A 55,858-nucleotide genomic window follows, 5' to 3' on the forward strand; every position below is an offset into this window, starting at 1 on the left:
CGGAACACCTCGTCGAGCACCTACGTCCCTTTGCGCAGAAGCTGGAGAATTTAATCTACTCCAAGATTGAAGATCGAAACGACCGAATGAACGACGGCGACCGATCGTTACCAATCCGGGAGGCAATTTGCTGACCACCACCGCGTCCGGCTCAACCCCAAGAGCGGACGCAACGGCAGTGGGGAGCCAGCTACAGCCGCAGCAACGTCGATTTTCCGCATCCGGAAGGGCCCAGGATGGTGGCGACCTCGCCGATCCATCGGGCATTAACTAGCTAGTCCGCATTTCCCCAGAAATCAGACATCTCGGAGTTCGCCGCGCTCGGACCGATGTAGTACGGTGAGGTTTGTAACGGATTGGTTTTCAAGGGAAACTAGAAGCGCAACGAACGCCGTGATGATGTCCAGCTCCACGCACCCGTAGCTCAGCTATAGAGCGTTGTCCTCCGAAGGCAAAGGTCACACGTTCGAATCGTGTCGGGTGCGCCAGCAGGGGTCCTTTGTTTTGCCCCCTGCGTTTCCAGCGTGCCCGCCGAGGCGAATTCAAAAGATCGAGCTTAAAGGGTGCAGCCGCTGCCGAGGTTCACAGGGCCGCGTGTTTGTCACAGGGAACGAGGGATCGCACCGGGGTCACTCGGCTAACCCTTACCGCAACTATTGCGGAAATCCTGCTCGGAGGAGAGCCTCCTTCCAGCGGTCACGATCCTGCGCGCGCCGTAGTGGGAGCCAAGTCAGTGACGATATTCTCTGCGATGGATCGAGTTGAAGAGCCTGCTTGGTCGCTTCGGCGGCTATGGTTTGATCGCCGCCCAATGCATTGCTGACCGCCATGATCCGCCAAGCCGGTGCAAAGGTCGGATGCGCGCGAGTGATCCGCTCCGCAAGACGCGCAGCTTCCTCGTACTGGCCGCAGTAAAAGTGAGCTGCCGCCATACCTAATTTCACCTGTGTCATGCTTGGACCCCGAGGGCTCAACCGCTCTGCTCGACGCAGATGCTCGAGTGCGGTCGGGTGCATGCCTAGCCCGATATGCAGGAAACCGCTAGCCTCCCAGCCTATTGCAAGATTGGCGTTCATGGAAAGACCGCGGCTAATGCACTCTGCGCCCAAGTCCAGCTCGCCACCGATGGATGCGAGTATCATTCCACCCACACATAGTGCTAAATCATTTAACTGGCCCAATTCGATTGCGCGGCGCGCGAGATGAATAGCCTCTGCACTCTCCTGCGCGGCGTCCACCATCCAGCCGTTCTGTGCACGAAGAACATAAGCTAGACCAGCCCAAGCATAGGCCGGCGCAAAATTTTCATCCAGTTCGAGGGCTTTGAGGAAATAACCGAGCGCCACTTCCGCATCGTTCTTGCTAAACTTGAATAGGTGCGAAAGACCCCTCAAATAGCAATCATAGGCATCCAGGCTGGCAGTCGGCTTTCGCGTGGCGCGCTCCATTTCTGCAAATACTACTTCTGTCACCAACTCTCCGACCACACTCGTTGCTACCTGGTCTTGGAGTTCGAACACGTCTTCCAGCTTGCCTTCGAACCGGTCCGCCCAGAGATGTGTACCTGTTGTGCTGTCAATCAGCTGGCCCGCAATGCGCACGCGTCCACCTGCCTTGCGGACGCTTCCTTCGAGCACGTAGCGAACTCCAAGTTCACGTCCGACCTGCTTTATGTCTATCGCCCTGCCTTTGTAGGTGAAGGAGGAATTGCGCGCGATAACGAACAGCGATTTGAACCGAGATAGGGCCGTGATGATGTCTTCGACGATGCCATCGGCAAAGTACTCCTGCTCGGGATCGCCACTCATATTCTGGAAGGGAAGCACAGCCAGCGAGGGCTTGTTCGGCAGAGGAAGTAACTCGGCTTCCTCCCTTGGCGGTCTTGAAACATGGCCGTGAGTTGCGCCGAAGTGGCCGACCTCATAGACCTGAATTGGCTCAGGAATGTTCTTGACGTGCCGGACACCCAAGTCGGTGAATGGGACTAACAACACCTTGCGCACTTGATCGTATGTCGCGCCAGAGACACAGACGCCTCCTGGCTTAGCCAAGGTCTCCAACCGCGCGGCAATGTTCACGCCGTCGCCGAACAGGTCCCCAGCCCGAACCATCACGTCGCCGATGTGGATACCGATGCGGAAACTTATGCGACGATCAGGTGCGAGACCTGAGTTCGCTTCGGCCAGAGCGGCCTGCGCCTCTACCGCGCACTGAACAGCATCCACGGCGCTTCCAAATTCGGCAAGGACACTGTCGCCAGCGGTGTTTGCTATGCGGCCCCTGTGCTCCCCAATGATCCTGTCGAGGATCGCGCGCCGTTCGGTCAGCCCCTTGAGCGTGCCGACCTCGTCGGTGCCCATGAGGCGGCTGTAGCCCTCTACATCTGCTGCGAAGACCGCGACGAGGCGTCGGCTCACTGCCACAGGGTCTGACATGCGTGCCTCAGTGCTAACCTGTGGCGAACAGTGTGGGCTGTGGGGCAACCATCGTCAATCAAAGCCTGAACCGACGATCAGCCCTCAGGCACCCCTGCCAACCGCATACCCTCAATGCCGCGTTCGCGCGCGGCAAGAACGGTCTGACCGAGCCGCAACGTTTACGCCATCGCCAAGGATGTCGTCGTCCTCGATCAGGATGTCCCCGAGATTGATCCCAATTCGGTACATCATATGCCGGTCCTGCGGGACACCTTCGCTCCTCTCGGTCATCACCGCTTGGCGAGGCGGCAATGGTCGGCGAGATCGGTGCGCTTGCGCCTCCAAAAAACTCACAGCCCGGCTCTCTACCTGTGCGCGCACCATCCCTTGCTCGCAATTTTAAAAATCTCCGAGGTAACATGAGGCCATTATTTTCATCGCCGGCCTCTAGGACATGATCGCAAAGCTCTCAAACGTGAAAATGTTCCACGAGCCAACCAGCATGACAAAGATCGATTCCCTCATCAATGAAATCCAGGATGGCGAGTTATCCGGGCCGACGAAGCGGCAGCTCAAGGCGCTTACGCGCATCACCGAGCTATTTGTCGCCGGCTCCGGTCGCCATTCGGGGCAGCAGCTCGAACTGTTCGACGAGGTGTTCAAAGCCCTTGTCGCCGTGATTGAGTTGAAGGCGCGGGCCAAGCTCGCCTGACACCTCGCGACCGACGGAGAGGCACCTGCGGCGCTGGTTCGCGCATTTGCCTTCGACGACAATATCGCTGTGGCGGCTCCGCTTCTCAGCCGATCGACCGTGCTCAGCGAGACCGATCTTGCGCATGGCGCCAACACCCTGAGCCAGGGTCATCTTTACGCAATCGCTCAGCGCCAGACGGTCAGCGAATTAATCACCGACATCCTTATCGAGCGCGGCGAAAGCAACGTGGTCCACGCCGTTGCGAAGAATGCCGGTGCGCGTATCTCGGAACGTGGTTTTCGCGACCTCATCCTGCGGGCCGGCAATGATTCCCAACTCGGGCTGCATGTTGGATCGCGGCGCGACATCCCGCGCCACCACCTCTTGGTGCTTCTTGAGACTGCCTCCGCGGAAGTCTACAGCAAGATCGTCGCGGCAAATCCGCAGTTTGTTGAAGCCGCGCAAGGAGCAGTGACGGAGGTAGTTGACGAAATAAATCTCGAAATACGTCAGAACTCCCCGGATCATGCCGAGGCGAAGAAAAGAGTGCGGCGTTTGAAATACTGGAAGGAACTTGGAGAATCCAAGGTTCACATGGCCGCACGTGCGCAGGATTTTGAGCAGGCGGTGCTGGCCCTGTCGGTTCTTGCGCGGTGTCCTATAGAGGTGGCTGAACGGGCGGTCCTCAATGAGAATCCCGGCGCTGTTCAGGTCGTCGCCAAGGCCGCCGGCTGTGCCTGGACAACCGTCAAAGCGCTGCTGCTGATGAGGGCAGCGAACCGGAGCCTGTCCAAGGCAGATCTCGAGCTTGCGCGCGCCAACTACGAGCGGCTTGAGGTCAGAGCGGCAAGGCGCGTGCTTGAATTCTACGATTCGCGCCGTCATCGGCGCGCTGCGACAGGTCCCTCAACCGTTCTGGAAGCCTCCGCGGATTTGGACGCTCCCATGAAGAATGGATACGCAGCCTGATGCGGGCGTCTTCTGGATCATGATCGATTGAGTGGAATCGCATCATGATCTCATCTCTTTGTTTGAGCGTGATCTCCGCGCAAACGCGTTTTTTTGCGCTTATTAGCTAAGGGAAAACCGGTTTCCACTTTGCCGCCAACGCGGCTCTTCGGGTCCGGATCGCTCTGGCACGGCTGGCGCAATCCGATCAGCTATTGCAGCAATCCGCGGGACCGGAACCGGGCTCGTATTGATCGTGCAGACGGACCCATGCCATCGGATAGGACAGGCCTTCTTCGTGTCGGCCAAGCGGAGTGAGGTCGAGATATTGATAGGCGGCGTTCATCATGTCGAGGCCGCGCGCAAAGCATGAATAGGTATGAAAGACGGTGCCGGCCTCGTCGCGGTAAAAAGCACTGATCCCAGGCGCTTCCTCGACGCTGAATTCGGAGGTGCCGAAGTTGTAGATCTTGGCGCTCGAGTTGATCTCGTCCGGCTTGAACGACACCGCATAGTCGAAATTGAAATCGGTATTCGCCGAGGACAGCCAGTCGAAGCTCCAGCCCATCCGGGCCTTGAACGCCTCCAGCTTGTGCGAGGGCGCGCGCGAAACCGCGACCAGAGTGGTGTCCCGCGCAGAAAGATGCGGGATCATGCGGTCGAACTGGTCGGCCCAGAACGAACAGCTCTTGCAGCCTTCGTTCCAGTCGGGGGCGAACATGAAATGCTGCACCACGAGCTGGTGGCGCCCGTCGAACAGATCGGCCAGCGTTTTTCTCCCGGCCGCGCCGTCGAAAACATAGGTCTTGTCGACCCTGACCCAGGGGAGCGCGCGGCGTTCCTCGCTCAGCCGGTCACGCGAGCGCGTAAACTCCTTTTCATGGGCCATCAGGGCCTTGCGGGCTTCCAACCATTCCTCGCGCGATGCGATCTTGTGCGGCTGCATGGCATGCTCCTGACTTCAGGCGTTCTGGCGCGACTTTCAGCGCTTATAAGGTGGTTAACGATCTCGGAACGCGAGCAGAGAAGTTAGCATGAAAAGCGAAACTGCACTGCAACTTCGCATCGGTATGATCCGACCCCGACAGCAGTCATCCAAAACTGTACGGGGAAACACAATGCGCAAGGTCTCTCTCACTTCGGTGGTTTTCATGCTTTCGCTGGTGCCAAACCTCGCCGGCGCGGGCTCACGTTCGATCGAGGTTGAGCCGGCCGCGGTGCCGCCCGGCTTTGAAACCTATCGTGGCTATGTCTTCGACCTCTCGGAGAATTCGGACCGCAAGGATAGCGGCGCAATTGCCGAAAGCTTCCGCCATCAGCTCGATATCGTGGAGAGCGTTGGCTTGAGCCCAAAGGTGCTCGAGTTTTTTCACTCGGTGCCGATCATCGCCAGCGAAATGGCTTGTCTCGAGTTGGGCGCCGGGATCGCCTGCTACGGTCCACCCGCAAGGATCCAACGCGACGCCCCTCGCACCTACACGACCTGGGATGAAACGAACCGGCGCTGGAGTAATCCGAACTTTCTTGACTTGGCCGCCGACGCTGGGGTTGGCGTGATCATGCTGCGTCCGAATATGCTGAAATATGCCGAAGATCCCGTCATCCTGCACGAGCTGCTTCATGCCTACCACGCCAAGCTGATGCCGCAAGGCTTCGACAATCTCGGCATCAGGGCGTTCTTCGCCGATGCGACCAGCAAGAATGTATTCGGCAAGGAAGAATACGCGCTGTTTAACCACAAGGAATTCTTTGCCGTGACCGCAAGCATTTTTCTGGCGGGAAAAGAGTCGATCCACGAACCGCACACGCGTGCGGCTTTGAAGGAGAAGCTGCCGAAATACTACAAATATCTCGTCGAGCTGTTTGGATTCGACCCGGAGGGAACAACTCCGGTCGCCAGCAGCACGAGCCAGCCAGAGGCGTCTAGCGACGCCATCTCGCACGGCGGGACCTGATATCGAGAAATTAGTTTCGTCGGCGCTAGTGCGGCGAATTTGAAGTTCCTATCAATGCCTCTGCACCACTGATATAGGAACTTCAAATTCAAAACCGCACTAGAAACCAATAATTGCCAGAACTCCCTTGATTCCGAAGTTCGCCTCAGAGGTCGCCGCGATAGCTTGCGAACTCCGGAATCGGAGCTCTGGACCTCGTCCGCGCTGACGAAGCCGCCTATTCCACCTTTATCCCGGCGTACTTCACCACCTTTTCCCATTTTTCCGTCTCGGCCTTGATCATCGCGCCAAAGGCCTCAGGCGCCGCGATCAGCGGCTCGCCGCCAAGTTCGATCAGGCGTTTGCTGATCTCGGGCTCGGCCAGCACCGCGTTGATCTCCCGGTTCAGTTTCCCGACGATTTCGGGCGGGGTCTTGATCGGCGCACCCATGCCGAACAGCGCGCTCGCCTCATAGCCGGGAATGGTCTCGGCCACCGTCGGCACGTCGGGCAACTGCGGTGATCGCTCCGCTGTCGTCACGGCCAGCGCGCGGAGCGCACCGCCACGGACATGCTCGATAATCGACGGCATGTTGTCGAAGATGACCTGAACGCGATTGCCGAGCATGTCGGTGATCGCGGGCGCCGCGCCGCGATAAGGCACATGCAGCATCTTCGCGCCCGACATGGCCATGAACAACTCTCCGGACAGGTGCACCGATGTGCCGTTGCCCGATGACGCCAGGTTCACCTTGCCGGGATTGGCCTTCACATAGGCGATGAACTCGGCGACCGTCCTGGCTGGAACCTGCTTCGCCACCGTCATGACGTTGGGGACGCGAATGAAGGCGGCGACCGGGGCGATGTCGCGGACGAAGTTGAAATTGAGATTGGTGTAAAGCGAAGCGTTGATGAAATTGGCGGGATTGACCAGCAGCACCGTGTAGCCGTCGGGGTCAGCCTTGACCACGGTCTCGGTGCCGATGTTGTTGCCGGCCCCTGGCTTGTTCTCGATCACGAATTGCTGGCCGAGCCGCTCCGATAACCGCTGTCCGATCAACCGGGCGAGAATGTCGGTCGCGCCGCCGGCCGGATATCCGACGACGAACCGGACCGGTCGCGTCGGATAATCAAGCGCCCAGGTGCTGACGACGGGCCAGGCGAGGGCGTACAAGCCAAATGTCACCAGACCCATTGCAATGCGGCGTAATGCCATACGTTTTCTCCATGCAGCGCCGAACTTGTCGGTTCCGGTTCGATCCCGTTGGATTTTTGCGGTCCGCGTTGTAACAAACAAACTGCGGGGCTGCCAACTAGGCCCCTCCATTTTCAATACCGGAAGGGTCGTCCATGTCGATCAAGGTCAATGCGCTCGACCACATCGTGATCAACGTCGCCGATGTTGCTCGCACCGCCGAGTGGTATCGAAAGATCCTCGGCATGGAAATCAGGGTGTTCGCCCCCGGGCATGGCAAGACGGCGAGGACATCGCTGGTGTTCGGGAAGCAGAAGATCAATGTGCGGCCGCTGGGTGCCGACAAGGTCGAGTGGTTTACCGCCGATCACGAAAGCGCCGGAAGCGACGATCTGTGCTTCCTGACGTCGAGCACGCCCGAGCAGGTCGTGGCACATCTGAAGGCTTGCGGCGTGTCGATCGAGGAGGGCCCCGTGACGAAGCAGGGCGCGCGGGGTGCGTTGCGCTCGGTCTATTGCCGGGATCCCGACGGCAGCCTGATCGAGATTTCGTCGTATGAGGATGATCCGGATTAGGGTCTCGATCTGAACGTCACTGCGAGCGCATAGCAGGGACGTGAAAGGGAATATCCCGCAATCAATACGCCCCGAGCGTCACCGGGCGGAATGCCTGCAGCAAGTGCTGATCAAACTTGCCCTTCATTTGCTCCATCATCGCGAAGGCCTTGGCGTGCGTGAAAGGCAGCCGGTGAGGCCGCTGCTCCACCAGCGCGGAGTAGACATCGACAATCGTCGTCAGCCGCACGATGTCGCTGATCCGATCGCCCTGCAGGCCGTTGGGATAACCGGTCCCATCCAGGAATTCGTGGTGGTGCAGCACCACATCGAGCATCTCCGGGGGGAAGCTGCCCTGGGCGGCGAGAGCCTCATAGCCAAGGCGCGGATGCCTGCGGATCACGGTTATCTCTTGCTCGGTCAGCGCGCCCGGCTTGTCGAGAATCGCAACCGGAATGAACGCCTTGCCGACGTCGTGCAGGAGTGCGGCGCGCGTCAGTCGCCGCTGGTCGTCCTCATGCATGCCGAGGTGCTGCGCAAAAGCCACCGCAAAGCCGGTCACATAGAGGCAGTGGCGATAGCTGTCGGTGTGATGGCAACCGATCGCGGTCAGCCATTCACGCAGCGAAGAATGCTTGATGGCTTTTAGAATCTTGTTTTCGGCGGCGACGATGTCGCTGAATTTCAGGGGCTCGCCGGCGGGAAGCTTGTTGAAAATCTTGACCATGACCTCGTGCGCGGCGGCAACGCCTCGGTTCAAGAGCTTGCCGCGGTCGCTGGCATCGAATCCCTGGCTGTCCGGAAAGGCGGCGCGGATCCGTTGCAATATGCCGGCGGCGTCGAACGGCCGCGAAATCGTGTCGGTGGCCCCCAACGCCCAGGCCTGCATCGAGCCGTGGTGAAGCGCATCCGCCAGAACAAACAAACGCGGCATCGCGCGGTAACCTTCCTGGCGAAGCTTGTTTCGAACCCGCTGTACGCTTTCGGCGGAACGCAGATTGATGTCGACCACAACGCCCGAGAAATCGGCCGGACTTTCGGGCAGTTCCGAAGTCGAGACCGTTTCCACCTCGCCCACGGATTGCAGGATTTTCTCCAGTTCGCGGCTTTTGTCGCAATTGTCGGATGCCAACAGCAGGCGGCGTTTGGAGGAACTGGTTTGCGTTGACATGGGGCCTCGTTGACGGATGCGGTTGGCTGGTGCGGTGGATTTGACTTCGTTTCAGTATCGCCGCGAGTCCTCATAAAACTGGGACACTGGATCACGATGCGATTAAGTGGAATCGCATCATGATCTGATCTCTTTGTTTGAGCATGATCTTCTCGGAAAACCGGTTTCCACTTTTCCGGATCATGCTCCAGGTGCCAAGCTACCGAAAACACATTCCCCGAGGCTTAAGAGAGATTATAAATGCGGAGCTTTTGACAAAGATAAAATTTGAAAGACCTGCCGATCGCCCGCGAAGCGGCGGCGAGCTTGGCCCGCGAATTTCGAATTCTTTCCAAGGCGCGAGCAAAAAAATCCGCCGGAGGAAGCCCTCCGGCGGAAGATATTGTCGCTTCGCAGGTCTTTTAGGCCTTCATCGCCGCCTTGACCGCCTCTGCCGTGATCGGCAACCCGCGGACGCGGGCGCCGCTCGCATTGAAGACGGCGTTGCCGATGGCCGGAGCGACCACCGTCACAGCCGGTTCGCCGACGCCGGTGGCGGGCTCGCCGTTGGCGATGACGGTGACGGCGACTTCAGGCAACTGGCTCATCCGCAGCGGCGTGTAGGTATCGAAGTTGGTTTGCTCGATACCGCCATCCTTCAATGTCGCCTTCTCCAACAGCGCAAGCGACATGCCCCACAGCGCCGCGCCTTCGACCTGGGCGCGGATGCCGTCGGGGTTCACTTGCGTGCCGACGTCGGTGGCCACCGTCAATTTCTTGACCTTGACCTCGCCGCTCGGAGCAACGGCAACATGGGCCACGCACGCGGTCCAGCTTGCCGTCTTTCTTTCCTGCGACGACACGCAGGCCACGCCCATGCCCTCACCCTTCGGCAGTTGCTTGGTGCCGTAGCCGGCGAGACCCATCGCCGCGAGCAAAGTGTTGCGCAGGCGTTGCGCGCCACCGGCATTGTCGCCCTTGCCATCCAGCAGTTCGATGCGGAACTGGGCCGGATCCTTGCCGGCCGCAGCGGCGATCTCATCGATCATGCTTTCAATGGCCCAGAAGGTCCAACCAGGTGCCACAGAGCGCAGCTGCCCGGACGGGGTGGCGTTGTGCGCCATCTCGTTCTTGATCGCTCGCACATAGTGGTTGGGCACGGTGTAGAAGAAGTCCGCACCGTTCACCGTGAAGGCGTCGAGCGGGCCCTTCTTGTCGACCGACGGCGACAGGAAATCAGGGATTCCCCAGCGCTGAGTAGGCCATGCCGAGACCACGTCATGGCTCAGCGCGACCAGCTTGCCATCGCCGTCGACGCCGGCCTTGATCTTCTGGTAGGTCAGGGGACGGGAGAAATCCATCGTCATGTCGTTCTCGCGCGTGAAGATGACCTTGACCGGCTTGCCGACGGCTTTCGCCGCCTGCACCGCCGGCACCATCATGTCGGCATCGAGACGCCGGCCAAAACCGCCGCCCAGCCACATCTGATGCATCACCACGAACTTCGGATCGATTCCAGCGGCACCCGCGGCGATCGCGCCGGAGCGCGTCGCAAACTGGTTGCCGGAATAGATGTGCAGGATGTCGCCCTTGAACTCGGCAGTGGCGTTCATCGGCTCCATTGGCGCGTGGATGTTGATGTTGGTGGTGTATTCTGCCTCCAACACCTTGGCCGCCGTGCCCAACGCCGCAGCCGGGTCGCCGTCCTTGACAAAGAACTGCCCGGAATCGCTGAGACCCTGCAGCCGCTTCGCTTCGTCGAACAGCGATTGGCTCGACAGCTTGGCGTTCGGGCCGCCGTCATAGTCGACCTTTAGCGCCGCTGCCGCCTTCTTGGCGTTGGCGTAGGTATTGGCTACCGCCACTACCCAGCCGGTTGTCGTCCCGGTCTTGTCGTCGAGCGTCACCGCCTTGATGAAGCCGGGCACTTTCTTCGCCGCACTATCGTCGACCGATTTCACGGTAGCGCCATAGCGCACCGGCGGCGTGACGAGCGCGCCATGGACCATGCCGGGCAGCATGACGTCGATGCCGTATTTGGCCGTTCCGTTGGTCTTCGACGGGATGTCCAGTTGCGGAACCGCAACGCCGATCATGGTGTATTGATCGGGCGACTTGAGCTTGATCGCCTTGAGTTCGTCGGGCGTGAAGGTCTTGGTAGCCTTCCCGCTTTTCACGATTTCCGCAAACGTCATCGACTTCTTCGATTTCGGATTGGTAATCGTGGAGTCCCTCACCACCAGGTCGCCGGCTTGCACGCCCATCGCAGCGGCTGCGGCTTCGGTCAATGCGATGCGGCCCGCGGCACCTGCGCGGCTCATCGCATCGAAGTTCATCATCGTGCTCCAGCTTCCGCCGGTGATCTGGGCGCCAAGCACGGGATCGTTGAACTTCGGATCGTTGGATGCGAGCTGGACCCGCATGTCCTTCCAGCTTGCGCCGAGTTCTTCGCAGATGATCTGCGCCATGGTCGAGGCAATATGCTGGCCCATGTCGGCCTTGCCGCAGGTGATGGTAACGATCCCGTCCGGCGCGATCGAATACCAGACGCTGGGATCGAAGCTGCTCGTCGCAGCGAACGCCTGATCGGCGCCCAGGAGGCCCGGGACGGCCGAATAGCCGAGCGCAAGACCAGCGGCCGCGGAACCGACGAGGAATGAGCGTCGGCTGAGATCAGCCGGCTCGCTTTGGGTGATTTTCACGTGCGTATTCATGTTGCCCTCCGCTCGGTGCCGGAGTTGGAAGCGGTGCGCATTTCGGAGGCCGCACGCATGATCGCCTTCTGAATGCGCGAATAGGTCATGCAACGGCAGAGATTGCCGTCCATATGGGCCACCACTTCTTCCTTGGTCGGGTTGGAATTCTTCGCAAGCAGCGAGGCTGCCTGCATGATCTGCCCGGACTGGCAGTAGCCGCATTGCGGGACCTGCTCTGTGATCCACGCCTTCTGCAAGGGGTGATCGCCCTTGGCGCTCAGACCCTCGATGGTCGTGATCTTTTTGCCGGCCGCATCGCTCAGCGAGGTCTGACAGGAACGCACAGCTTCGCCGTTGAGGTGAACGGTGCAGGCGCCACAGAGTCCCGCGCCGCAACCGAATTTCGTACCGGTCATCTGCAATTGCTCGCGAATGACCCAGAGCAGCGGCGTGTCGCCGGCCGCTTCGACGGACATATTCCGTCCATTGATATTGAGACTAGGCATGGTTTTCTTCCCCTGCCGGTGCAAGATTGCCGCTTACGGCGGAACTCATTGTTCTTGTTAGCTGGCACCCACCGGACCGATGCCAGACGCGGGAGAATGATAGCGATCCATTCAGGAGGCAATGCTTTTGGAATTGGCTGCAAAAAATAAATTGCGAGCGCATTTTGCACTGCGGCAATAATGCTGTCGTATCTGTCGATTGTTGGCCGAAGCCTCGCTACAACTGCGTTGGTTAAGGGCGAGTTCTCGACCTTGGGGCTCTTCAATTCCGCCACGCGGAATTCGTACTCTCTAGAAATCGGATGGAACACGTGGGACACGACATCAAGCTGACGGCTTCGGACAATTTTCAACTTGGCGCCTATCGCGCCGACCCAACCGGCACGCCGAAAGCGGCGGTGGTCGTGATCCAGGAAATCTTCGGCGTCAACCACCACATCCGCTCCGTCTGCGATCGTCTTGCCAACGAGGGTTATGTCGCGATCGCGCCCGCGATCTTCGACCGTATCGAACGCAATTTCCAGTCCGGCTATTCGCCGGACGAGATCACGGTGGCGCGCAAGTTCGTCGCCAATCCCGACTGGGCAGCGATGCTGCGTGACACCCAGGCCGCCATCGATGTCGTCAAGAATGTCGGTCCGGTCGGGATTGTCGGCTTCTGTCTTGGCGGAAGCATCGCTTATGCCGCAGCGACCAGGCTGACGGGCCTGTCCGCCGCGGTCGGCTATTATGGTGGCGCGATCGTCCGTTTCGCCGACGAGGCGCCGAAAGTGCCGACCCAGCTTCATTTCGGCGAGAAGGATGCGAGCATCCCGCTCAGCGACGTCGAGATCATCCGCGCCAAGCGGTCCGACGTGGAGATCCACATCTATCCCGGCGCGCAGCACGGCTTTCATTGCGATGAACGGGCAAGTTACGACAAGGCCAGTGCCGATATCGCATGGCCGCGCAGCCTTGCTTTCTTCGCCAGGCATTTGAAGTGACGCCAAAGGCGTCATCCCGGGGCGCGAATGAAGTGAGCGAACCCGGGATCTCGAGATTCCCCGATGCGCAATTGCGCATCTGAGGTCTGGTGCTTACGCACCATCCCGGAATGACAAAGGACTTCGTCCTTCGTCAGAACCAGCGTTCGCCGACGAGGATGGTGTCGCCGGGGCGCGAGCGGCCTAAGGCCGGCTTCCCGTCGATGCGAGGCAATCAGACCGAGACGCCCGCGCCGATCGGACACGAGACACCGGTGCCGCCCAGCCCGCAATAGCCGGCGGGGTTCTTGGCCAGATATTGCTGATGATAGTCCTCGGCGAAATAGAACTCGCCGGCGGGTGCGATCTCGGTGGTGATTGCAGCGAGGCCCTTTGCCGCCAGCGCCTTTTGGTAAGCGGCCTTGGATGCATCGGCGGCTTTGCGCTGCGCTTCGTTGAAGGTGTAGATCGCGGACCGATACTGCGTACCCACGTCATTGCCCTGTCGCATGCCCTGGGTCGGGTTGTGGCTTTCCCAAAATGTCTTCAATAGCTGATCGTAGGAAACCCTTTTCGGATCGAACACGACAAGCACGACCTCGGTGTGCCCGGTACGTCCCGAGCAGACTTCTTCATAGGTGGGATTCCTGGTGTGACCACCCGCATATCCCGCAGCCGTCGTGTAGACGGCGTCGCCGAGCTCCCAGAATTTGCGTTCCGCGCCCCAGAAACAGCCAAGACCGAACACCGCTTGCTCCAGGCCGGCAGGATAAGGCGGCTTCAATGGATGACCGTTGACGAAATGGCGGGTGGCGGTCGGAATCGGATCGGCACGACCGGGCAGCGCCTCGGCCGCGCTCGGCAGCGTGGTGGTCTTGCGCATGAACAACATGGTTACCTCCTGGCGTCAGGATGTCGGAGGGATCCTGCACCTTAGGTCGAATATATAGGTCGTTGCTTGGGTCGCCAAAGCCCCTGTTACGCCGATGGCCGGCCAGCCGTCGACCGGCCTTTCACGTGATAACGTCGCCACGACCCGACGCGATCACCGTAGCGTGAGCCGACGTCCTCAGGCGCGCTTACCGAGCAAAATGCCGGTCCAAGTAATCAGATAGGCCGGGGCGAGGAACAACAGCGAGTAGAGGGCGACGTTCGGGGTCGGCGCGAGCAGATACAGGGCGACGCCAATCAGCGCCGTGCCAGTCGAAGCAATCCAGAAGTACAGGCGTGGGTCTCGCTTCGCCGGTGTCTGTGCATGGTCCGAAGCGGCAGCGGCGGTCATCTTGTTCTCCAAAAACAATGGGAGCATAGTCTCATCGTTGCAACCAACACGCGACGCATTTTATCACTTTCTGTTTGGTCGGCAAGGCAGCCGCCGCAGGTGGCAGCCGTCGGCGCGACTGTTGGCCGGGGTGACATTCATGCATATCCAGGCGGTGACAGGGGACCAGCTTTTTCGATTCAGCAGGGCCGTCTTCATCATTGCGGTTTGCGTCGCGCTCAATCTTGTCGGCGTGCTGATTTCGCGCGAGGTCGAAAGCATTCTTTTTCTTGATCTGGTGGGAACGGCCATCGCGTCCCTGATCTATGGTCCGATCCATGGCGCTTTGGTGGGATTCGTTTCCAACGGAATCGGCGAATATCTGGGCTTCAAATATTATTTCCTGTTTGCTCTCGTGCAGGCGATTTCCGCCGCCGCCTGGGGAATCATTCCACGATTGTCGAAGGGGTATTTTTGCACGGACTTCTTCAACGACGGCCGAGATAAGGCAGAGATCAAATACGACTACCCGCGCTTGTTCTGGGGATTAATCTGGGTCAGCTTTGTCTCAAATGTGCTGGCCAGCCTGACCATTGCCTTCCTGATGTCGGCCTATAACCAATACCTGTCTTGCGAAGCTGCGGTCGTGATCGCCCGGGAGGTTCCGAACTTTCCCGGCATTATTCTTTGCGACGCCGCCAGGTTGCTGTTTTCGGAACCCGGCTATCACCTCAAGCATCCCTTCTGGGAGATTGCCGTTGCCAAGGCAGCGTTGGGATGGCCGGACCATCTGGTCGCCCTTTCGGTCGCAGTGCTGGTGGTGGCCTATCTGCTGCCCGGCCGGCGCTACATGATGACCGGCATGTTCGGGCAAACCTTCGTCACTCAGCGCAGAGGCCTGGCGACTGCGTTCGCCATCATATTCGTAGTCCTGTCGCTTTATCGCATTTGGTTTGCGTTCGGTCTCGGCGAAGGGACCGGGGTCGTCTGGGACCTGTTCGTCCTGGTGGCCTACACCAACGTGATGTTGCTGGTGTTCATTTACTCGCCCTACGAATTCGACGCTTTCCAGCAGAATTACACGCAGCATATTTTCGATGGCGTGAACAACGACCTGGAACGCGCTTATGAAGACAGCCTTAAGCTGGTCACCGTGCTCTCGGTCATCATTTTCTGGTTCATCAAGTCGCATTGCTTGACCGACGAATGCACCACGAGTTCGCTGTTCAACCGGAGCGGCGGAGACAAGATCACCGGCTTTCTGGGCGTGGTATTCGTGATCACGTTCATCCGCTATCTGTCGCTGATCACCGCGCGTTCCAACCGGGTCATTGCTTCGCGCGCATCGAAAGGATGTTCCACTAGACCGGCCTGACGCTGGCTTCGGTCTCGCCGATTTGCGCTGCCACGAATGAGGCGGCATGGGCGAGGGAGGTGTTATCAAGGCATTTGATCCCTCAGTCCCTGGAATAGCCGATCAACGGCTTGCGCGGTCGAAACAGCAGCATCAGCAGAATTCCGAATATCCCCATCACGGCAAAGGCCGGCTGATCCAGTATGACGCGGAACACGCTGTTCCACAGCCAGGGCGACTTGGCCGCGACCCAGGCATGGAACGCCAGCTGGCTCGACTGATGTACGTCGTTCCAGAAATCGCCGAACCGGGTGAAGCGCAGGGTGTTGTCGGCGACGAAGCGCGCCCCGTCATAGACCATGAAAACAAATCCGCCAGCGAGGAGCAGTAGCCCCACAAGGCGGAAAAAACCGCGGATCATGCTTCACCCTTTGTCACGCGCCAAGTGTTTCGGTTCCGAGGTTCGTATCATCATGAGGTGGCTTGGCTTGCGAATTATGGAATCGAAAAAGACACTGGCAATAGATTGGATCCGGTGTGGCTTTGGTTCAGACAATGAGCAGCACCAGTGACGCGGACTTGCCAACCGCCATACCGGGGCCAGCCATTACCGGGGCAGCACGGGAAATTCAACCTCATCAGCGCCTTATCGGCCTTTTGGCACACCCCCCGCGGGCTCCCGGGAAGGCAGAAGGCGTTGACGCTGCGCGGAGGTGGCTCTATAAGGCCCGCAATGGCGGCGGGCGCAATCCCGCCGCCGCTGTCTTTGAGCATCGCCGCCGTATGAGCACGCCTTCCGAGCCTGTGCGCCGGGGGGGGCATTCTCAAGAGAGCACCGTAAGACATATCAGCGTCGATCAGGCGAACCGTCGGCACGCTCACGCCCGTCCGCGCTTCCGTCAATGCCGAAGGACAATTGAGAACATGGCCAATACTACTTCCGCCAAGAAGGCGACGCGCAAGATTGCCCGCCGCACCATCGTCAACAAATCCCGCCGCACCCAGATGCGCAGTTCGGTGCGATCCGTCGAAGAGGCGATCAAGCGCGGCGACCGTGAGGCTGCACTAAAGGCGATGGCGCACGCCGAACCGGAGCTCATGAGAGCGGCGCAGGGCAAGATCATTCACAAGAACAATGCAAGCCGGAAGGTCTCGCGGCTGGCGCATCAGATCGCGAAGCTCGCGAAATAAGCGGTCGACCAACGGCGGTCCATGAGAGCCCGGCCTTGCCGGGCTTTTTTTCTTTATCACGAAATCTCTTGACCCGTGAATTTTCACCGCGCCGTGTCCTGGCCGACATATGACGCGGGCCGATGAAGGCACAGACCTGGCAAATGCAGGCGATAGCTGCCAGACTTTGCCATCGAAATCGCAATCGCAACAACGCGGCAGCGGCGGACATCCAGGGGTTACCCTGCTTCGACGAACAAAAAAAAACGCGTTTGCGTAGTCACTTATCGGCATAGCGGCGAGGAGTTGTTTGAAAATTCGCCTCAGCCTTGCCCGAAAGTAAACAATTTATGAATTTATTTTGGGCGCGCGCTGAAAATGTGACACCTGCTTTGCGTTTCGAATCTTCGCACAGATTCAAAATCTTGCGGCTTCGCAAGATGGCCACCGCCTGGGTGGGCGACCGCCAAGTCGTTTTTGGTGGCAGTCGCGATGAATCATTTTCGTTGCGGGAAACAAGGCATGATGTATCTCTAAGTACGTTCGCTGCGCCCACGGCTCTTGAGACCAGCGCGGGTTTAAGGATCGGGGCGGACGTGCAAATCGGCGGCGGTGTGCGCGTTGGCGACGCTTTCCAAGTGATTAGCGGAGTCAAATCCATAGCTATATGGGTAACGGAGTTCTGTGTCGAAATTTCTCAGGCGGGGCACGCGTCTCGCTCGCTTCGAACAAGAGAAACAAACGCAGGCCTGCCGAACATACCGAAAGCGAAGCGGGCGAACGGGGTCGGGGTTAAGAGGGCGGAGCGAACGGCGTAACAACTGAAGAATTGGATTTTCAGATGACGCTGATCGAATTTGAACCGTTTGGAATGACGACTTGCCGTGAATAGTGGCGGTAAGAGGGGGAGGTCGTATGTCTTACGAAATTGTAGTTTTTTATCTAAAGCCATTTTCAGACGATAGTCTTTTGAGCGTTTTGGAGACTGCCTGCACGCGGCCTCCCGCGCGAGCTCCGGATCGACCGTTGAGTATGCGCTGACCTCACGAGCGTTTTCCTTTTCAGCCGATGATCTGCCTGACGGCTTCACGCCGAACGGGAGAGCCATGGGCGAAGAAGGAAGCTTCGCTGAAGGTCGGTGCCGGACACGTGCCCGGCAATTTCACCCTCAACAAAACTCTTTCAGAGAAGTCCCAGGGCAATGACAAATACGGAACAGGATCGTTGGTCTCGCGTGAAAGGCAGGCTGCGCTCGAGCGTCGGAGAAGACGTCTATACCAGCTGGTTTGCGCGCATGGACCTGGAAGGCGTCCAGGATGAAAGCGTGCATCTTTCGGTTCCCACGCGGTTTCTGAAGAGCTGGATCCAGGCGCACTACGCCGAGCGCGTCCTTTCGTGCTGGCAGGCCGAGATGCCGGAGGTGCACCGGATCGATCTCACAGTGCGCTCGGCGATGCGATGTGCGGCGCCCGTCAAGGAGACCGTGGCGCCGGTCGATGCGCGCCGCCCCGAACGGCTGGATGGAAGGCCGTTTGCCGAATTGCGCGCGACCGCGACCGCGCCTGTCTCCGCCAGCCATGATGCGCTCGGCGGTTCGCCGCTCGACCCGCGCCTGACATTCGCAAGTTTCGTGATCGGGCGCTCCAATACGCTGGCCCATGCCGCGGCACGCCAGGTGGCGGAAGGCCGGCGCGGCGATCCCGTGATGTTCAACCCACTCTATATCCATGCCGGCGTCGGTTTGGGAAAAACCCATCTGTTGCAGGCCGTGACCTGGGCCGGCAATTCCGGCAACGAACGCAAGGTACTCTATCTCACCGCCGAAAAATTCATGTATGGCTTCGTGGCGGCGCTGAAGACGCAGACGGCGCTGGCGTTCAAGGAGGCGCTGCGCGGCATCGATGTGCTTGTCATCGACGATCTGCAATTCCTGCAGGGCAAGTCGACCCAGGCTGAATTCTGCCACACGCTGAACGCGCTGATCGATGCCGGCCGCCAGGTGGTGATCGCGGCCGATCGTCCGCCCTCCGACCTCGAGAGCCTCGATGATCGCGTTCGCTCGCGGCTTGCGGGCGGTCTTGTCGTGGAGATGGGCTCGCTCGGCGAGGAGTTGCGGCTTGGCATTCTCCGCTCGCGCGTCGCCGCGGCGCGAGCCCATCACGCCAGTTTCGATGTTCCCGAACTGGTGCTGGAATATCTCTCCCGCACCATCACCCACAACGGCCGCGATCTCGAGGGCGCCATCAACCGCCTGCTCGCGCACAGCAAGCTCAACGCCCAGCCGGTGACGCTGGAAATGGCCGAGCGCGAGGTGCGCGACCTGATCCGTCCGCAGGAACCCAAGCGCATCAAGATCGAAGACATCCAGCGCGTGGTGGCGAGGCAGTATAATGTGAGCCGCTCCGACCTGTTGTCGTCGCGCCGCACGGCCAATGTCGTTCGTCCGCGCCAGGTGGCAATGTATCTGGCCAAGACGTTGACCCTGCGCTCGCTGCCCGAAATCGGCCGCCGGTTCGGCGGGCGCGATCACACCACCGTCCTGCACGCAGTGCGCAAGATCGAGGCCCTGGTGGCCAAGGATGTCGCGCTCTCCGAAGAGGTCGAGTCTCTCAAGCGTCAACTGCAGAGCGAGTAGCCGCTGAGCGTGTCGGTTCCCTGCTCCGTCCGCGGGGCAGGGACGCAGGTGAGAACTTGAACCCGCCGGGGAGCAACGCCGGGCGCTTTCCTGCTCGTTTGCCGAGGGCAAAACGTGGGGAACGGCTCGCGCATCTCTTGCACTTGCGCCCCATCCGCGCCACTTTGAGGTCCCCCCGAAGGCCTTGATCCGCCCAGTTTGATCGGGCATTCGGGTCCAGACGCCGCGGCGTGCCTTTGCGCGCCGGCTCGGCTTTCCCATCTTTCGGATCGGGCGGGTATTGCAATGAAGGTTACCGTCGAACGCGCGCAACTCCTGAAATCGCTGGGGCACGTCCATCGCGTGGTCGAGCGCCGCAACACCATCCCGATCCTCGGCAACGTGCTCCTTCGTGCCGAAAATGCGCGGCTGTCGCTGAAGGCCACCGATCTTGATCTGGAGGTGACGGAGACACTTGCCGCCGAAACCGCGACCGCCGGCTCGACGACCGTGCCGGCGCACATGTTCTACGATATCGTGCGCAAACTTCCCGAAGGCGCGCAGATCGTGCTGGAAGGCGACAGCGACCGTGCGGTGCTGGCGATCCGCGCGGGGCGCTCGCGCTTCACGCTGCAGACCTTGCCGGAAAACGATTTTCCCGATCTTGCCGCCGGCGACATGTCGCATTCATTCGCCCTTGCGGCCGCCGACATGAAGCGGCTGATCGACCGGACGCAGTTTGCGATCTCGACCGAAGAGACCCGCTATTACCTGAACGGCATCTATTTGCACTCCGCCGGCAGCGCCAAGGCCGCAACCTTGCGCGCGGTGGCGACCGACGGGCATCGTCTGGCCCAGATCGATCTGGCTTTGCCCAAGGGCGCCACCGGCATGCCTGGCGTGATCGTGCCGCGCAAGACCGTCGGCGAAGTGCAGCGCCTGATCGAGGACAACGAGGCCGAGATCAGGATCGAGCTCTCGCAGGGCAAGATCCGTTTCACCCTCGGCAACGCGGTGCTGACCTCGAAACTGATCGACGGCACGTTTCCGGATTATGGCCGCGTCATTCCGCAGAACAACGACAAGGAACTCGTCATCGACAAGAAGGATTTCGAAGCAGCAGTCGACCGTGTCTCGACGATTTCGAGCGAGCGCGGCCGTGCGGTGAAGCTGGCGCTGTCGGCCGGCAAGCTGGTGCTCTCCGTCACCAATCCGGATTCCGGCAGCGCGACCGAGGAACTCGAGGTCGAATACGCCTCCGATCCGCTCGATATCGGATTCAACTCGAGATATCTGCTCGATATCGCGGCCCAGATCGAGGGCGAGGTTGCGGTGCTGAAGCTGGCCGACCCGGGTTCGCCGACGCTCGTGCAGGACAAGGATTCCAAGGGCGCGCTCTACGTGCTGATGCCGATGCGGGTGTAGTTGCCACCCTCCGAAGGGAGAGGGACGAAGGCCGCCATGACCGCCTCCCGCATTCGCCGCCTCTCGCTGACGCATTTCCGCAACTATCGCGCGGCGAGCCTTGCGACGGGCAGCGACATGGTCGTGCTGGTCGGCCCGAACGGCGCCGGAAAGACCAACTGCATCGAGGCCATCTCCTTTCTTTCGCCCGGACGCGGCTTGCGCCGCGCCACGCTCGAGGATGTTGCAGACAACGAGGGCGACGGCTCGTGGGCGGTTTCCGCCGAAGTGGAAGGCGCCCTTGGGCTCGCTACGCTGGGCACCGGCATCGACGCCCCGATCGGGGAGGCTTCTGCGACGACCCGGCGCTGCCGCATCGACCGCGAGAGCGTGTCTTCGGCGGCTGCGTTCGGCGATCATTTGCGCATGGTGTGGCTGACACCTGCAATGGACGGCCTGTTTCTCGGGCCGGCCTCGGAGCGGCGGCGGTTTTTCGACCGTCTGGTGCTCGCCATCGACAGCGAGCACTCGGCGCGGGTGTCGGCGCTCGACCGCTCCTTGCGTTCGCGCAACCGCCTGCTCGAGGTGCGCAATTACGACGACCATTGGTGCGACGCCATCGAACGCGAGACGGCGGAACTCGCCGTGGCGGTGGCGGCGATGCGCGGCCAGACCGCGCTCAAACTGGCCGGGATGCTACGCGCGCGCGGCGAGACATCTGCGTTTCCTTCCGCCGAGATCATGCTCGACGGCTGGATGGAAAACGCGCTGATGAGCGAACCTGCGACTGCCGTGGAAGATCGCTATCGGGAAATCCTTCGCGAGAACCGCGCCCGCGATGCCATTGCCGGCCGCACGCTCGATGGTCCGCACCTCACCGACCTGCAAGTCGTTTACGCGCCGAAAAACACGCCGGCCCGCGACGCCTCGACCGGCGAGCAGAAGGCGCTCCTGATCGGGCTCGTGCTCGCCCATGCCAGCCTGGTTGCGGAAATGACCGCCATCACGCCGCTGTTGCTGCTTGACGAGGTGGTGGCTCATCTTGATCCCGGCAGGCGCATCGCGTTGTTCGATGAACTCTCAAGATTGGGCGCGCAAGTCTTCATGACCGGCGCCGATCCTGCGGCCTTCGCCGACGTCGGCGCCGCGTGCGAAATTTTTGCGGTCGAATCCGGCCGGATCACGCCGCGGGTCTAGAGCATGATCCGGAAAAGTGGAGACCGGTTTTCCGAAAGATCATGCTCAAACAATGAGATGAGATCATGATGCGATTCCACTTTATCGCATCATGATCTAGGCGCGCCCAAGGCTCGCGGAACTCAGCGAAAGCGAGCGGAAGAGGAAACAGGAGGCGAAAAGTGAGGCTGCGAATCGCACTTTTGCAGAGGCTTCAAAACGGCTTGTTGCGGCCTTGAAAAACTGCCTAAAAACCTTATCTGTTCAGTAGTTTACTGACCAAGACTTTACGCTAGGCGCGCCTCCTCTTTCATGGCAGAAATAGCCTGATCAGGGCCCCTTTCGCGCCGCTGATTCGAAGACATCCTCGAAGGCCTCACATGACCGAACCTGCCCGGCAATCGATTGCCGACACTGAGCATTCCATTCCTGTCGAATATGGTGCGGAATCGATCCGGGTCTTGAAGGGGCTCGACGCCGTCCGCAAACGGCCTGGCATGTATATCGGCGACACCGACGACGGCAGTGGCCTGCACCACATGGTTTATGAAGTCGTCGACAACGCCATCGACGAGGCGCTCGCGGGCCATGCGACCTCGGTGGAAGTCGTTCTCAACGCCGACGGCTCGGTCACGGTGCGCGACGACGGCCGCGGCATTCCGGTCGACATCCACAAGGGCGAAGGCATTTCCGCAGCCGAGGTCATCATGACCCAGCTGCATGCAGGCGGAAAATTCGATCAGAATTCCTACAAGGTGTCCGGCGGATTGCACGGCGTGGGCGTCTCCGTCGTCAACGCGCTGTCGAGCAAATTGCTGCTCAAGGTCTGGCGCGACGGCAAGGAGCATTTCATCGAATTCGTGCATGGCGATTCGGTGGCGCCGCTGAAAGTGGTCGGCGAGGCCCATGGCAAACGCGGCACCGAAGTGACGTTCCTCGCCTCCAGAGAGACCTTCACCAACGTCGAATACGATTTTGCGACGCTTGAGCACCGCCTGCGCGAGCTCGCCTTCCTGAATTCCGGCGTCAACATCATCCTCTCCGACATGCGCCACGCGGTCGAGAAGCGGGAGGAAATGCGTTACCAGGGCGGCGTCGAGGAGTTCGTGAAATATCTCGATCGCAACAAGAAGGCGATCGTGCCCGCACCGATCATGGTCAAGGCCGAGATGAATGGCATCGGCGTCGAAGCGGCATTGTGGTGGAACGACAGCTATCATGAGAATGTGCTGTGCTTCACCAACAACATTCCCCAGCGCGACGGCGGAACCCATCTCGCGGGTTTCCGCGGCGCGCTGACGCGCCAGGTCAACTTCTATGCTGACGCCAATGCGAAAAAGGAAAAGATCCAGCTCACCGGCGACGATTGCCGGGAGGGACTGACCGCCGTGCTGTCGGTGAAGGTGCCGGATCCGAAATTTTCCTCGCAAACCAAGGACAAGCTCGTGTCCTCGGAAGTCCGCCCCGTGGTCGAGAATGTCATCAACGAGGCGCTCCAGGCCTGGTTCGAGGAGCATCCGTCGGAAGCCAAGGTGATCGTCGGCAAGGTGATCCAGGCCGCGGCCGCCCGCGAAGCCGCGCGCAAAGCGCGCGAGCTCACCCGCAAGAATCCGCTCAGCGTCTCGTCCCTGCCCGGCAAGCTGGCCGATTGCCAGGAGAAAGATCCCGCAAAGAGCGAGATCTTCATCGTCGAGGGCGACTCGGCCGGTGGGAGCGCCAAGCAGGGCCGCAATCGCGAATTCCAGGCCATCCTGCCGTTGCGCGGCAAGATCCTCAATGTCGAGCGCGTGCGCGCCGACAAGATGCTGTCATCTGAGCAGATCGGCACGCTGATCACCGCGCTCGGCACCGGCATCAGCGACGATTTCTCGATCGACAAGCTGCGCTATCACAAGATCATCCTGATGACCGACGCCGACGTCGACGGCGCCCACATCCGCACACTGCTTCTGACCTTCTTCTACCGGCAGATGCGCGAGATCATCGATCAGGGCTATCTTTATATCGCCCAGCCGCCGCTCTACAAGGTTACGCGCGGCAAATCCGAGCAGTATCTGAAGGACGAGCGCGCGCTGGAGGACTACCTGATTTCGACCGGGATCGAGGAATGCGTGTTCAAGCCGGCCTCCGGCGATGACCGCGCCGGCCGCGACCTGTTGGCGCTGGTGGAAGACGCCCGCGTCATCCGCGCCGTACTGCGCAACCTGCACAGCCGTTATAACCGCAAGGTGGTCGAACAGGCCGCGATTGCGGGCGTGCTGCGGCACCAGGTTTTTGGCGATCTGCCGAAGGCGGTCGCCGCCGCTGAATACATCGCGCGTCGTCTCGATGCGCAGGCCGACGAGGTCGAGCGCGGCTGGATCGGACGTTTCGAGGAAGGTGCAGGTTTCGTGTTCGAGCGCACGGTGCGCGGCGTGAGGGACGTCGCCGTACTCGATCATGCACTGTTGGGATCGGCCGATGCGCGCAAGCTCGATGAATATGCGGTGAAGCTGCAGGAGGCCTATGGGCGTCGGGGCGTGCTCAGGCGGAAGGACGCCGAAACTCCGGTTCACGGCCCCGTCGACCTGTTCGAGGCAGTGATCGAGGCAGGCCGCAAGGGTCTGACCTTGCAACGCTACAAAGGCCTCGGCGAGATGAACGCCGATCAGCTCTGGGAGACCACGCTCGATACCGAAGCGCGCTCGCTGTTGCAGGTCAAGATCAAGGAGGTCGACGAGGCCGACGACATCTTCACCAAGCTGATGGGCGACGTGGTCGAGCCGCGGCGCGAATTCATCCAGGATAATTCGCTCAGCGCCAATGTAGACGTGTAGGGCGCGCCGTCGGCAACGATCCGCCTGGACTCAAGGGGCCTGCCGGAGAGGTGAGCAGCCTCACCGGCATTTCGTAAGGGGGCCGTTTTCACCCCATCCAGACAAGTCGGGGATGTCTGATGTCCCGCATGCACATCAATCTTTTCATCCAGAGCCGCGGACATCATGAGGCCGCATGGCGGCACCCGAAATCCTCCAGGTTGCCGTTGACCGACATCCGCTATACGGCGGAGCTGGCGCAAAAGGCGGAAGCCGGTCTTTTTGATTCGATTTTTCTCGCCGACGTCCTGGGCCTCTGGAACGACGTCGAGAGCACGCCATTCAACTGGCTGGAGCCGATCACGGCGCTTGCGGCCGTGGCCATGGCGACCAGCCGCATCGGGCTGATTGCCACCTGCTCGACCACCTATACCGAGCCCTACAATCTGGCACGTCAGTTTGCCTCGCTCGATCACATCAGCAAAGGCCGCGTCGGCTGGAACATCGTCACCACCTGGTCGCCTCAGGCTGGTGCCAACTTCGGCAATATCGGACAAGTTGGTCATGCCGATCGATACGAGCGCGCCGAGGAGTTCATGACGGTGGTCAAGGGCCTCTGGGACAGCTGGGCCGACGATGCCGTGCTCGACGACCGCGCGGGCGGGCGATACGCCGACCGTACGAAAGTGCGGACGATTGACCATAAGGGGCCGCATAATCCCGTGTTGGGACCGCTGAACATGCCGCGCTCGCCGCAGGGCCGCCCGGTCTTTGTCCAGGCCGGCTCTTCCGATACCGGCAAAAGTTTCGCCGCGCGCCATGCGGAAGCGGTGTTCACCGCGCATCTCGAGAAGGCAACCGCGAAAGCGTTCTATGCGGATCTCAAGGGGCTGATCGAGGCCGAGGGCCGCAATCCCCGGCAGGTTCTCATCTTGCCGGGGTTCAGCCCGATCATCGGCTCTACCGAGGTCGAGGCCGAGCGCTATGCCGAAGAGCTCAACGAACTCTCCGATCCCGAAGTTGGCCGCCATCGTCTGTCGCAGCGTTTTGGCGGATATGATTTTTCTAAACTCGCGCTGGATCAGCCGCTGTCGGTGGCCGATTTCCCCGACCCCAGCAAGAACGAGGCTTCGCGCAGCCGAACCGAAGCCGTCGTTGCGCTTGTCGCCAGAGAGCGGCCGACACTGCGACAGCTGCTCGCCAAGCTCGCCGGTGCGAGAGGACATTTCACCGTCGCCGGATCACCGGAAAAGATAGCCGACCTCATGCAGGACTGGTTCGAGGATGGGGCGGCCGATGGCTTCAATCTCATGCCGCCGGTGCTGCCGCACCAGCTCGATCTCTTCATCTCGGAAGTCGTGCCGCTGCTGCAGAAGCGGGGCCTGTTCCGCGAGGTCTATCAGGGAGAGACCCTGCGCTCCCATTTCGCTCTGTCGCGCCCGGAGGTGCGGTTTGGATGAACTCGCCGATCCAGTACATCGTCGAAGGCGGTCATCGGCTGAAAGGCACGATCGAGCCGTCGGGCAACAAGAACGCCGCGTTGCCGATCATCGCAGCAAGCCTGCTCACCGAACATCCGGTGACGCTGAACAACGTGCCGCGGATTCGCGACACCGAAACGCTGGTCGAACTGATCCGATCGATCGGGGTTGCGGCGGAATGGCAGGCTCGCAACAGGCTTGCGATCCACGCCAAAACCATCCGCGCCGCCGATCTCGATCCGGAGCTTTGCGCGCGAATCCGGGCTTCGATCCTGCTGGCAGGGCCGCTGCTTGCGCGTTGCGGCGAGCTGACGTTGCCGCCGCCCGGCGGCGACGTGATCGGAAGGCGGCGTCTCGACACCCATGTTCTCGCCTTCGAACAGCTCGGCGCAACCGTCACGGCGTCCGACCGGCTTTACTTCCGCAGCGCTCGCCTGAAAGGTGCGGACGTTTTCCTCGACGAGCCCAGCGTCACAGCCACCGAGAACGCGTTGATGGCCGCGGTGGCGGCCGATGGCACCAGCCATTTGCGTAACGTCGCTTCCGAGCCGCATGTGCAGGACCTCGTGCGCTTTCTGGTGGCACTCGGCGCCCGCATTGAAGGTATCGGCACCAATGCCATGGTCGTGCACGGCGGCGCGACGCTCGGTGGCGTCAGCTATTCGATCGGGCCGGATCACATCGAAGTGGGCTCCCTGATCGGGCTTGCCGCGGTGACGCGCTCGCCGTTGCGTATCGCTCGCGCCGGCATTCACCATCTGCGCTCGATCCGGATGGGCTTTGAGCGGCTCGGCATCGCCTGTCAGGCGGAAGGCGACGACCTCATCGTCCCGGCTCGGCAAACGCTCAAGATCCAGGACGATTTCGGCGGCCACGTCCCGAAACTGGAGGACCAGCCGTGGCCGGCCTTTCCGGCCGATCTGATGTCGATTGCGATCGTCACCGCAACCCAGTGCGACGGCGTGATCCTGATGTTCGAGAAAATGTTCGAATCCCGGATGTTCTTCGTCGACAAGCTGATTGCGATGGGCGGACGCATCGTACTGTGCGACCCGCACCGGGCGATCGTGGCCGGGCCGAGCCGGCTCAAGGGTGCGCTGATGTCCTCGCCGGACATTCGTGCCGGCATGGCCATGCTGCTGGCCGCAGCCTGCGCGGAAGGCGTCAGCACCATCAACAATGCCGACCAGATCGAACGCGGCTATGAGCGCATCGACGAGCGGCTCAACGCGCTCGGCGCGAAAATCACCCGCGTGCCAGCGCGCTGACACCGCGCGCCGATTTCATCGCGAAAATGACTGATCTTTAGCCCGCGGGTTTGTGTCTTGCTTTCCCGCCGCCTGGCGCGCAAGACTTGCGTCGCTATGATGATCCGCGAAATCAAGCCCGAGGTGGATCGCGACGGCGTGCTGGCTGGTGCGCAGTTTGCAGACGCCTTTCAGGTCACGGTAGCCGATGCGAATCTTGATGCACGGACTGCTGCCGAGCGAATTTTCTCACAAAGCCCGCGCTGGGTCCAAATGCTGCTGGACCTGCGCAACATGATTGCGGCGCCGGCAGGTTTGAAAACATCTGGCGAAGGCGAACCCAATACCGGCGGCGTGATCGGACTATTTCCGGTTCTGAGTGAGACGCCGGAGCGGTTGATCGCGGGCTTCGACGACCACCATCTGGATTTTCGCGTCGTGGTGGATGTCGCCCCTGAGGAGGGCGGCCGCAAAGTCACTACCACGACTCTTGTGCTCACCCATAATCGGCTTGGTCGCATCTATCTCACGGCGATTCTACCGTTCCACCGCTTGATCGCAAAGAGTTTGCTTCGCCAGGTTGGCTTCGCCCAGTTGCCACGGTAACGGCATGAGCGTCGCCCCGCCATGCGATTGCCGCCGTTGAAGAAGCCGTGCCAGGGGCCTAAGCTCGGCGAGCTGCGGGATGTTTTCGTAGCAGAACAAAGCAGTCGGGCTAAGGAAAAACAATGGCCGATGAAACCGCAACGCTTGCCGCCTTTGTCGCCGATTTGAAGTTCGATGATATTCCTCTGGACGTACGCGAGCGCGCCAAAGTCCTGACGCTGGATTTCCTCGGCAGCGCGATCAGGGCGCGGCGTGACGCGGAATCCACGCCTTCGCTGCTCAGGATGCTTGAAGCGCTTGCGCTCGACGCAGGCGGCGAATCCACCGTGTTCGGCGATGCCAAGACCTGGACGCCGGCGGTCGCGGCCCTGCTCAACGGCGCACTTGGCCATTCCCTCGACTTCGACGATACGCATGCGGATTCTTCGCTGCATCCAAGCGCGCCGGTGGTCCCAGCTGCGTTTGCGGTCGGCGAGTTGGTCGGCGCCTCGGGCCGCGAGGTGTTGACGGCGATCGTCGCCGGTTATGAGGTGTGTTGCCGGCTCGGCCAGGCGCTCGATCCCACCTCGCACTATGCCCGCGGGTTTCATCCGACCGCCACCGCCGGCACTTATGGCGCAGCGGCTGCCGCCGCCAAGCTTTTCGGCTTGTCGAAGCAGAGAATCGTTGCGGCGTTCGGCGTGTCAGGCAGTCAGGCGGCGGGATCGCTGCAGTTTCTGGTCAACGGCGCCTGGAACAAGCGCTATCAGGTCGGCGCCGCCGCGATGAACGGCGTCATCGCCGCGACGCTGGCGCGTAATGATTTCGTCGGCGCGGTCGAGGCGGTGGAAGGCAAGCACGGCCTCCTCGTCGGCTACACCGACAACGCCCATCCCGACAAGGCCATCGCCGGTCTGGGCAAGATCTACGAGACCATGAAGATCGGCGTAAAGCCCTACCCAAGCTGCCGCTACACCCATGCCGCCCTCGATGCTTTGATCGCGATGCGTCGCGAGCACAATCTGACGCCGGACCAGATCAGGCGGGTCGAGATCGGGCTGCATCGCAACGGCATTACGCTCACCGGCGATGCAGCCACCAAGCGTCATCCGACCTCCGTCGTCGGCGGGCAGTTCTCGATGTTCTTCACCGGTGCGGTGGCGCTCGATCAGGGCCGCTTCGGCTGGGACGATTACGACCGGCTCGGCGACGCCGCCGTCGACGCGCTGGCGGACAAGTTCGATGTCGTGCAGGACGAGTTCCTCGAAATCGGCCGCAAGCATCCGTTTGGTGCGCGCGTGCGCATCACCACCGACGAAGGCGTGCATGAGCGGGTCCATGACGATCCGTCCGGCGAGCCGAACTCGTTCCCGGATGCGCGGGCGATGGCGCAGAAATTCCTGACGCTCGCCCGCCCGGTGCTCAACGGCCGCGCCGATCAGCTGGCGGACGCGATCCTCTCGCTCGAAAGATTTGATCGCGTCGAGAAGGCGACGCAGCTGGGTCGCCAGTAGCGTGCAAGCTACGGTTTGAGCCGCGCCTTCCAGGCTTCGCGTCGTGTCACCCACACATCGGCGACGTGGCCGAACAGGTCGAACTCGCTCTCAATGGATGCGCCGAGCCGCCGGGCAACGTTTTGTGACGCGACGTTTTCGCGGTCGATGCAATGAGCGATTTGATCGATTGCGAACTGCGCGAAAACCCAATCGATGGACGCGGCTGCGGCTTCGATCGCGTAACCCTTGCCCCGGAAAGGGCTGGCAATACCCCAGCCGACTTCGAGACCTGGCCAAGCTGCCGGCCACCACGGCCCGACCCGTCCGACGAAGCGCGCGGTCTGTTTTTCCTCGACCACGAACATGCCGAAGCCGTGCAACGCCCAATGACCGGCCATGATGGCCGCGTTCCGCCAGCCGAAGAAGGCCTCAGTGACCGGCTTTCCGTCGGATGTGATGAATCGCGCCGAAACAGGGTCGGCAAGCATCTGCGTATTTGGCTCGATATCGGCTTCTTGCCACCGTCGCAATATCAGGCGCTCGGTCGCGATAACAGGGGCGTTCGTTTGCGGGATAGCGACTCTGGGCTTGACGCGGGCGACCATGACCCTCTCCTATTCCAGAAGGTATTACACCGCCATTCCGGTCGGGGTAGGGCAAAGCACGATCCATGGCGACATCGTCATTACATAACCTTGCCACGTCGTGAAAATTTTGAAACCCTTGGTTGCGATGGTGGTAAAGTGGGCCGATCTCAACCAGGCCTAACAATAACAAGACGCAGGGAGCAACGATCATGGAACGTCGGGACGTCCTCAAGACGATGGCTATTGCAGGATTGGCAGCAGGTGCCGGCGGCACTGGGGCAAGGGCACAAAGCACGGGGCAGACATTTGTGCTGGTTCACGGCGCCTGGCACGGCGGCTGGTGCTGGAGTCGTGTCGCGGACCGCTTGCGCGCGGCAGGCCATCGGGTGTTCACGCCGACGCAGACAGGGCTTGGCGAACGCAAGCACCTGCTCTCGAAGGACATCACCCTTGACACTTTCACAAAGGACATCACCAAGGTCATCGAAGCCGAAGAGCTGACCAACATCGTGCTGGTCGGGCACTCCTTCGGCGGGCTTACGATCAGCGGCGTGGCCGATGTGATGCCCGAGCGTATCCGTCATCTCGTCTATCTGGACTCGCTGGTGGTGGAGGGTGGAAAAAGCCCGTTCGATAGCCTGCCCCCTGAGGTGGCCGCCGCCCGCAAAAAGGCTGCCGAAGAATCGAGCGGCGGATTGAGCCTGCCTGCGCCGCCGCCGTCGGCTTTTGCTGTTTCCGACGCAAACGATGCCGAATGGCTCAAGCGCCGCCTCACCCCGCATCCGCTGGGCACCTATACCAGCAAGCAAAACATCAAGGGGCCGGTCGGCAACAACCTGCCGCGGACCTATATCCATTGCACCAACCCGTCCTATCTGGCCACGCAGGCCTCACGCGATTTCGTCAAGGCGCAGCAGGGCTGGCGCTGGGCCGAAATCGCAACCGGCCACGACGCCATGGTCACCGCGCCCGACGAACTTTCGCGCCTGCTGATCGGTGTCTCCGGCTGAGCCCTGGAGGTGTTGGCGCGTCCCGGCGGAAGCGCCGGGACCTCAATGCTAAGGCGGAAGCCTGCGATATTCCTGGTTGGCAAGGCTTGCTTCCTCGAGATCGAGGTCACGTTCGATCCGCCGCCGGGTCTCGTCCGTAATCCTGCCGTGGCGCAGCAAGTCGTGAATGAACTTTCGCTCGGCCGCAATCAACTCCCGCGTCAGCTCGGCTCCGGCCGCGGAGATGTCGCGGGCTTCCGGATCAAGTGAGTCCGGCAACTGGTTGGCACGGGTTTCGTGGCGCGCGCGCAACAGGCGCACCACTTCGTCGGATAATTCGCGATGATCGGTGATGGCGTCGAGCGATTTGAGCGCGACATCGAGCGCCTCGCGCCGCGCGGCGATTTCGGATTCGAGTTCCGCCAACCGCTCGGCGCTTCCCGCCTGGTTGACGCCAAGCCACCTGACGACCAGCGGCAAGGTGAGGCCAAGCCCGACCAGGGTGATGAAAATAAGGCTGAAAGTGACGAACAGGATCAGGTCGCGGTAGGGAAACAACTCGCCGCTCGGCAAAGTGAAGGGCAGCGCCAGTGCCGCGGCAAGCGAAACCGCGCCGCGCACGCCGGCGAATGAAAGCACGAACACCCACTGCCGTGGGGGTGCGGGATCGCGCTCGCGTATCTGCTTGATCAGCCGCGGCACGTAGGTCGCAGGATACACCCAGGCGAAACGCGCTACGACCACCATGACCGTGACCACCGCGGTCACGGTCAGAATTTCGCCGAGCGGAAAGGCTTTCGATTTCTCGAACAACAGGCGCATCTGAAATCCGGTCAGCAGGAACAGGAGACCCTCGACCAGGTAGATCACGAGATTCCAGAAGAAGATTCCCTGCAGCCGTGTTATCGCGGAGATCAACAGCGGTCCGTTCCAGCTCATGTAGAGACCACAGGCGACCGTCGAGATCACGCCCGAGCCGCCAAAATGCGCGGGCACCCAATACGCCACATAAGGGGTGATCAGCGACAGCGTGATTTCGATTTGCGGATCGCGCGCATGGTGACGCGCCCGCAACGAGAGCCAGCCTACGGCCGCGCCAAACATCATCTCGCACACAACGATACCTGCGAATTCGCCCATGGCGACGGGCAGCGAAAACGTGCCGGTCATGATCGCTGCGAGCGCAAAGCGATACATTATCAGCGCGGTGGCGTCGTTGGCCAGTCCTTCGCCTTCGAGCACCACCAGGATTCGGCGCGGAATCCGCAAACGGCGGGCGATCGCGAGCGGCGCCACCGCGTCGGGCGGCGCGACGATGGCGCCCATCAGGAACCCGACATTCCACGGCAGCCCGATCAGGAAATGCGTCGCCGCGGCGACTGCCAAGGCGGTAAACAACACGCAGCCGACCGCCAACAGGATGATCGGGCGCAAGTTGAACTTGAACTCGCGCCAGCTCATCGCGACGCTCGCCGAATAGATCAGCGGCGGCAACACCAGAAGCAGAACCAGCTCGGGCGGCAGTTCGAGCGCAGGCATTCCCGGCGCATAGGCGAGCGCAACGCCCGCAAGCAATAGCAGGATCGCGGGCGCGACATTGATTCGCCGCGCCAGAAGCGCAGTTGCGGCCAGAACCGCAACAAGGATCAGGAATATCTGGAAATTGGCTTCCACGGTCGCTCGGGTCCTCGACGGCGCAGTTTGCCCGGAAGGCGACCGAGGTCAACGGTAAGAGCACTTACTCCCGCAGATCGTAGCGGTAGGATTTCGAGACGATCCGCCATCCGTCCTTCAGTTTCATCGCCACCAGATAGTCGGTAAAATAGCGCGGCGGCAACTGGCAGCGGACCTTGATGAAGGCGGTGGAATCGTCGGAGCGGTCGATGGTGACGATGAAATCCTCGCGTGGCTTGCCTTCTGACCTGGCGGATGCGCGCTTTCTCACTCGCTCCATCCAGTCGGGTAGGGTGAGGATCTGCAGTTCGCCCTTCTCCAGCCAGCGCAGATCCGCAGACGGGTGAAAGATCGCCGCGAGCTTGTCGGCGTCGCCTTCATAGAGCGCGTCGAAATAGTGCTGGACCACGGCTTCAACGGTGGAACGGTCGTAATTCACGGCTCTCACTCCTGTTGTAATGACGTTTTCGATCATATCGCGCTCGCGGCGATATTGACCATCAGCGCGAGCAGGGCGGTGTTGAAGATGAAAGAGATGATGCCGTGCGCGGTGACGGTGCGACGGATGGTCTTGTCGGTGATGCCGACGTCGGAAACCTGCGCCGTCATGCCGATAACAAACGAGAAATAGACAAAGTCCCAATAATCGGCAACCTCGCGCCGGTTGCCGCTGGGAAACTGAAGGCCGCCCGGTTCGGCGCCACGGTAATATTCATGCGCATAATGCAGCGCGAAGCCGGTATGCACGGCCGCCCACGACAAGCCGATGGTCAGGGTCGCAAACACCAGCTGCGGCGGATTATGGTGGGCCGCGCCGAGCTCGGACACGATCGCAGCCAGGCTCGCGAAGGCACCGAGCGCCGTCAACAGCGGGATCAGAAAGCGGCCGTCATCCTGAAGTATCGCATTGCGGCGGATATAGCTGAGATCGCTGCGCCACACCATGAAGTAAACCAGTGCAAGGTAAAGCGCGACGAAGACGTCCCAGCCGATCAGAAGCCGCGTTACCAGCCGCAGCGACGCCGGCAGGAGAAAGAACGAGCCAACGCCGATCGCCATTGAAAGGAAGGTGCGCGGCCGCGCATAGACCACGCGGAACGGCTTCGGCATTTTCCTGAACCGATGCAGCCGTTGCTGGAATTCCTCGCCAGTCATCTCGATCTTCGGTTCTCGCGTGTCCTTGCCGGGCGCGCTCCTGCGTGCCGCTCCAGATCACGATGCGAGTGGAATCGCATCATGATCTCAACTCTAGCATGATCTCCGCGCACACGCGTTCTAGCGTATGTCGCGAGAGAAAACCGGTTTCCACTTTGCGCCAACGCGGCCCTTCGGGTCCGGATCAGGCTCTAATTCTTGCGTTCGGCGACGAAACGTGCCGCGGCGCGCAGCACCTCGCCCTTGGCGCCGAAGATCGACAGCGCCGAATCGGCGCGCGCGAGCAGATCGCGGACCCGTTGCTTGGCGCCGTCGACCCCGAGCTGGGTCACAAAGGTGGTCTTGCCGAGCGCTGCGTCCTGGCCGGTCTGTTTTCCGAGCGCTGTCGCATCGCCCTCGACGTCGAGCAGGTCGTCTGCAATCTGGAAGGCTTCCCCGAGCGCGCGGCCGTAATCGTCCAGCGCCTGATATTCCTTCTGGGAGGCCTGGCCGAGGATCGCGCCGGCAATGCAGCCGAAGCGCAACAATGCACCGGTCTTCATCTGCTGCAGGCGCGCGACATCGACCGGCTCGCGATCGCCGAACCGGCCCTCGCCGGCGAGATCGAGCATCTGGCCGCCGACCATGCCGCCGATTCCCGAGGCGCGCGCCAGCGCCCGGGTCAGGAGCAGGCGGACGGTGGGGTCTTCGTGGATTTCATCGCGGGTGACGATGTCAAAAGCAAGCGTCAGCAGGCCGTCGCCGGCGAGGATTGCGGTGGCGTCGTCGGTCTTCTTGTGCAGCGTGGGCCGGCCGCGGCGCAAATCGCTGTTATCCATCGCCGGCAGATCGTCGTGGACGAGCGAATAGCAGTGGATGCATTCAAGCGCGGCACCCGCGAGCAGCGCGGCATCCCGGGGAACGCCGAACACGGCGGCGCTTTCGACCACCAGGAACGGCCGCAGCCTCTTGCCACCGCCCAGCGTCGAATAACGCATGGCCTCCATCAGCCGCTTCGGCCGCGCAGTCTCGTCCGGCAACAGCACATCCGACAGGAGCTTCGCCAACAGGGCCTCGGTATCTTCGGCGGTCTGATCCAGCCGCATGGAAAAATCGGAATTTGCCGTAACGGTCGTCATCAAGAACAGCTCCCAGTTCAGGTCGGCCGGACAATCCTTTATGGCAAAGCCTTCGTCAATTCCGCATCCAAGCGGGTCGAGGGGCCGCAAAACGGCTGGAAAAAGCGGGAATTATCAGTGAGATATCCCAGCGAATCATTTCCTGAGCCAGAAACCCTCGACTTGCGCATTGCCCGAAACTTGCTGCTGATCATGCTCGGGGCGTTGCTCGTGCCCTATTTGCTGGCGCCGCTGTACCGTGCCGGGCACCCGGTCTCGACACTGATGGCGTGGCGTTATCTGACGGGCGCGCCGATGTCGCGGCAGTGGGTCGATCTTGCCGCGGTGTCGCCGTCGCTGCCGCGCTCGGTGGTTGCCGCGGAGGATGCGAAATTCTGCCGCCATCACGGCATCGACTGGGGCGCGCTGCGCGAGGTGATTGACGATGCCGAAGACGGCGAGGTGGTTCGCGGCGGTTCGACGATTACTCAGCAGGTGGCAAAAAACCTGTTTCTGTGGCCCGGCCGCAGCGTGGTCCGCAAAGCGCTGGAATTTCCCCTGGCGATATGGGTGGATCTGGTTCTGCCCAAGCCCCGAATCCTGGAAATTTATCTCAACATCGCCGAACTCGGCCCGACCGGCCAGTTCGGCGCGCAGGCTGGCGCAATTTACGCCTTCGGCCACGGTGCATCGGCGCTCTCGCCGCGCGAAGCGGCGCTTTTGGCGGCGATCCTGCCCAACCCGCATCTGCGCAGTGCGCGCAATCCGTCCTCCGGCGTAAGGCGGCTGGCCGGAACCTACATGGTCCGCGCACAGGCCTCCGAATTGCAGCGATGCTGGTCCGAAAATCGCTAATGTCCCGATTCCGAAGTTCGTATGATTTTGAGAGGCCACGTTTACGAACTTCGGAATCAAAGGGACATTAGCAAGCTATTGATTCGGTGTGGCTTTGGCTCAAAAGTCCGCAAAAGAACTTGCGGCAGAGGTGATGCGAACTTTTGAGCCGCCACACCGGGTTTTTGAGCCATTTTTACCGATCTTGAACCTAGCTTTACCCAACTCCTTCCTCTATAAGCGCGGCCTTACCGGCATTTCAGCTCGCGCGAAAAAAGCGCTCCAGCCGTCTCCTTGAGACGATGCCTTTACGACAAGCCCGTGAGAGGACACCATGGCCGTTCCCCGTAGAAAAACATCGCCATCACGGCGTGGCATGCGTCGCTCGGCGGACGCGCTGAAGAAGCCGACCTATGCCGAGGACAAGGATTCAGGCGAACTGCGCCGCCCGCACCACCTCGACCTGAAGACCGGCATGTACAAGGGCCGGCAGGTGCTGAAGAAGAAGGAATCCTGATCGGACAGGCGGGCGCGCAGGCCGTGCGGGCGAATTCGGCCAGCGGGAGGTAAGACGATCCCCGGCGGCGACGTGATTGTCACATCGCACGGGGATGTTCTGGTGCACTTCAAGAGGGCCTTGCCGATCCGATGGTCAGTTTTCCGCTTCTTCTGATCCCGCTCGCGATCTACAACATCATCGTTTTCCTGATGCCCGGCGTTTCGCTTGAGCAGCCGGTCGTGAAGGTGCCGCTGATCTCGGGGGCAGAGTGGCCGCTGGCACTCGGCGAGATGTTGCTGGCGCTCGGCATCCTCCTGCTGCTGTTGGAGCTGATCAAGGGGGCTCGTCCCGGCGCGAAATTCCTTACGGATCATTTCCTGTCACTGATCGTCTTTGGCGGTGCCGCTGCCGAGTTCCTGCTGTGGCCACGCTTTGCCAGTTCGACTTTTTTCCTGCTCGCATTGCTGTCGCTGGTGGATTTCCTGTCGGGCGTTGCGCTCCGCACACGGCGCGGGGCGCAGCCCGCTCCAGCCGTTGCGCGAGCCGCCCGTCAAACCGCTCCCGCGCCGCCTCCGCAAGCAGAATCTGTCGAGCCCGTCCCGCCCGCGCCGGATCATTCGCGGCCAAAATCTTTCGATCCGGAAACGGCGGCCGTCCCGCCTTCGCCGCAGGTACCGTCGCCGGAGCTTCAGCCCGGCAACAGCACGCCGCCGCGATCCGACGCGCCGCCGCATTAACGCTTTGCTTCAGATGACCTGCCGCATCCGGATTCCGGCCAGGCCGACCGGAATTTGACTTGCTTTGTAGGCGGTCCGGGCGTCGGCAAAGGAGGCCCGCCGCAGGGAGCGCGTCTGGGGCGCGTGCTCGGCCGTAGCGATCAGGTGCGTCACAAAATTCGAATCAGGCGACCAATGACGAGGGCTGCGCGAACGTTGCGCCGGCCCGTTCACCGGCACCAGCGCGACACAGCACGTTGCTTCGGCAACCTTGCCGTCATCGCTCTCGTTCGCAGGTTGCTCGCTGCTTGACACTGGAAGTCAGGACCGGGCTTTAGCTGTCACGTTTTGGGACATTCGTCCCTTTGCCAGATGCACCTCGCAAGAGCCGTGCCGGGTCTTCCCGCAAATTCTACACCGCCGGGGCGGCATGGTTTCCAGATTATTTATGAAGTTTTCATAAGGTCGGGACAGAACTGGCCTATCGTGAAGTCCTGAAGAATCAGGCCAGCCTGTCCCGAAACGAGGCGATCTTGACTACCGTTGTTCCCCCGCTGTCGACCATCCTCGCCTCGCTCGGCCATGCCGCCTTCACTTGGGACGTCGGCTCCGACCAGATGGTCTGGAGCGATCATGTTGCCTCGGTTTTTCCGGATATTCCGCTGAACGTGCTCGGGCGCGGCGCCGCGTTTGCAAACCTGATCGAGCCGGTGCGCTCGATCCGGACCGATGCGCTGGCGCATTCGCCTCTTGCGCTTGGCGGCGAAGGCACGCCCTACCGTATCGAATATGCGGTTCGGACCAGCACCTCCGCCCCGCCGCAATGGATCGAGGAAACCGGCTCCTGGTTTGCCGGCGCCGACGGCAAGCCGGCGCGGGTCCAGGGCATCGTTCGGGTCAACAATGAACGCCATGCGCGCGACGAGCAGCTCGTCAAACTGTCGCAGAACGATCCGCTGACCGGGGAACTCAATCGCACGCATCTGATCGCATCCCTGGCTGAGACCCTCGAGGAGGCCGCCCGCTTCCGGACATCCTGCGCGTTCATGCTGATCGGCATCGATCATCTCGCACGCATCAACGATGCCTTCGGCTTCGATGTGGCCGATGCCGTGATTTCGGAAGTGGGCAGGCGCGTTCGCGCACGGCTGCGCGGTGGCGACGTTCTCGGCCGCTTCTCCGGCAACAAGTTCGGGCTGGTCCTGAAGAACTGCACCATCGACGAAACCAACATCGCCGCCGAGCGGTTTCTGGCTGCCATTCGCGATGAAGTGGTGCCGACCAAATCCGGCCCGGTCTCGGTGACGGCGTCGATCGGCGCTGTCATTGTACCGCGTCACGCGCGCAGCGCCGAGGAGGCGATCAACCGCGCCCAGGAGACGCTGGACACCTCGAAGCGCCGCCGCGCCGGTTCCTTTTCGTTATGGCGCCCCAATGTCGAGCGCGACGCCCAACGCCGGGTCAATATCCGGGTCACCGATGAAATCGTCACCGCGCTGAACGAGCGCCGCATCGTGACGGCCTTCGAACCGGTGGTGGACACCCGTTTGCGCAGAGCATCGTTTTACGAGTGTCTGGTTCGCATGGAACAGGATGACGGGCGGGTACTGCTGGCGCCCGACATCGTTCCGGTCGCCGAAAGGCTGGGGCTGATTCGCCTTGTCGACCACCGGGTGCTCGAACTTGTGGTGGCCGAACTCGTGGCGTCCCCCGGGGTCAGGCTCAGCCTCAACATCTCGCCAGCAACCACGATGGATCCGGACTGGTGGGCCTCGATCGAATCGCTGATGCGCGCCCATCCCGGCGTCGCCGAGCGGCTGATCGTCGAGATCACCGAAACCGTGGCGATCCAGGATGTCGACGACGTCCGCGGCTTTGTCGCGCGGCTGAAGAATTTCGGCAGCCGGATTGCCATCGATGATTTCGGCGCCGGCTACACCTCGTTTCGCAACCTGCGCAAGCTCGGCGTCGATATCGTAAAGATCGACGGCGCATTCGTGCAGAATCTTGCTCACTCTGCCGACGATCGCGCTTTCGTGCAGACGCTGATCGATCTGGCGCGCCGGCTGGAAATCAAGACCGTCGCCGAATGGGTTCAGGACGAGCAATCGGCGTCGATTTTGCGCGACTGGGGCTGCGACTACATCCAGGGGCGCTTGATCGGCCTTGCCTCGTCCGAACGGCCGTGGAGTCCTGCGATGGCCGAGGCAGTTCCGGCGGCGGGCTAAGGTTCAAATCAGGTGCGGCCAGGGCTCGTGAGGAGCCCTGGCCGCTCTTGTTCTAGCATCAGGTCTCGCCGCCGGCGAAGATGTCCTTCTTGATGACGGCGTGGACGCCCCAGTTTCCGTCAACGACCTGGGTGATCCCGAAGTCGACGCCGATCGTGATCAGGGAAATCGCTTCGTCTTCGGTCAGCTTCTTGGTCGTCATCAGGAATTTGCGCATCTTGCGGAACGCATCGCGCAAGGCGAGGTCGACCGACGATTTCGAGTAGATGTCCGATTGCGCCTTGTCGCCAAGCTCGGCGAGATAGTTGGCGTAGCTGAAGCCGTGGACCAGCCATTCGTCCCTGGTCTCCAGCATCGGATAGTCGAGGGCTTCAAGGGCGGTGCCGACCAGATCGGCCTTCTTGTGCAGGATGATCTGGAAGGTGCCGTTGAGCGAGCACTCGATGGCTGTGCCGCAAAGCTCCGAATCTCCCTGCGAAGCGTGGGAGTCGCCGACCGATAGCAGGCCGCCTTCGACCGCGACCGGATAGTACATCGTGGCGCCCTTGCCGATCCGCCAATTGTCGATGTTGCCGCCAACATAGTTCGGCGGGATCGAGTCGACGATATCGGCTTCCTTGGGGGCGAGGCCGATGACGCCGAAATGAGGACGAATCGGAATCCGCACATTCTTCAGGATTCCGTGGTTCTCCTTCACCGTGGAGTGATCGACCGGGACGCCGGGATAGTCGATGGTCTTGTGCACGACGCCGAACGGGTCGGTCTGCGGGGTCCATCTGAAATTGTATACGGCCTTGGCCCAGTTGCGCTCACCAGTAGCGTCGACCTCGTAGATCGTGACCACTTCGCGCGGTTTGGGATCGGTCATCAGGTCCTTGTAGTGGAAGCCCCACCACGCGGCCGCGTTGCTGCCGAAGGCTTTGCCGGGGTATTTCGGATTGGCACAAGGCCTCGGCGTGACGTCGATGATGCGAAGCTCGATCACGTCGCCTTCCTGCGCCCCGCGCACAAAAACGGGGCCGGTGCAGATGTGCACGCCGAGGCCTTCGCCGGCGCCGCGCCCGAACAGCGAGGCATCCATCGGACCGGCGCCGCGGCGGTTCACGCCCTTCTTCTCCTTGGTCCACAGGAACACGCTTTCGGCCCCGGGATCTCCCGTCACCATGCGCTCGGCGTCGTCATTGGCGTGATGGGTCAAGGCCTCGATGGTGATGAAATCACCGGAGTCGATCTCGACCTGGGGTTTCAGCTTCTTGCTGAAATAACCCCAATGCACGGTATCGGCGTTCGCCGGCAGATGGTGATAGGAGCGTTTTGCGGGCTGATTCTTCTCGGCGGCAGCCGCCATTTGCGGCGTCACCAGCGAAATTCCGCCCGCGGTCATCGCCGCCGCGCCGCCCGCCGCGGCAAAGCTCGATCTCAGGAACGAGCGGCGCTCCCGGTCGAGCGTTTCCTTGAACTTGCGGTGGTGCAATTCGAAATCCGGACAATTCCTGTCGTCACCAGCACACATATTTCTCTCCCTGATTCGAAATGTTGGCTGTTCGCTCGCCTGCAAGAAGCGTTTGCCTTGCAAGAAGGGTGCCGCGCGGGGCTCATCTGACCATGAAAAAGAACATAATTGCCGAGGCGCTGTCGCTGGCGAGAGCGGTCCCGATGGCCTGCGGCAAGGACTGTTTTGCGGACCCCATGACCTGATCCTGCTACTGCACATCTCGATTGAGGCTTTTGCAGTCAGGATTTTGGGCACCTTTGGTCAAATTCTACGTCCTCAAGGCGAGGACTTGTGTTCTTTCACTTGCACGCGGGGTCTCGCGGGTGCATGGGGCGCCCGGCATTCCCTGCGCCCTCCTCGTTCCGGAGGGCGGATGTTTTCAGAAAGGCTTGGGTGCGAATCGTGCCGCGGCAATTTGAAGGTGTGTTCTTAATCGAGATAGCGACACGAACACGCTGTCATGCCCGGACTTGATCCGGGCATCGATCGAATTTCATGAGGCGCATTTTCAGGGATGGATGGCCGGGTCAAGCCCGGCTGTGACGACGAGTATGGTGTTGGTGAGAAGATACGGGCGAGTGAAGAGCGGATCACCCTTCCTTCTTCGGTTCTTTCGACATGCGATCGAGGCGATCCTGCATGTCCTTCATCTGACGACGCAGCTCGTCGATGTTGTCGTTTTCGGGCGCGCCCTCCTTTTCGGACTCGCTGCCGGAACTACGCTGCGGCACGAACGGCTTGAACATCGAGAAGGTCTGCTGGAACAGCTCCATGTTGCGGCGGACATGCTCTTCGAGCGGGGCGAAGGGCGTTCCGCTGAAGGTGTCGGTGAGCTGCTTGCGAAACTTCTCCTGCTCGCGGGTCAGCGTGTCGATCGACTGCTCGAGATATTTCGGCACCACCATCTGCATGCTGTCGCCGTAAAAGCGGATCAGTTGCCGCAGGAAAGTGGTGGGCAGCAAATTCTGCCCTGCCTTGTTTTCCTGTTCGAAGATGATCTGCGCCAGTACCGAGCGGGTGATGTCCTCGCCGGTCTTTGCATCATAGACGAGGAAGTCCTCGCCCTCCTTGACCATCGCTGCGAGATCCTCAAGCGTCACATAGGTGCTGGTACCGGTATTATAGAGCCGCCTGTTTGCGTATTTCTTGATGGTGGTGGGTTGGTCAGATTTTGCCATGGCTCTCATGTGCGCACCGAGAATAGGGAACCCGACGGCCGCGCGCCGCGGGTGACGAGCAATGCATCGCAGCAAAGGTAAGCATTTTCAACGCGGTTCCGCTACCGTTTTGTGCGGCACGGTTAATCCCGATGCATAGGCACTGCTCAGGAAACTGCCAAGTGCGCCCATCGCGTGCGTCAGCAAATGTCAGATCCACCACACTAGCCAATTGACATGCCTCAACGACGTTAACAGGATGAGGCGAGAGAGTGGCCGCCATCTGGCCGCCCGCCATCCCAGGCCCCAAGGCCGAAGAACTCAAACTCAGGAGATGTTCATGTCAGACGATGTCGTCATCGTCAGCGCCGCCCGCACCCCGGTGGGAAGCTTCAACGGCGCGTTCGCCACCATGCCGGCCCACGATCTCGGCGCCGTCGCCATCAAGGCCGCGCTTGAGCGCGCCGGTATCGAGCCAGCCCGCGTCTCGGAAGTCATCATGGGCCAGATCCTGACCGCCGCCCAGGGCCAGAACCCGGCCCGTCAGGCCTCGATCGCCGCCGGAATCCCGGTGGAAAGCCCGGCCTGGGGCGTCAATCAGTTATGCGGTTCCGGCCTGCGCACGGTTGCCTTGGGTTATCAGGCGTTGCTCAACGGCGATTCCGAAATCGTCGTGGCCGGGGGGCAGGAATCCATGAGCATGGCGCCGCATGCGCAACACCTGCGCGGCGGGGTCAAGATGGGCGGGCTCGAACTCGTCGACACCATGATCAAGGACGGCTTGTGGGATGCCTTCAACGGCTATCACATGGGCAACACCGCCGAGAACGTCGCCAGGCAGTATCAGATCACGCGCGCCCAGCAGGACGAATTCGCGGTCAAGTCGCAGAACAAGGCCGAGGCCGCGCAGAAGGCCGGCAGGTTCAAGGACGAGATCATCCCGGTCACCATCAAGACCCGCAAGGGTGACGTGGTGGTGGATGCCGACGAATATCCGCGTCATGGCGCCACGCTGGACGCGATGTCCAAGCTCAGACCGGCGTTTGAGAAGGACGGCACCGTGACTGCGGGCAGCGCCTCAGGCATCAACGACGGCGCGGCCGCCGTGGTGCTGATGACCGCCAGGCAGGCCGCCAAGGAAGGCAAGAAGCCGCTGGCGCGCATCGTTTCCTGGGCGCATGCCGGCGTCGATCCCAAGATCATGGGAACCGGGCCGATCCCCGCCTCGCGCGCCGCCCTGAAGAAGGCCGGATGGAGCATCGGCGACCTCGATCTGATCGAGGCCAATGAAGCGTTCGCGGCGCAGGCCTGTGCGGTCAACAAGGACCTCGGCTGGGATACGTCCAAGGTCAATGTCAACGGCGGCGCGATCGCGCTCGGCCATCCCGTGGGCGCATCCGGTGCGCGCGTTCTGGTGACCTTGCTGCACGAAATGCAAAAGCGTGACTCCAAGAAGGGTCTTGCCACGCTGTGCATCGGCGGCGGCATGGGTATTGCGATGTGCGTCGCGCGCGACTAGTGCGACGAATTTGAAGTTCCTACCGATGTCTCCGCACCACTGTTATAGGAACTTCAAATTCAAAGCCGCACTAGAAACCAATAATTGCTAGAGCTCCCTTGATTCCGAAGTTTGCCTGAGAGGTCGCCGCGATAGCTTGCGAACTTCGGAATCGGAGCTCCAGTCAGGCGGCAGCGATCCGTCGCGTGATAAAAACATCGGCTCGCAACTGCGAGAGCGAAAGCCTACCAGGAACGCCCGGCTTGTGCCGGGCGTTTTGTTCTTGATGTTCGTCAAACTGCCGCTTTTAATTCGAAGCTAATAAAAAGCGCATTTCAAAAACCAAAGGGAAGGATTCGTCATGGCACGTGTTGCACTGGTGACAGGGGGGACGCGAGGCATTGGGGCCTCGATCAGCAAGGCGCTGAAGGGCGCGGGCTACAAGGTTGCCGCCAATTATGCCGGCAACGATGCGGCGGCGGAGAAATTCAAGGCCGAGACCGGCATTCCCGTCTACAAGTGGGACGTCAGTTCGTTCGATGCCTGCGCGGCCGGCGTCAAGAAGGTCGAAGCCAATCTCGGCCCGATCGAAGTGCTGGTCAACAATGCCGGCATCACCAGGGATGGAGCGTTTCACAAGATGACGCTCGAGCAGTGGAGCGCGGTGGTCAATACCAATCTCGGCTCGCTGTTCAACGTGACGCGCCAGGTGATCGAGGGGATGCGCGCGCGAAAATTTGGCCGCATCATCAACATCTCCTCGATCAACGGCCAGAAGGGGCAGTTCGGCCAGGTGAACTATTCAGCCGCAAAGGCCGGCGACATCGGCTTCACCAAGGCGCTCGCGCTGGAAAACGCCAAAGGCGGCATCACGGTGAACGCGATCTGTCCCGGCTATATCAACACCGAGATGGTGCAGGCGGTGCCCAAGGACGTGCTGGAAAAGAGCATCCTGCCGCTGATCCCGATCAACCGGCTGGGCGAGCCCGAGGAGATCGCCCGCACGGTGCTGTTTCTGGCCGCCGACGAGGCGGGAGCCATCACCGGCTCGACGCTATCGGTCAACGGCGGGCAATATATGGTGTGACCAAATCATCACGTCATTGCGAGGAGCGTACGCGACGAAGCAATCCAGTTTTATGTGATAGATAGCTGGATTGCTTCGCTTCGCTCGCAATGACGGCCCGATGTCCTCCCGTACCGCAACCCTGATCGGACTGACCGCGATCCTGATGTGGTCGCTTCTGGCCGTGCTGACGGTTGCGACCGGAAAAATCCCGGCGTTTCAGCTCGCGGCGATGACGTTCGCGATCGGCGCGCTGGTTGGATCACTGACCTGGATCGGACGGCTAGACGCGCCCCGCGCCTTGCGGCAGAGACCGTTGGCGTGGATTGTCGGGGTCGGCGGGCTGTTCGGCTATCATGCGTTGTATTTCCTCGCCTTGCGGTTTGCACCGCCCGCCGAAGCCGGTCTTTTGAACTATCTCTGGCCCTTGTTGATCGTGCTGTTCTCGTCGCTGTTGCCAGGCGAACGGCTGGCGCCGCATCACGTCATCGGCGCGCTGCTCGGGCTGGCCGGCACGGTCCTGCTGTTTGCCGGCAGCAGCATGAGCGACTTTGCACCCGGCCAGCTCCCGGGCCTGTTCGCGGCGTTTGTCGCGGCCTTTGTCTGGGCGAGCTATTCGGTGATGTCGCGCAAGCTCAAATCGGTGCCGACCGATGCGGTGGCCGGATTTTGTCTCGCCACCGCGCTGTTTGCGGCTCTCGTTCACATCCTGATCGAAGATACCGTGTGGCCCGAGACGATAGCGCAATGGCTCGCCATCACGGCGCTCGGTGTCGGGCCGGTTGGTGCTGCATTCTACACCTGGGATGTCGGCATGAAGCGCGGCGACATCCGCGTGCTTGGAGCGGCATCCTACGCCACGCCACTGCTCTCGACATCGTTTCTGATCCTGGCCGGCTTTGTCAGACCGAGCGCCAATATTTTCATCGCGGCCGTGCTGATCGCCGGTGGCGGCCTGATTGCGGCACGGGATATGTTTTTGCAGCGCCGGCGACCTTACCCTGCTGGAAAAGGATGAAGGGTCACGGCACCCATCCCTTCGGCGCAAGTTCGAACTTCGCAAAATCGAATCCCGGTGCGACCGTGCAGCCGACCAGCGTCCAGTCGCCCGTGCTTTCGGCTGCCTGCCATAGGTGCGCCGGCACGACCGCCTGCGGCACTTCGCCGCCAGCAAGATCGGGACCGAGCCTCAGGCTGCGTGTGCCGCGATCGTCCGCGATCTGCAAGCTCAGCGCGTCGCCGGCGTAATAGTGCCAGATCTCGGCTGAGTCGATGCGGTGCCAGCGCGAGCGCTCGCCGCGCGAGAGCAGGAAATAGATCGCCGTCGAACGCGCGCGTCCGTCTTCGTCGAGGCGGGCGTCGCGAAAGGTCTCGCGATAATGGCCGCCCTCCGGGTGCGGCTTCAGATCAAGCCGCGCGACGATGTCAGCAGCGGAAGGACGCCCCGCCATCAGGATTTGTTCTTGCGCTCGCGCAGTTCGCCGAATATTTCGGCCGCGCTTCGATCCTTCATCCGCACGCCAGCCGCAACCGAGGGCTCGTCGGCACGCAGGAAGACATTGGCCTTCTTCTCCTCGCCGAGCAACGTCGGGACGGTTGGTTTGTTCTCGGCGCGCAGGCGCTTCACTTCCTCGGCGCGGGCCTTCAGCGCGGGATTGTCCGGCTCGATGGTCAGCGCGAATTTGACGTTGGCGGCGGTGTATTCGTGGCCGCAATAGAGTTTGAAATCGTCCGGCAGCGCCCGCAGCTTGAGCAACGATTCCCACATCATCGGATAGGTGCCTTCGAATACCCGTCCGCAGCCGATCGAGAACAGGGTGTCGGCGGCAAACAGTGCCTTTTCGTTGTCGAAGACGTAGCTGATGTGATCGAGGGTGTGGCCGGGGGTTTCGAGTACCCGCGCCAGCAGACTACCCACTTTCACGACCGCGCCTTGCGCCGTGCGCAAATCGACATCGGCAATCTTCGTGGACTTGTCGTGAGGGGCGACCACGCGGCATCCATATTTCTGTTTCAGCTCAGCCACGCCCCCGACATGGTCGTGGTGGTGATGGGTGATCAGGATGTCGGTAAGCCGCCAGCCCTCGCGCTCGAGCGCCTTGATGATCGGGCCCGCTTCTGGCGCATCGATCGAGGCCGTTGCCTTGGTTTCGGGATCGTGAATGAGATAGCCGAAATTATCGGTCAGGCAGGGGAACAGGCGAATTTCGGCAGCCATGACAATCTCCATAAAGCTTGCTGGTGGACCGTTCGTCGCGCCAAGCCATACTGCCATGAAATATGGCGTTAACGGCGAATGGGCAATGCGCTATTCGACGCGCATGGGCGCCGTACATCGTGCTAGATTGGTCGCATGAGCATTGACGTGATTGACCTGCGGGATTTCTATTCGCAGCGCCTCGGCGTGGTGGCGCGGCGCCTGATCAATCGCGGCATTCATGCGCGCTGGCCGAGTGCCGCCGGCCAACGTGTGCTCGGCATCGGCTATCCTACGCCCTATCTCGGCCTGTTCCGCGAGGACTGCGAGCGCTGCATCGCTTTCATGCCAGCGGCGCAGGGCGTTTTGAAATGGCCGACCGCGCGGCCCACGCTCGCCGCGCTGGTTGATGAGTTTTCGCTGCCGCTGCCGGACGCGGCGGTCGACCGCATTCTTCTGGTTCATGCGCTTGAAATGTCCGACGATCCGGAAGGGTTGTTGCGCGAGATGTGGCGGGTGCTGGCGCCTTCCGGTCGCATGATGGCGGTTATTCCGAACCGGCGCGGCGTGTGGACACGCACCGACAACACGCCGTTCGGTCACGGCCGGCCGTATTCGCGATCGCAGATCACGCAGTTGTTGCGCCAGACCTGGTTCACGCCGACGGGCTGGGGTGAGGCTCTGTTCATGCCGCCGGTCGCCGGCGGCTGGTTCTTGCGCTCGGCAATCGCCTGGGAAAGGGTCGGTGCCGCGCTGTCTCTGCCGTTCGCGGGCGTCCATATCGTGGAAGCCAGCAAGCAGGTTTATCGCGCAATTCCCGCCCATCGCGAGCGCACACGGCTTATTCCGGCGCTGCCACCGGTGCTGGTGCCGTCGTCGTTCCAGCGCGAGCAAAAGTAAGAGGCCGTTCCCGCTGGTGCGGACACGGCCCCTGACAAAAATCGGAAAGCCTATTCGTTTCCGGGGTTGAAGTCGTCGCCGGGGGGCGCTGCGGCGACCCCTTCCGGGCGTGGGCCGTGCGGCCGGCGCCGGCGTCGCGACGGGAATCGCTCGCCGCCACCACCGCCCTCGAAATTACCTTGCCCGCCGCCAATTTGCGGCTGCGGTCCGGTAATGAACGACGGCAGGCGGTCAACGCCGCCATTGTCCGAAATCACGGGCTGCGGCTGGTTCTGCGGTTGAAACTGCGGCTGACCGCGATGCTCGCGATGGTGATCGCGATCGCGATCACGCGGCTGATGCTGTTCGCGTTGCTGATATGGTTGTCCATCGCGCTGATGGTCGCGCGGATTGTTGTCGCGCTGCTGGTAGGGCTGCGGCTGCACCGGGACGAAGCCGGGCTCCTGCCCGAAACTGGAAAAGCTGTCGTCGTCCTCGCCTTCTTCCGAAGCCATTTCATTATCGGTCCGCGGCTGCGGCTGGTTCTGACGGAATTGCTCCTGCGCGGCGGCGATCAGGCGAAAGTAATGCTCGGCGTGCTGATAATAATTCTCGGCGGCTACCGGGTCGCCTGAAGAGCGTGCGTCGCGCGCCAGCTGCACGTATTTTTCCGCAACGTGGGAAGCAGTGCCTCGGATCTTGATGTCCGGTCCGTTGGATTCAAATACCCGGGTCATCGGGTTCTGGCCGCGCCGGTTGTTATTGTTATTCCGGTTACGCATCCGCTTGTTATTCTGACCGTTTCTCATGTCGTCCCTTTATTCCAGCCCTGAGTTGCTAGCCTTGAATCGCCGTTGTCATGATTCGTTGTCGTGGTTCGCTCGACGCAGCGCGCGTGGGCGCGCCGAACCGGAGGCGCTGTTCAACTCCACAAAGATTTGCCGTACGTCGCAGTCAACAAAGACGCGTTCCCCACAGCCCGGCATACGTCGCCGGCCGCATCAAGTCATTCCGCCTGCCAAAACAAGCACAGGTTCTAGCGTGAATCTTCAAGCGCAATATCAGGCTTTCGTTCGCTTTGCGGTCGCAAGCGGCGCAGCTCTGTAAAGCCATCGCGCTCAAAAAGACCTGCGTTTTGGAACCTTTCACCAGGAGCGGGCTCTCGCTTTGAGAACTCTGGCCTCCACCGTATTGCTTACGGGGCCAGCAACCCTGGACCGATGTCGTAAGGCGAACGTAGTCGCTCCCGGGCAATATTCCAAGTGGTTTTTTTGCGTTTTAATCGGGCTTTATCGGGGCGCTTTTCGCCCCGCCACCGCCCGCGGAACGCCAGCCAGATCGGCCTTTGGATTCCTCTCCAGCGTTAACCCTGACGCCGTCATCAACCCTTGAATCTGGCCGCTTTGGCCAAGTCCGGCTTCAACGATCAGTGCGCCCGCGGGCCCAAGCAGTCCCGCGGCCGCTGGAATGATGGCGCGATAGGCATCAAGTCCATCGGCACCCCCGTTCAACGCGGCAAGCGGGTCAAAGTTGCGAACTTCGCTTTCGAGACCGGGGATGTCGGCCGAGCGGATATAGGGAGGGTTCGACACCATCAGGTCGAACGGTCCCGACAGTGCCGCCGTGTAGTTGCAGGCGATGAAGACCGCACGCTCCGCGAAGCCAAGGCGCGCGGCATTGGCTTTTGCGGTTCGCAGCGCCGCGAGGCTGATGTCGGTGCCGACGCCCTCCGCCTCGGGCATTTCGGACAACAGCGCCAGTAAAATCGCGCCCGAGCCGGTGCCAAGATCGGCGATGCGCATCCGCCGATCATGCGGGCGCTGGCCTCGCCGCATTTCCAGCGCCAACTCAACGACGGTTTCGGTGTCGGGTCTCGGCACCAGCGTCTCGGCCGAGAGCTGCAATGGCAGGCCCCAGAATTCCTTGAAGCCGAGAATGCGCGCAACCGGCTCGCCCGCAGCGCGCCGCTCCGCGAACACCTCAAGCCGCCTCGATTCATCCGTCGTGAGAGACCGGCGTGCCTGCGCGATCAGGGAGGTGAGATCGAGACCAAGCACGGCGCCGACCAGGATGCGGGCATCAAGTTCGGCCGAATCGATCTGGTGCGCCTTGAATGTCACGGCCAGCTTCCGTCGCGTCGCCTCGACGGTTTGGCTCGCGAAGGTTTCCCGACTTTTCACGCCGCGGCGCCCTGGGCGGCGAGTTGCGCCGCCTGGTGCTCGGTCGTCAGCGCATCGATCAACTCCCCGAGCGCCTCGCCGGAGATCACCTGTGGCAGCTTGTAGAGCGTCAGGTTGATGCGGTGATCGGTGACGCGCCCTTGCGGAAAATTATAAGTGCGGATTCGCTCGGATCTGTCGCCCGAACCGACCTTCTCCCGCCGGTCGGCCGAGCGCGCCGCCTCGATGCGCCGCCGCTCGGCGTCATAGATGCGCGAGCGCAGGATGTTCATCGCCGACGCCCGATTCTTGTGTTGCGAGCGGCTGTCCTGCATCATCACGACTATGCCGGTCGGAATGTGCGTGATGCGAATGGCGGATTCGGTCTTGTTGACGTGCTGGCCGCCGGCGCCCTGTGCGCGCATGGTCTCGATTCGCAAATCGTCCTGCTTGATGTCGACATCGACATCCTCGACCTCGGGCAGCACCGCTACCGTCGCTGCCGAAGTGTGGATGCGGCCCTGTGTTTCGGTGTCCGGCACACGCTGCACCCGGTGCACGCCCGATTCGAATTTCAGCTTGGCGAACGCCCCGCGCCCGCGCACTTCGGCGATGATCTCCTTGAACCCGCCGACGGTGCCTTCGCTTGCCGAAATGACTTCGACCTTCCAGCCCTGAAGGGCGGCGAAGCGCTCATACATCCGGAACAGGTCGCCGGCAAAAAGCGCAGCCTCGTCGCCGCCGGTGCCGGCACGGATCTCCAGCACGACGTTGCGATCGTCCATCGCATCCTTGGGCAACAGCGCCAGGCGGATCTTTTGCGCCAGATCGATGCTGCGGGCTTCAAGCGTCTCCCGCTCGGCTTGCGCCATGGCGCGCATTTCAGGCTCGATGGCAGGATCGGCGATCAACGCAACGATGCCGGCAATCTCCGCATTGGCGCTGCGGTAGGCCTTTACGGCCTCGATCAGCGGATTAAGCTCGGCGAGCTCCCGGGTAATCCGTACATATTCCTCGGAGTTCACCTGGCCCAGCAACTGGGCCTCAAGGGAAGCGTGGTGCGCGAGCAGAATGTCTAGTTTGGCTTCGGGGAGCATCGACATGGCTTGGTCTCGAATACACGCGCTCTCGGCAAATGTGGTTACGCATTTTTCTGTGGATACGATTTCAAGAAAGAATACGCCTTAAAGCCTGAACAAGCTTTCAGCGGTGGCCAGACGGTCCGCTACAACGACAGCCCCTCGGCCTCGGCGAATTCGGTCAGTTTCTGCCGGATCGAGACGCTCCCGGTGGGCGCCTCGAGCAGCGGCTTCATCATGGCTGCGGCCTTTCTGGCATCGAGGTCCAGCACCATCGCCTTGACCGGACCGTGCCCGGTCGCAGACAGCGACAGCGAGCGGTAACCGAGCGCAATGAGCGCCAGTGCGCCGATCGGCTTCGACGCCATCTCGCCGCACAGCGAGGCTGATTTCTTTGCCGCATTCGCCTTCTGCACGATCTCGCGCAAGACCCGCAGGATCGGCGCGGAAAGCGTGTCGAATCGATCGGAAACCTTGGCATTGCCCCGATCGACCGCGAAAAGGAACTGGAACAGGTCGTTCGATCCCACCGAAATGAAATCGACTCTCTTCAGCAGTTCGTCGAGCTGATAGAGCAGCGCTGGCACTTCCACCATGGTGCCGACGTCGATGCGTTCGGGCAACGGATGGCCGTGCTGACGCAGATAAGTCAGTTCGCGCTCGACGATCGCCTTGCCGGCATCGAATTCGGCGACCTCGGTAACCATGGGAAACATGATGCGCAGCGCGCGTCCGCCGCCGGCCCTCAGCAGCGCGCGGACCTGGCCGCGCAGCAGGCCGGGCCGGTCGAGGCCGAGCCGGATCGCGCGCCAGCCGAGCGCCGGGTTTTCCTCGATCACAGTTTCCATGTAAGGCAGCGCCTTGTCGCCGCCGATGTCGAGTGTGCGGAATATCACGGGCTTCGCGCCTGCCGCGTCCAGCACCGTGCGATAGAGCGCGAGCTGGTCGCTGGTCCGCGGCAGACTCTGGCCGACCATGAATTGCAGTTCGGTGCGGAACAGGCCGATGCCGGCGCTGCCGGTGTCGTCGATATGCGGCAGATCGATGGTCAGGCCCGCATTGATCATCAGTTCGACGGGCTGGCCATCCCTGGTGACGCAGGGCCTGTCGCGCAGGGCCGAATATTGCGCCTGCCGCCGGGCGCGAAACCGCACCCGCTCGGCATAGGCCTGCTCGATCTCCGCCGAAGGCCTGACATATATCGAGCCCGAGGTGCCGTCGACGATGATGGCGTCGCCGGGATCGGCAATGCCCGGCGCGTTGGGCACCTCGCCGACCGCCGGGATGCCGAGCGCGCGCGCCACGATCGAGACGTGGGAATTGGCCGTGCCTTCCTCGAGCACCAGCCCGCGCAGGCGCTTGCGATCGTAGTCGAGCAGGGCCGCAGGACCCATCGCGCGGGCGATCAGGATGGCGTTGTCCGGCAACTGCTCCCGCGAGGGCGCATGATCCTGGCCGACCACTTGCCGCATCAATCGATGGCCGAGGTCTTCGAGGTCGTGCAGGCGATCGCGCAAATAGGGGTCGGTGGAGCGCAGCATGCGCGCGCGGGTATCGGACTGCACACGCTCGACGGCGGCCTCCGCGGTGAGGCCGGTGGCGACCGCCTCGTGCAGCCGGTGCGACCAGCCGTGGTCATTGGCGAACATCCGGTAAGCTTCCAGAACGTCGCGGTGCTCTCCGCCCTCGGCGACGTCGCCGCGCTCCAGCATCCGGTCGAGGTCGGCTCGCAACTTGGTCAATGCTGCATCGAGCCGCCGGATCTCCTTCGGCAGGTCTTCGGCGATATAGTTGGTGATGACCACGCGCGGCTCATGCAGCACGACATGGCCGAGCGCAATGCCGTCGGACAGGATCGCGCCGGTCTTGTGCAGCGAATGCCGCGCGGCAGGCTCGGCGCCGGGCTGGGCGAGCGCGGACAACTCGCCCGAGGCGATCATTTCCGCCAGAACCATCGCGGTGGTCTGCAGCGCCTCGACTTCTTCCTCGACATAGGTGCGCTTGGCGCGGTTCTGCACCACCAGCACGCCGAGCGTATTGCCGGCACGAAGGATCGGAACGCCGAGGAACGAGTGATAGATTTCTTCGCCGGTCTCGGGGCGGAACGAGAATGCCGGATGGCTCTGCGCATCGTTGAGGTTGAGCGGGGTTCCCTCGCTCGCCACCAGGCCAACGAGGCCCTCATGCGCGCTCAGCACGGTTCTGTGCACCGCGGCGCGGTTGAGACCTTCAGTGGCATAGAGTTCCAGCGTGTTGTCGACGCGCAGCACATAGACGGAGCAGACCTCCGCCACCATGTTGGCGGCAATCAGCACCACGATCTTGTCTAGTCGCTCCTGGGCGCTGACCTGCTCCGCCATGGTTTCGCGAAGCCGTCTCAACAGGACGCGGGGGCCTCCCGACGCGCTTCGCATAGCCTAAGGTCCTCCTCTGCGAAGCCGGCAAACCTTTTTGCCGGCCCCTGCATGAAACTCAAAAAACTACAATTTTATTCGTTCGGCGACGCCGCAAGCCCGCGATACCGGCCAAATCCGCATCACCCAGAACGGCGGCACATGGCGCGGCAGCCACCGTTTAGGCCGTATAGCGAATTGAGCCTTGCTTTGCCAAGCAAAACGCCTGCCAACCGCACACGGATGCGTCAGGTCAGTTTGTTGCAGTAGCTAAGGACGCCCTGACCTTCGTATGGCGTTGCAGCGAGGCATTTACGATTGTCAGAACCAAAGCGATACCAGCAAACCCGTCCAACGCGGTTCTGGATTCGAAATTCGCCAGCAGGACTCGCGGCGATACCGAAGCCGCCGACAGGGAGACGTACGTCAAATCCAGCGCACTAGACCTGATCGAGCCCATACAGCGTGTGCAGCGTGCGCACCGCCAGTTCAGTATAAGCGGTGTCGATCAGCACTGAAAATTTGATTTCAGAGGTGGTTATGGCGCGGATGTTGATATTGCGAGCCGCAAGCGCGGCAAACGCCTTGGCCGCGACGCCGGCGTGGCTGCGCATGCCGCTGCCGATCACCGAGACCTTGGCAACGTCGGTGGCGCTGTCGAGCCGGGCATAGCCGATCTTGGCCTTCGCCGAGGTGATGGTGTCACGTGCGCGGGTGTAGTCGGAAGCGGGCACCGTGAAGGTCAGATCGGTGGTCTTGCCGTCCTCGGACACGTTCTGCACGATCATGTCGACGTTGATGTTGGCGTCCGCAAGCGGGCCGAAGATCGCCGCGGCAACACCGGGCTTGTCCTCGATCTGGCGTACTGAGATCTGCGCCTCGTCCTTGGAAAAGGCGATGCCGGTGACGACGTGGCTTTCCATGATTTCCTCCTCGCTGCAGATCAGCGTGCCCGGGGGCGTGCCGCGCGGGTCGATATCTTCGGGCTTGTCGAAGCTGGAACGGACGAAAATTGGCATGTTGTGCACCATGCCGAGTTCCACCGAGCGGACCTGCAACACCTTGGCGCCCTGGGAAGCGAGCTCCAGCATGTCCTCGAACGCGATCTTGTCGAGCCGACGTGCCTTCGGAACAACCCGGGGGTCGGTCGTGTAGACGCCATCGACATCGGTGTAGATGTCGCAGCGGTCGGCGTGAATCGCAGCCGCAATCGCCACGGCCGAAGTGTCGGAGCCGCCGCGCCCGAGCGTGGTGATCCTGTTGGTCTGTGGATTGATGCCCTGGAAACCGGTGATGACGGCGACTTCATTGCGATCCTTGAAGCGATGGACCAATTCGGTGCCGTCGATCTCGAGAATCCGCGCCGAGGCGTGCGCGTCGCTGGTCTTGATCGGGATCTGCCAGCCCTGCCAGGAGCGCGCCTGAATGCCCATCGTCTGCAACGCGATGGCGAGCAGCCCGGCAGTGACCTGTTCGCCGGAGGCGACCACGGCGTCATATTCGCGGGCGTCATGCATGGCCGAGGCTTCGCGACACCATTCCACGAGCTCGTTGGTCTTTCCCGCCATCGCGGAAACGATTACGGCGACGTCGTGGCCGGCGTCGACCTCACGCTTGACGTGGCGCGCAACATTGCCGATGCGTTCGATGTTGGCGACGGATGTGCCGCCGAATTTCATCACGAGGCGGCCCATGACGAACCAGAGCTCCGATTCCGAAGTTCGCAAATTATCGCGGCAACCTCTGATGCGAACTTCGGAATCAAAGGAGCTCCAGCAATTTGTTGATTTGAGTAGCGGCTTGGAATTTGAAGTTCCTATAACGAACTTGCCGCGATACCGATAGGAACTTCAAGTTCGCCGCACTAATGCATTCCCCTGCAAGGATTAGAGATGGGACCCGCACGCAAAACGGGAAGCGGGCGATCCAAAAGGCGCGTATACATAGCGGCGCGGTTTCGGGCAAGCAACCGGGTTCCCGCCGGCCCCGAAACCAAGTAAAAAGCCGCGCGTTTTGGGAGTTGAGGCCGATTCATGGGGCGTTATATCGACGAAATCCTGCAGCCCGGCGAGAAGGTGCTGTATTCGACCAATCTGCACTGGATTTTCTACTGGCGCGCGATCGCGGCCTGGGTCCTCGCCCTGGTGCTCCTGGTATTGTCGCGGTTCACGACCACCGAAGGCCTCATCCTTTTGTGCCTGTCGACCTCCGCCGTGGTGGCGCTGGCCGCCCTGTATTGGACGGTGACGGCCTGGTTCCATCGCTGGACTACCGAAACCGACGTCACCAATCTGCGCGTTGTCCACAAGGCCGGCTTCATCAAGCGTCGCACTTTCGAGATGAGTCTTGATAAGGTCGAAAGCGTCGACGTCAACCAGAGCATCCTGGGCCGTCTTCTCAATTATGGCGACGTGACCATCCTCGGCGTCGGCGAGGGCAAGGAAACGATCGCGACCATTGCGTCGCCACTGGCGTTTCGCAACTTCATCACGGCGCGATAGGAGCGGCGCGCATCCA

The 55,858-nt window shown here is 61.5% G+C and carries 52 protein-coding genes and 1 tRNA gene (1 of these 53 cut by a window edge); 28 read left to right on the top strand and 25 right to left on the bottom strand.

Going from position 1 to position 55,858, the window contains the following annotated elements; translation table 11 throughout:
- Nucleotides 1-190 precede the first annotated feature (190 nt).
- Entirely contained in the window at nucleotides 191-256 is a 66-nt protein-coding gene (locus VNX23_RS31105) for an ATP-binding cassette domain-containing protein (RefSeq protein ID WP_414643043.1), read from the bottom strand.
- A 157-nt stretch (nucleotides 257-413) separates the two neighbouring features.
- Between VNX23_RS31105 and VNX23_RS20975 the strand changes: the two genes are divergently transcribed.
- Nucleotides 414-488 (top strand) — tRNA-Arg (locus tag VNX23_RS20975).
- 165 nt (nucleotides 489-653) lie between these two features.
- On the opposite strand, the gene VNX23_RS20980 is transcribed toward VNX23_RS20975, so the two are convergent.
- Nucleotides 654-2,435, bottom strand: coding sequence for an adenylate/guanylate cyclase domain-containing protein (locus tag VNX23_RS20980; RefSeq protein WP_325633153.1), 1,782 nt, complete (start codon nucleotides 2,433-2,435; stop codon nucleotides 654-656).
- Between the two features lie 484 nt (nucleotides 2,436-2,919).
- Between VNX23_RS20980 and VNX23_RS20985 the strand changes: the two genes are divergently transcribed.
- A complete protein-coding gene (locus VNX23_RS20985) occupies nucleotides 2,920-3,129 on the top strand; it encodes a hypothetical protein (protein ID WP_325633155.1) in 210 nt (69 codons plus the stop codon).
- A 69-nt stretch (nucleotides 3,130-3,198) separates the two neighbouring features.
- Entirely contained in the window at nucleotides 3,199-4,080 is an 882-nt protein-coding gene (locus VNX23_RS20990; RefSeq protein ID WP_325633157.1) for a DUF2336 domain-containing protein, read from the top strand.
- A gap of 187 nt (nucleotides 4,081-4,267) precedes the next feature.
- Here VNX23_RS20990 and VNX23_RS20995 read toward each other — a convergent pair whose 3' ends face one another.
- Complete coding sequence (locus VNX23_RS20995; RefSeq protein ID WP_325633159.1) at nucleotides 4,268-5,005, bottom strand: thioredoxin family protein; 738 nt, start codon at nucleotides 5,003-5,005, stop codon at nucleotides 4,268-4,270.
- A gap of 172 nt (nucleotides 5,006-5,177) precedes the next feature.
- Here VNX23_RS20995 and VNX23_RS21000 point away from each other — a divergent pair, with 172 nt between their 5' ends.
- Entirely contained in the window at nucleotides 5,178-6,014 is an 837-nt protein-coding gene (locus tag VNX23_RS21000; protein WP_325633161.1) for a hypothetical protein, read from the top strand.
- 217 nt (nucleotides 6,015-6,231) lie between these two features.
- Here VNX23_RS21000 and VNX23_RS21005 read toward each other — a convergent pair whose 3' ends face one another.
- On the bottom strand, nucleotides 6,232-7,209 hold the full coding sequence (locus tag VNX23_RS21005) for a tripartite tricarboxylate transporter substrate binding protein (RefSeq protein ID WP_325633163.1): 978 nt from the start codon (nucleotides 7,207-7,209) through the stop codon (nucleotides 6,232-6,234).
- A gap of 134 nt (nucleotides 7,210-7,343) precedes the next feature.
- Here VNX23_RS21005 and VNX23_RS21010 point away from each other — a divergent pair, with 134 nt between their 5' ends.
- Nucleotides 7,344-7,763, top strand: a complete 420-nt coding sequence (locus tag VNX23_RS21010) for a VOC family protein (protein ID WP_325633165.1) — start codon at nucleotides 7,344-7,346, stop codon at nucleotides 7,761-7,763.
- Nucleotides 7,764-7,824: 61 nt separating this feature from the next.
- Here the strand turns inward: VNX23_RS21010 and VNX23_RS21015 are convergent, their stop codons facing one another.
- Nucleotides 7,825-8,913 (bottom strand): HD-GYP domain-containing protein, encoded by a 1,089-nt coding sequence (locus VNX23_RS21015; RefSeq protein ID WP_325633167.1) that lies wholly within the window; start codon nucleotides 8,911-8,913, stop codon nucleotides 7,825-7,827.
- Between the two features lie 267 nt (nucleotides 8,914-9,180).
- Between VNX23_RS21015 and VNX23_RS21020 the strand changes: the two genes are divergently transcribed.
- Entirely contained in the window at nucleotides 9,181-9,318 is a 138-nt protein-coding gene (locus tag VNX23_RS21020) for a hypothetical protein (RefSeq protein WP_325633169.1), read from the top strand.
- Here the strand turns inward: VNX23_RS21020 and VNX23_RS21025 are convergent.
- Together VNX23_RS21025 and VNX23_RS21030 are read right to left on the bottom strand one after the other, a co-directional pair.
- On the bottom strand, nucleotides 9,315-11,606 hold the full coding sequence (locus VNX23_RS21025) for a xanthine dehydrogenase family protein molybdopterin-binding subunit (protein WP_325633171.1): 2,292 nt from the start codon (nucleotides 11,604-11,606) through the stop codon (nucleotides 9,315-9,317). The two genes, VNX23_RS21020 and VNX23_RS21025, sit on opposite strands and share 4 nt — an antisense overlap.
- On the bottom strand, nucleotides 11,603-12,094 hold the full coding sequence (locus VNX23_RS21030; protein WP_325633173.1) for a (2Fe-2S)-binding protein: 492 nt from the start codon (nucleotides 12,092-12,094) through the stop codon (nucleotides 11,603-11,605). The genes VNX23_RS21025 and VNX23_RS21030 overlap by 4 nt, the downstream gene beginning before the upstream one ends.
- Before the next feature lie 311 nt (nucleotides 12,095-12,405).
- Between VNX23_RS21030 and VNX23_RS21035 the strand changes: the two genes are divergently transcribed.
- Nucleotides 12,406-13,077, top strand: a complete 672-nt coding sequence (locus VNX23_RS21035) for a dienelactone hydrolase family protein (protein WP_325633175.1) — start codon at nucleotides 12,406-12,408, stop codon at nucleotides 13,075-13,077.
- Nucleotides 13,078-13,291: 214 nt separating this feature from the next.
- On the opposite strand, the gene msrA is transcribed toward VNX23_RS21035, so the two are convergent.
- Both msrA and VNX23_RS21045 read right to left on the bottom strand, forming a co-directional pair.
- Nucleotides 13,292-13,948 (bottom strand): peptide-methionine (S)-S-oxide reductase MsrA, encoded by a 657-nt coding sequence (gene msrA, locus VNX23_RS21040; protein ID WP_325633177.1) that lies wholly within the window; start codon nucleotides 13,946-13,948, stop codon nucleotides 13,292-13,294.
- A gap of 177 nt (nucleotides 13,949-14,125) precedes the next feature.
- On the bottom strand, nucleotides 14,126-14,338 hold the full coding sequence (locus VNX23_RS21045; protein ID WP_325633179.1) for a hypothetical protein: 213 nt from the start codon (nucleotides 14,336-14,338) through the stop codon (nucleotides 14,126-14,128).
- A 139-nt stretch (nucleotides 14,339-14,477) separates the two neighbouring features.
- Here VNX23_RS21045 and VNX23_RS21050 point away from each other — a divergent pair, with 139 nt between their 5' ends.
- The gene (locus VNX23_RS21050; protein WP_325633180.1) at nucleotides 14,478-15,692 is read left to right on the top strand and encodes a hypothetical protein; all 1,215 of its coding nucleotides are present in this window, start codon (nucleotides 14,478-14,480) and stop codon (nucleotides 15,690-15,692) included.
- Between the two features lie 82 nt (nucleotides 15,693-15,774).
- On the opposite strand, the gene VNX23_RS21055 is transcribed toward VNX23_RS21050, so the two are convergent.
- Complete coding sequence (locus tag VNX23_RS21055) at nucleotides 15,775-16,092, bottom strand: hypothetical protein (RefSeq protein WP_325633182.1); 318 nt, start codon at nucleotides 16,090-16,092, stop codon at nucleotides 15,775-15,777.
- A 503-nt stretch (nucleotides 16,093-16,595) separates the two neighbouring features.
- Here VNX23_RS21055 and rpsT point away from each other — a divergent pair.
- The 9 genes from rpsT (at nucleotide 16,596) to VNX23_RS21100 (ending at nucleotide 29,657) form a co-directional block, all read left to right on the top strand.
- A complete protein-coding gene (gene rpsT / locus VNX23_RS21060) occupies nucleotides 16,596-16,862 on the top strand; it encodes a 30S ribosomal protein S20 (protein ID WP_325633184.1) in 267 nt (88 codons plus the stop codon).
- A 1,180-nt stretch (nucleotides 16,863-18,042) separates the two neighbouring features.
- On the top strand, nucleotides 18,043-19,476 hold the full coding sequence (dnaA, locus tag VNX23_RS21065; protein ID WP_325633185.1) for a chromosomal replication initiator protein DnaA: 1,434 nt from the start codon (nucleotides 18,043-18,045) through the stop codon (nucleotides 19,474-19,476).
- A 285-nt stretch (nucleotides 19,477-19,761) separates the two neighbouring features.
- Nucleotides 19,762-20,880 carry a DNA polymerase III subunit beta gene (gene dnaN / locus VNX23_RS21070; protein ID WP_325633187.1) on the top strand — a complete coding sequence of 373 codons (1,119 nt, stop codon included), beginning with the start codon at nucleotides 19,762-19,764 and terminating at the stop codon, nucleotides 20,878-20,880.
- 36 nt (nucleotides 20,881-20,916) lie between these two features.
- Complete coding sequence (gene recF, locus VNX23_RS21075) at nucleotides 20,917-22,056, top strand: DNA replication/repair protein RecF (RefSeq protein ID WP_325633189.1); 1,140 nt, start codon at nucleotides 20,917-20,919, stop codon at nucleotides 22,054-22,056.
- Between the two features lie 359 nt (nucleotides 22,057-22,415).
- Complete coding sequence (gene gyrB, locus VNX23_RS21080; RefSeq protein ID WP_325633191.1) at nucleotides 22,416-24,851, top strand: DNA topoisomerase (ATP-hydrolyzing) subunit B; 2,436 nt, start codon at nucleotides 22,416-22,418, stop codon at nucleotides 24,849-24,851.
- 119 nt (nucleotides 24,852-24,970) lie between these two features.
- Nucleotides 24,971-26,290 carry an LLM class flavin-dependent oxidoreductase gene (locus VNX23_RS21085; RefSeq protein WP_325633193.1) on the top strand — a complete coding sequence of 440 codons (1,320 nt, stop codon included), beginning with the start codon at nucleotides 24,971-24,973 and terminating at the stop codon, nucleotides 26,288-26,290.
- Nucleotides 26,287-27,579 carry a UDP-N-acetylglucosamine 1-carboxyvinyltransferase gene (murA, locus tag VNX23_RS21090; RefSeq protein ID WP_325633195.1) on the top strand — a complete coding sequence of 431 codons (1,293 nt, stop codon included), beginning with the start codon at nucleotides 26,287-26,289 and terminating at the stop codon, nucleotides 27,577-27,579. Before VNX23_RS21085 ends, murA begins: the two co-directional genes overlap by 4 nt.
- Nucleotides 27,580-27,675: 96 nt before the next feature.
- Entirely contained in the window at nucleotides 27,676-28,164 is a 489-nt protein-coding gene (locus VNX23_RS21095; RefSeq protein ID WP_325633197.1) for a DUF2867 domain-containing protein, read from the top strand.
- Nucleotides 28,165-28,286: 122 nt separating this feature from the next.
- Nucleotides 28,287-29,657: an MmgE/PrpD family protein gene (locus tag VNX23_RS21100; protein ID WP_325633199.1), complete on the top strand. Its 1,371-nt coding sequence runs from the start codon at nucleotides 28,287-28,289 to the stop codon at nucleotides 29,655-29,657.
- A gap of 8 nt (nucleotides 29,658-29,665) precedes the next feature.
- Here VNX23_RS21100 and VNX23_RS21105 read toward each other — a convergent pair whose 3' ends face one another.
- A complete protein-coding gene (locus tag VNX23_RS21105) occupies nucleotides 29,666-30,244 on the bottom strand; it encodes a GNAT family N-acetyltransferase (protein ID WP_325633201.1) in 579 nt (192 codons plus the stop codon).
- 191 nt (nucleotides 30,245-30,435) lie between these two features.
- On the opposite strand from VNX23_RS21105, the gene VNX23_RS21110 reads away from it, so the two are divergent.
- On the top strand, nucleotides 30,436-31,236 hold the full coding sequence (locus VNX23_RS21110) for an alpha/beta hydrolase (protein ID WP_325633203.1): 801 nt from the start codon (nucleotides 30,436-30,438) through the stop codon (nucleotides 31,234-31,236).
- A 48-nt stretch (nucleotides 31,237-31,284) separates the two neighbouring features.
- Here VNX23_RS21110 and VNX23_RS21115 read toward each other — a convergent pair whose 3' ends face one another.
- From VNX23_RS21115 to VNX23_RS21130, 4 genes are all read right to left on the bottom strand, one after another.
- Complete coding sequence (locus tag VNX23_RS21115) at nucleotides 31,285-32,889, bottom strand: Na+/H+ antiporter (RefSeq protein ID WP_325633205.1); 1,605 nt, start codon at nucleotides 32,887-32,889, stop codon at nucleotides 31,285-31,287.
- Nucleotides 32,890-32,953: 64 nt separating this feature from the next.
- Entirely contained in the window at nucleotides 32,954-33,328 is a 375-nt protein-coding gene (locus tag VNX23_RS21120) for a nuclear transport factor 2 family protein (RefSeq protein ID WP_325633207.1), read from the bottom strand.
- A gap of 32 nt (nucleotides 33,329-33,360) precedes the next feature.
- Entirely contained in the window at nucleotides 33,361-34,044 is a 684-nt protein-coding gene (locus VNX23_RS21125; protein ID WP_325633209.1) for a DUF1345 domain-containing protein, read from the bottom strand.
- Nucleotides 34,045-34,235: 191 nt separating this feature from the next.
- On the bottom strand, nucleotides 34,236-35,162 hold the full coding sequence (locus VNX23_RS21130) for a farnesyl diphosphate synthase (RefSeq protein ID WP_325633211.1): 927 nt from the start codon (nucleotides 35,160-35,162) through the stop codon (nucleotides 34,236-34,238).
- Between the two features lie 192 nt (nucleotides 35,163-35,354).
- Between VNX23_RS21130 and VNX23_RS21135 the strand changes: the two genes are divergently transcribed.
- The 3 genes from VNX23_RS21135 to VNX23_RS21145 all read left to right on the top strand — a co-directional run bounded on the left by VNX23_RS21135 (nucleotide 35,355) and on the right by VNX23_RS21145 (nucleotide 37,211).
- On the top strand, nucleotides 35,355-35,996 hold the full coding sequence (locus VNX23_RS21135) for a biosynthetic peptidoglycan transglycosylase (protein ID WP_414643044.1): 642 nt from the start codon (nucleotides 35,355-35,357) through the stop codon (nucleotides 35,994-35,996).
- Nucleotides 35,997-36,309: 313 nt separating this feature from the next.
- The gene (gene rpmF, locus VNX23_RS21140) at nucleotides 36,310-36,492 is read left to right on the top strand and encodes a 50S ribosomal protein L32 (protein WP_028347701.1); all 183 of its coding nucleotides are present in this window, start codon (nucleotides 36,310-36,312) and stop codon (nucleotides 36,490-36,492) included.
- Nucleotides 36,493-36,623: 131 nt separating this feature from the next.
- Nucleotides 36,624-37,211, top strand: a complete 588-nt coding sequence (locus VNX23_RS21145) for a hypothetical protein (RefSeq protein WP_325633213.1) — start codon at nucleotides 36,624-36,626, stop codon at nucleotides 37,209-37,211.
- Nucleotides 37,212-37,220: 9 nt separating this feature from the next.
- Here the strand turns inward: VNX23_RS21145 and VNX23_RS21150 are convergent, their stop codons facing one another.
- A complete protein-coding gene (locus VNX23_RS21150) occupies nucleotides 37,221-37,505 on the bottom strand; it encodes a hypothetical protein (RefSeq protein ID WP_325633214.1) in 285 nt (94 codons plus the stop codon).
- 218 nt (nucleotides 37,506-37,723) lie between these two features.
- Here VNX23_RS21150 and VNX23_RS21155 point away from each other — a divergent pair, with 218 nt between their 5' ends.
- A complete protein-coding gene (locus VNX23_RS21155; protein ID WP_325633216.1) occupies nucleotides 37,724-39,418 on the top strand; it encodes a bifunctional diguanylate cyclase/phosphodiesterase in 1,695 nt (564 codons plus the stop codon).
- Nucleotides 39,419-39,476: 58 nt separating this feature from the next.
- On the opposite strand, the gene VNX23_RS21160 is transcribed toward VNX23_RS21155, so the two are convergent.
- Both VNX23_RS21160 and phaR read right to left on the bottom strand, forming a co-directional pair.
- Entirely contained in the window at nucleotides 39,477-40,931 is a 1,455-nt protein-coding gene (locus VNX23_RS21160; protein ID WP_325633218.1) for an acetamidase/formamidase family protein, read from the bottom strand.
- A 572-nt stretch (nucleotides 40,932-41,503) separates the two neighbouring features.
- Nucleotides 41,504-42,091, bottom strand: coding sequence for a polyhydroxyalkanoate synthesis repressor PhaR (gene phaR / locus VNX23_RS21165; protein ID WP_325633220.1), 588 nt, complete (start codon nucleotides 42,089-42,091; stop codon nucleotides 41,504-41,506).
- Between the two features lie 319 nt (nucleotides 42,092-42,410).
- Between phaR and VNX23_RS21170 the strand changes: the two genes are divergently transcribed.
- From VNX23_RS21170 to VNX23_RS21180, 3 genes are all read left to right on the top strand, one after another.
- Entirely contained in the window at nucleotides 42,411-43,589 is a 1,179-nt protein-coding gene (locus VNX23_RS21170) for an acetyl-CoA C-acetyltransferase (RefSeq protein WP_325633222.1), read from the top strand.
- A 340-nt stretch (nucleotides 43,590-43,929) separates the two neighbouring features.
- Entirely contained in the window at nucleotides 43,930-44,655 is a 726-nt protein-coding gene (gene phbB / locus VNX23_RS21175; RefSeq protein WP_325633224.1) for an acetoacetyl-CoA reductase, read from the top strand.
- Between the two features lie 100 nt (nucleotides 44,656-44,755).
- Nucleotides 44,756-45,652: a DMT family transporter gene (locus VNX23_RS21180; RefSeq protein ID WP_325633226.1), complete on the top strand. Its 897-nt coding sequence runs from the start codon at nucleotides 44,756-44,758 to the stop codon at nucleotides 45,650-45,652.
- Between the two features lie 4 nt (nucleotides 45,653-45,656).
- On the opposite strand, the gene VNX23_RS21185 is transcribed toward VNX23_RS21180, so the two are convergent.
- Both VNX23_RS21185 and gloB read right to left on the bottom strand, forming a co-directional pair.
- Nucleotides 45,657-46,085, bottom strand: coding sequence for a cupin domain-containing protein (locus VNX23_RS21185; RefSeq protein ID WP_325633228.1), 429 nt, complete (start codon nucleotides 46,083-46,085; stop codon nucleotides 45,657-45,659).
- Nucleotides 46,085-46,852: a hydroxyacylglutathione hydrolase gene (gene gloB / locus VNX23_RS21190; RefSeq protein ID WP_325633230.1), complete on the bottom strand. Its 768-nt coding sequence runs from the start codon at nucleotides 46,850-46,852 to the stop codon at nucleotides 46,085-46,087. Before gloB ends, VNX23_RS21185 begins: the two co-directional genes overlap by 1 nt.
- Before the next feature lie 135 nt (nucleotides 46,853-46,987).
- Between gloB and VNX23_RS21195 the strand changes: the two genes are divergently transcribed.
- Nucleotides 46,988-47,731, top strand: coding sequence for a methyltransferase domain-containing protein (locus tag VNX23_RS21195; RefSeq protein WP_325633232.1), 744 nt, complete (start codon nucleotides 46,988-46,990; stop codon nucleotides 47,729-47,731).
- A 50-nt stretch (nucleotides 47,732-47,781) separates the two neighbouring features.
- Here VNX23_RS21195 and VNX23_RS21200 read toward each other — a convergent pair whose 3' ends face one another.
- From VNX23_RS21200 to VNX23_RS21220, 5 genes are all read right to left on the bottom strand, one after another.
- The gene (locus VNX23_RS21200; RefSeq protein WP_325633234.1) at nucleotides 47,782-48,519 is read right to left on the bottom strand and encodes a DUF4167 domain-containing protein; all 738 of its coding nucleotides are present in this window, start codon (nucleotides 48,517-48,519) and stop codon (nucleotides 47,782-47,784) included.
- 480 nt (nucleotides 48,520-48,999) lie between these two features.
- On the bottom strand, nucleotides 49,000-49,890 hold the full coding sequence (gene prmC, locus VNX23_RS21205; protein WP_325633236.1) for a peptide chain release factor N(5)-glutamine methyltransferase: 891 nt from the start codon (nucleotides 49,888-49,890) through the stop codon (nucleotides 49,000-49,002).
- Nucleotides 49,887-50,972 carry a peptide chain release factor 1 gene (prfA, locus tag VNX23_RS21210; protein ID WP_325633238.1) on the bottom strand — a complete coding sequence of 362 codons (1,086 nt, stop codon included), beginning with the start codon at nucleotides 50,970-50,972 and terminating at the stop codon, nucleotides 49,887-49,889. The genes prmC and prfA overlap by 4 nt, the downstream gene beginning before the upstream one ends.
- Before the next feature lie 122 nt (nucleotides 50,973-51,094).
- A complete protein-coding gene (gene ptsP, locus VNX23_RS21215) occupies nucleotides 51,095-53,362 on the bottom strand; it encodes a phosphoenolpyruvate--protein phosphotransferase (RefSeq protein ID WP_325633240.1) in 2,268 nt (755 codons plus the stop codon).
- Nucleotides 53,363-53,781: 419 nt separating this feature from the next.
- Nucleotides 53,782-55,035 (bottom strand): aspartate kinase, encoded by a 1,254-nt coding sequence (locus VNX23_RS21220; RefSeq protein WP_325633242.1) that lies wholly within the window; start codon nucleotides 55,033-55,035, stop codon nucleotides 53,782-53,784.
- Nucleotides 55,036-55,374: 339 nt separating this feature from the next.
- On the opposite strand from VNX23_RS21220, the gene VNX23_RS21225 reads away from it, so the two are divergent.
- Together VNX23_RS21225 and ubiG are read left to right on the top strand one after the other, a co-directional pair.
- Nucleotides 55,375-55,842, top strand: coding sequence for a PH domain-containing protein (locus VNX23_RS21225; RefSeq protein WP_325633244.1), 468 nt, complete (start codon nucleotides 55,375-55,377; stop codon nucleotides 55,840-55,842).
- A 15-nt stretch (nucleotides 55,843-55,857) separates the two neighbouring features.
- Nucleotide 55,858, top strand: a 1-nt sliver of a protein-coding gene (ubiG, locus tag VNX23_RS21230) for a bifunctional 2-polyprenyl-6-hydroxyphenol methylase/3-demethylubiquinol 3-O-methyltransferase UbiG (protein ID WP_325633246.1). Its footprint extends 770 nt past the window's final position; only 1 of the gene's 771 nt is visible here; its start codon straddles the right edge of the window (only 1 of its three bases is visible, at nucleotide 55,858); its stop codon lies off the right edge, out of view.

The sequence above is a fragment of the Bradyrhizobium sp. genome, assembly GCF_035570375.1.
GTDB lineage: Bacteria > Pseudomonadota > Alphaproteobacteria > Rhizobiales > Xanthobacteraceae > Bradyrhizobium.

What these genes read in the sequence shown, in the direction of transcription:
- VNX23_RS20980 (WP_325633153.1), bottom strand. Translation starts at nt 2,435, where the DNA reads ATGTCAGACCCTGTGGCAGTGAGCCGACGCCTCGTCGCGGTCTTCGCA.
- VNX23_RS20985 (WP_325633155.1), top strand. Translation starts at nt 2,920, where the DNA reads ATGACAAAGATCGATTCCCTCATCAATGAAATCCAGGATGGCGAGTTA.
- VNX23_RS20995 (WP_325633159.1), bottom strand. Translation starts at nt 5,005, where the DNA reads ATGCAGCCGCACAAGATCGCATCGCGCGAGGAATGGTTGGAAGCCCGC.
- VNX23_RS21000 (WP_325633161.1), top strand. Translation starts at nt 5,178, where the DNA reads ATGCGCAAGGTCTCTCTCACTTCGGTGGTTTTCATGCTTTCGCTGGTG.
- VNX23_RS21005 (WP_325633163.1), bottom strand. Translation starts at nt 7,209, where the DNA reads ATGGCATTACGCCGCATTGCAATGGGTCTGGTGACATTTGGCTTGTAC.
- VNX23_RS21010 (WP_325633165.1), top strand. Translation starts at nt 7,344, where the DNA reads ATGTCGATCAAGGTCAATGCGCTCGACCACATCGTGATCAACGTCGCC.
- VNX23_RS21015 (WP_325633167.1), bottom strand. Translation starts at nt 8,913, where the DNA reads ATGTCAACGCAAACCAGTTCCTCCAAACGCCGCCTGCTGTTGGCATCC.
- VNX23_RS21025 (WP_325633171.1), bottom strand. Translation starts at nt 11,606, where the DNA reads ATGAATACGCACGTGAAAATCACCCAAAGCGAGCCGGCTGATCTCAGC.
- VNX23_RS21030 (WP_325633173.1), bottom strand. Translation starts at nt 12,094, where the DNA reads ATGCCTAGTCTCAATATCAATGGACGGAATATGTCCGTCGAAGCGGCC.
- msrA (WP_325633177.1), bottom strand. Translation starts at nt 13,948, where the DNA reads ATGTTGTTCATGCGCAAGACCACCACGCTGCCGAGCGCGGCCGAGGCG.
- VNX23_RS21045 (WP_325633179.1), bottom strand. Translation starts at nt 14,338, where the DNA reads ATGACCGCCGCTGCCGCTTCGGACCATGCACAGACACCGGCGAAGCGA.
- VNX23_RS21050 (WP_325633180.1), top strand. Translation starts at nt 14,478, where the DNA reads ATGCATATCCAGGCGGTGACAGGGGACCAGCTTTTTCGATTCAGCAGG.
- VNX23_RS21055 (WP_325633182.1), bottom strand. Translation starts at nt 16,092, where the DNA reads ATGATCCGCGGTTTTTTCCGCCTTGTGGGGCTACTGCTCCTCGCTGGC.
- rpsT (WP_325633184.1), top strand. Translation starts at nt 16,596, where the DNA reads ATGGCCAATACTACTTCCGCCAAGAAGGCGACGCGCAAGATTGCCCGC.
- dnaA (WP_325633185.1), top strand. Translation starts at nt 18,043, where the DNA reads ATGACAAATACGGAACAGGATCGTTGGTCTCGCGTGAAAGGCAGGCTG.
- dnaN (WP_325633187.1), top strand. Translation starts at nt 19,762, where the DNA reads ATGAAGGTTACCGTCGAACGCGCGCAACTCCTGAAATCGCTGGGGCAC.
- recF (WP_325633189.1), top strand. Translation starts at nt 20,917, where the DNA reads ATGACCGCCTCCCGCATTCGCCGCCTCTCGCTGACGCATTTCCGCAAC.
- gyrB (WP_325633191.1), top strand. Translation starts at nt 22,416, where the DNA reads ATGACCGAACCTGCCCGGCAATCGATTGCCGACACTGAGCATTCCATT.
- VNX23_RS21085 (WP_325633193.1), top strand. Translation starts at nt 24,971, where the DNA reads ATGTCCCGCATGCACATCAATCTTTTCATCCAGAGCCGCGGACATCAT.
- murA (WP_325633195.1), top strand. Translation starts at nt 26,287, where the DNA reads ATGAACTCGCCGATCCAGTACATCGTCGAAGGCGGTCATCGGCTGAAA.
- VNX23_RS21095 (WP_325633197.1), top strand. Translation starts at nt 27,676, where the DNA reads ATGATGATCCGCGAAATCAAGCCCGAGGTGGATCGCGACGGCGTGCTG.
- VNX23_RS21100 (WP_325633199.1), top strand. Translation starts at nt 28,287, where the DNA reads ATGGCCGATGAAACCGCAACGCTTGCCGCCTTTGTCGCCGATTTGAAG.
- VNX23_RS21105 (WP_325633201.1), bottom strand. Translation starts at nt 30,244, where the DNA reads ATGGTCGCCCGCGTCAAGCCCAGAGTCGCTATCCCGCAAACGAACGCC.
- VNX23_RS21110 (WP_325633203.1), top strand. Translation starts at nt 30,436, where the DNA reads ATGGAACGTCGGGACGTCCTCAAGACGATGGCTATTGCAGGATTGGCA.
- VNX23_RS21125 (WP_325633209.1), bottom strand. Translation starts at nt 34,044, where the DNA reads ATGACTGGCGAGGAATTCCAGCAACGGCTGCATCGGTTCAGGAAAATG.
- VNX23_RS21130 (WP_325633211.1), bottom strand. Translation starts at nt 35,162, where the DNA reads ATGACGACCGTTACGGCAAATTCCGATTTTTCCATGCGGCTGGATCAG.
- VNX23_RS21135 (WP_414643044.1), top strand. Translation starts at nt 35,355, where the DNA reads ATGCTCGGGGCGTTGCTCGTGCCCTATTTGCTGGCGCCGCTGTACCGT.
- rpmF (WP_028347701.1), top strand. Translation starts at nt 36,310, where the DNA reads ATGGCCGTTCCCCGTAGAAAAACATCGCCATCACGGCGTGGCATGCGT.
- VNX23_RS21145 (WP_325633213.1), top strand. Translation starts at nt 36,624, where the DNA reads ATGGTCAGTTTTCCGCTTCTTCTGATCCCGCTCGCGATCTACAACATC.
- VNX23_RS21160 (WP_325633218.1), bottom strand. Translation starts at nt 40,931, where the DNA reads ATGTGTGCTGGTGACGACAGGAATTGTCCGGATTTCGAATTGCACCAC.
- phaR (WP_325633220.1), bottom strand. Translation starts at nt 42,091, where the DNA reads ATGGCAAAATCTGACCAACCCACCACCATCAAGAAATACGCAAACAGG.
- VNX23_RS21170 (WP_325633222.1), top strand. Translation starts at nt 42,411, where the DNA reads ATGTCAGACGATGTCGTCATCGTCAGCGCCGCCCGCACCCCGGTGGGA.
- phbB (WP_325633224.1), top strand. Translation starts at nt 43,930, where the DNA reads ATGGCACGTGTTGCACTGGTGACAGGGGGGACGCGAGGCATTGGGGCC.
- VNX23_RS21180 (WP_325633226.1), top strand. Translation starts at nt 44,756, where the DNA reads ATGTCCTCCCGTACCGCAACCCTGATCGGACTGACCGCGATCCTGATG.
- VNX23_RS21185 (WP_325633228.1), bottom strand. Translation starts at nt 46,085, where the DNA reads ATGGCGGGGCGTCCTTCCGCTGCTGACATCGTCGCGCGGCTTGATCTG.
- gloB (WP_325633230.1), bottom strand. Translation starts at nt 46,852, where the DNA reads ATGGCTGCCGAAATTCGCCTGTTCCCCTGCCTGACCGATAATTTCGGC.
- VNX23_RS21195 (WP_325633232.1), top strand. Translation starts at nt 46,988, where the DNA reads ATGAGCATTGACGTGATTGACCTGCGGGATTTCTATTCGCAGCGCCTC.
- VNX23_RS21200 (WP_325633234.1), bottom strand. Translation starts at nt 48,519, where the DNA reads ATGAGAAACGGTCAGAATAACAAGCGGATGCGTAACCGGAATAACAAT.
- prfA (WP_325633238.1), bottom strand. Translation starts at nt 50,972, where the DNA reads ATGTCGATGCTCCCCGAAGCCAAACTAGACATTCTGCTCGCGCACCAC.
- ptsP (WP_325633240.1), bottom strand. Translation starts at nt 53,362, where the DNA reads ATGCGAAGCGCGTCGGGAGGCCCCCGCGTCCTGTTGAGACGGCTTCGC.
- VNX23_RS21220 (WP_325633242.1), bottom strand. Translation starts at nt 55,035, where the DNA reads ATGGGCCGCCTCGTGATGAAATTCGGCGGCACATCCGTCGCCAACATC.
- VNX23_RS21225 (WP_325633244.1), top strand. Translation starts at nt 55,375, where the DNA reads ATGGGGCGTTATATCGACGAAATCCTGCAGCCCGGCGAGAAGGTGCTG.